This window comes from Pseudomonas sp. S3_B11 (genome assembly GCF_054667715.1).
In genome coordinates this window covers 1543552-1601038 of record NZ_CP162749.1, presented here as the reverse complement: position 1 = coordinate 1601038, position 57487 = coordinate 1543552, and the positions used below count along the sequence as shown (strand labels likewise).

Here is a 57487-nt window from a genome sequence, read left to right as displayed (position 1 = left end):
TCCATCTGTTGAATGACTATAAAAAACTGCCCATGACGAGCAGGTAAAAAAGTGAATGTGCACAACCGGTACTACTTTTACCACTGTGGGGTGCATCCAGAAAACCGCAGGTGTTGCCGAAGATTTTGATCTTTAGCCCATCCTGCGTTCAAAACTCAAGCATTGTACGGGTTTGTCCGCGCCAAGGCATTGCCTGACAGCATAGCCGGATACAGGGTGTACACGCGCCAATTGGACCATGCATTCTCTTTTGTGACAAAGGCTTATGAGGTGTTTTTTATGAGCGAAGTGAAGCATTCACGCCTGATCATTCTCGGTTCCGGCCCTGCGGGGTACAGCGCTGCCGTCTATGCTGCCCGCGCCAACCTCAAACCCGTTGTCATTACCGGCCTGCAGGCCGGTGGCCAGCTCACCACCACGGTGGAAGTCGATAACTGGCCCGGCGATGTCGAAGGCCTGACGGGCCCGGTACTGATGGAACGCATGCAACGGCACGCCGAGCGCTTCGACACGCAGATCGTCTACGACCATGTCCACACCGCCAAGTTGCAACAGCGCCCATTCGAATTGATCGGCGACAGCGGCACCTACACCTGCGATGCGCTGATCATTGCCACCGGTGCCTCAGCCCAGTACCTGGGACTGCCTTCGGAAGAAAGCTTCGCCGGCAAGGGAGTTTCGGCGTGTGCGACCTGCGATGGCTTTTTCTATCGCAACCAGGTGGTGGCCGTGGTCGGCGGCGGCAATACCGCGGTCGAGGAAGCCCTGTACCTGTCGAACATCGCCAGGGAAGTGCACCTGATCCACCGTCGCGACAAGCTGCGTTCAGAGAAGATCCTGCAGGACAAACTCTTCGCAAAGGCCGCCAGCGGCAATATCAAGCTGCACTGGAACCAGAACCTGGACGAAGTCCTGGGCGACGCCAGCGGCGTGACTGGCGCGCGCCTGCGCCACAGCGAGACCGGCGAAACCAGCACCCTGTCCCTGGCCGGCGTGTTCATTGCTATCGGCCATAAACCCAATACCGAGCTGTTCCAGGGCCAGTTGAAGATGCGTGACGGCTACCTGCTCGTACGCGGCGGCAACGAAGGCAACGCCACCGCGACCGATATCGAAGGCGTGTTCGCCGCCGGCGATGTGGCCGACCATGTCTATCGCCAAGCGATTACCTCCGCCGGCGCTGGCTGCATGGCCGCACTCGACGCAGAGAAGTATCTCGATGACATCCCGGCCGTTTGACGGTTAACCTTCCAGGCGGGCGCTCGCTGATGGACGAGGCCCGCCACCTGCCGCCCTCCCCTTCTACTAAGCCGGATACCAATGCTGACCTGGTTACAACGCAACACTTTCGAGTTCCCGCCACTGGCAAAAGCCATGCGCGATCCCAACGGGTTATTGGCCGCCGGTGGCGATCTATCCGCCGACAGGCTGATCCAGGCCTATCGCCATGGTTGCTTCCCATGGTTTTCCGAGGGGCAGCCGATCCTCTGGTGGTCGCCGGACCCGCGCACGGTGCTGTTTCCCGACGAACTGCACATATCCCGCAGCCTGGGCAAACTGCTGCGCAAGCAGCGCTATGAAGTGACGTTCGATCGGGATTTTGCCGCGGTCATCCAGGCCTGCGCCGCGCCGCGGGACTATGCCGAGGGCACCTGGATCACCGACGCCATGCAAACCGCTTATCTGGAACTGCACCGACGCGGTTTCGCCCATTCGGTGGAAGTGTGGGACCAAGGGGCATTGGTGGGCGGCCTGTATGGCTTGGCCATGGGCCAGCTGTTTTTTGGCGAGTCCATGTTCAGCCGGGCCGACAATGCGTCGAAATTCGGCTTCGCGAGGCTGGTCCAACACCTCAAGGCCGCCGGTTTCGTGCTGATCGACTGCCAGATGCCCACCGAGCATCTGCACAGCCTGGGCGCCCGCTCGATTCCACGGACTGAGTTTGCGGGCTATCTCAAGGCCCATCTGGATCAACCCAACCACGCAACCTGGGTTTGCTGAGCGACATTCGCGCGCGTGGCTTACACTTAAATTTAAAAGCTTATCCGAGGGTTGATCATGACCGAGTTGGCGCGCTTGAAGTTCTATGCCACTCAGCCCCACTCTTGCAGTTACCTGCCAGAGGAGCAGGCCACGACGCTGTTCCTCGACCCTAGCCAGCCCATGGATGTGCATGTCTACGCAGACCTGTCGGAAATGGGCTTTCGTCGTAGTGGCGACCATCTCTACCGGCCCCATTGCCAGCATTGCAACGCCTGCGTCCCGGCGCGCATCCCTGTGGCGCAATTTTTGCCCAATCGTCAGCAGAAACGCATTTTCAAGCGCAACGCCGACCTTCAGGTCCGCCCAGCCAAGCCGCAGTTCACTGAAGAATATTTCGACCTGTACCAGCGCTACATCGAACAACGCCATGCCGATGGCGACATGTATCCGCCCAGTCGGGATCAGTTCTCGACCTTCCTGGTACGTGATCTGCCGTTTTCCCGCTTCTACGAATTCCGCCTCGAAGGGCGCCTGGTCGCCATCGCCGTCACGGACCTGCTGCCCAATGGGCTTTCGGCGGTGTACACCTTCTACGAGCCAGACGAAGAACGGCGCAGCCTGGGGCGGTTTGCCATCCTCTGGCAAATCAACGAAGCCCGGCGCCTGGGACTGGAAGCGGTGTACCTGGGCTACTGGATCAAGAACTGCAAGAAAATGAACTACAAGACCCAATATCGCCCCATTGAACTGCTGATTAACCAACGGTGGGTTGTCCTGAGTTAGATCCCTTCGGCTTAAAAGCTAGAACCCCTTGGCTTGAACCCCCTTTTTCGGGCACAATGCACGCCGCTTTTGCCTGGCGCAGTTGCACCGGGCCATTCACTGGATACCGAGGGCTTTACTGCATGTCGAAAGAAGACAGCTTCGAAATGGAAGGCACTGTCGTCGACACCCTGCCCAACACCATGTTTCGTGTGGAGTTGGAAAATGGGCACGTCGTAACCGCGCATATCTCCGGCAAGATGCGCAAGAACTACATTCGTATTCTTACCGGTGACAAAGTGCGCGTCGAGCTGACGCCCTATGACTTGAGCAAAGGGCGCATCACTTACCGCGCTCGCTAACAAGTCAATACAAAACGCCCGGCTGATGCCGGGCGTTTTTGTTTGTGGGAGCCAAGCTTGCTCGCTCCCACAAGGGATTGGTGTGGGGCTGGAATAGCAAAAAGGCGCCTTTCGGCGCCTTTTGCTGTGTTGCGACTAACGATCAGGCCATTTCGGCCGTGGTTTCGAAGTCGAAGGTCAGTTCGCCGTCCTTGATGTCGATGTGGACCACACCGCCATGCTCGGCCAGTTCGCCAAAGAGGATTTCCTCGGCCAGCGGACGCTTGATCTTGTCCTGGATCAAGCGAGCCATCGGCCGCGCGCCCATCGTCACATCGTAACCACCTTCTGCCAGCCAACTGCGGGCCGCATCGGTGACTTCCAGCAATACACGCTTGTCCTCGAGCTGCGCCTGAAGTTCGGTAAGGAACTTGTCCACCACGCTCTTGATGACTTCATGGCTGAGGCGACCAAACTGGATAATGGTGTCCAGGCGGTTGCGGAATTCAGGCGTGAAGCTCTTCTTGATCACTTCCATCGCATCGGACGAGTGGTCCTGATGGGTGAAACCGATCGAAGCTCGAGCCGCGGTTTCGGCCCCGGCGTTCGTGGTCATGATGATGATCACGTTGCGGAAGTCCGCCTTGCGCCCGTTGTTATCGGTGAGCGTACCGTGGTCCATGACCTGCAGGAGCAGGTTGAAGACTTCCGGATGCGCCTTCTCGATTTCATCGAGCAACAATACGCAGTGTGGCTGCTTGGTGATGGCTTCGGTCAGCAGGCCGCCCTGGTCGAAACCGACATAGCCTGGAGGCGCACCGATCAGACGCGATACGGTGTGGCGCTCCATGTACTCGGACATATCGAAGCGAACCAGCTCGATACCCATTGCCTTGGCCAGCTGCCGCGCAGCCTCGGTCTTGCCGACACCGGTAGGACCGGCGAACAGGAACGAACCCACTGGCTTGTCTGGTGACTTGAGACCGGCGCGGGACAGCTTGATGGCGGTCGACAGCGAGTCGATGGCCGCATCCTGGCCGAACACCGTCAGCTTCAGGTCACGCTCCAGGTTACGCAGCAGCTCCTTGTCGGAACTGGTGACGTGCTTAGGCGGAATACGCGCGATTTTCGCCACGATGTCCTCGACCTGAGGCACTTCGATGCGCTTGACGCGTTTCTCCACCGGTTGCAGGCGCTGGTAGGCACCCGCCTCGTCGATGACGTCGATGGCCTTGTCCGGCATGTGCCGGTCGTTGATGTAACGCGAGGCCAGCTCAGCCGCCGCGCGCAGGGCCTCATCGCTGTATTCGATGTTGTGGTGCAGCTCGAAACGCCCTTTCAGGCCGCGCAGGATACCTATGGTGTCTTCCACCGAAGGCTCCGACACATCGACCTTCTGGAAACGCCGGGCCAGGGCACGGTCTTTCTCGAAGATCCCGCGGAATTCCTGGAACGTGGTCGAGCCGATGCAACGGATATCACCCGACGACAGCAACGGCTTGAGCAGGTTAGACGCATCCATGACCCCACCCGACGCCGCCCCGGCACCAATAATGGTGTGGATCTCGTCGATGAACAGGATCGCTTGCGGACGTTTTTTCAACTCGCCAAGCAACGCCTTGAAGCGTTTCTCGAAATCACCGCGGTATTTGGTACCGGCCAGCAAGGCACCCAGATCGAGGGAGTACACCACGCTGTTGGCCAGCAGGTCCGGCACCTGGTTGTCGACGATGCGCTTGGCCAGGCCTTCGGCGATTGCGGTCTTGCCCACGCCCGCCTCGCCCACCAGCAATGGGTTGTTCTTGCGACGCCGAGCCAGGATCTGTGCGACACGCTCGACTTCCGCTTCGCGCCCGACCAGCGGGTCAATGCGTCCCTGGCGTGCCAGTTCGTTCAGGTTGCTGGCATAGGCATCCAATGGGTTGCCTGAAGAAGAAGACTCACCGCCCTCGTCGTCCTGCATATCCTGCTCACCCTCGGAATGATCGCCATGCCCCGGCACCTTGGAGATGCCATGGGCGATGTAGTTGACGACATCGATACGCGCAACGCTCTGCTGCTTGAGCAGGAACACCGCCTGGCTTTCCTGCTCGCTGAAGATGGCAACCAGCACGTTGGCGCCGGTGACTTCACGCTTGCCCGAGCTCTGTACATGGAAGACAGCACGCTGCAGGACACGCTGGAAGCCCAGGGTTGGCTGGGTTTCGCGATCCTCGTCATGGACGGGGATCAATGGCGTGGTGGAGTCGATGAACTCCTGCAGATCATGCTTGAGTTTATCGAGGTTCGCGCCGCAGGCACGCAAAACGGTGGCGGCAGCCTCGTTATCCAATAGGGCCAGCAGCAGGTGTTCGACGGTCATGAATTCATGACGCTTCGAACGAGCCTCCTTGAAGGCAAGATTGAGGGTGACTTCGAGCTCGCGGTTTAACATAGCTTCACCTCATACCCAAGTGGTCGGCGTTAACCGTCCTTCTCGATTTCACAGAGTAGCGGATGCTGGCTTTCCCGGGCGTACTGGTTGACCTGCATGGCCTTCGTCTCGGCGATGTCGCGGGTAAACACTCCACATACTGCCCGTCCCTCTGTATGGACGGCCAGCATGACCTTGGTCGCCAGCTCGCGATTCAGGTTAAAAAACACCTCGAGCACTTCGACGACGAAATCCATCGGTGTGTAGTCATCGTTGAACAAAACCACCTTGTACATCGGTGGCGCCTGTAATGCAGGCTTTGCCTCCTGAACAGCAATGCCTGCGGAATCGTCGTCGTGTAGATCCGGGCGATCCTGATTGAATGTTAGTCGAATCTGGCTGACTGCATGCATGGAAAGAAAGGTTCGTTTAGTTGGCGAATACAGTGATGGGGGCGCTTGTGGGCGATTTCAACCACGACCACCCGGCCACCTTGACTATCGGCAAAACGGTGTTACAACCAATAGAGCCCATCGTGGGTTAAAAAGGTCCGTGGAATCTATCCTTACTTCAAGATTAGCCTGCGGATGGACTGGATGATACTCCAGTGATGGAGTGCGTTGCAGAGGGAAATGGGTTATGTCGGTCGTCAAGATGAATGGCAAGGTGAAATGGTTCAACAATGCCAAGGGCTACGGTTTCATTATCGCGGCCGGCAGGGATGATGAAGACCTTTTCGCCCATTACTCGGCCATCAACATGGAAGGCTATAAAACCCTGAAGGCCGGACAGCCTGTGACGTTCGACGTCATCCAGGGACCCAAGGGCCTGCACGCGGTCAACATCAGGGTTGTCACCGTCGAAGAAACGCCCGCCCCTGTCCAGGTCAGGGTCACCGAAACCCATTGACCGGCCGCCGCACCGGACAAATGAAAATGCCCGACTCGATCACTCGAGCCGGGCATTCGCGCTGAGCGCCGATCCGCTTACATGTGCGAGATCAGGGCATCACCGAAGCCCGAAGACGACACCAGCTTGGCGCCCTCCATCAGACGTTCGAAGTCATAGGTCACGGTCTTGGCCGAAATCGCGCCGTTGGTGCCCTTGATGATCAGGTCGGCCGCTTCGGTCCAACCCATGTGACGCAGCATCATTTCCGCCGACAGGATCAGCGAGCCAGGGTTGACCTGGTCCTTGCCGGCATACTTGGGCGCGGTACCGTGGGTGGCTTCGAACATTGCCACGGTGTCGGACAGGTTGGCGCCTGGCGCAATACCGATACCACCCACTTCCGCCGCCAGGGCGTCGGACAGGTAGTCACCGTTCAGGTTCAGGGTGGCGATCACGTCATATTCGGCCGGACGCAACAGGATCTGCTGCAACATCGCATCGGCGATGGCGTCCTTGACGACGACATTCTTGCCGGTCTTCGGGTTCTTGAACTGCATCCACGGCCCGCCGTCGAGCAGGGTCGCGCCGAACTCCTCGGCCGCCACTTCGTAGGCCCATTCCTTGAAGGCACCTTCGGTGAACTTCATGATGTTGCCTTTATGCACGATGGTCAGCGAATCGCGGTCATTGTCGACAACATATTGCAAGGCCTTGCGAGCCAGGCGCTGGGTGCCTTGCTTGGAAACCGGCTTGATGCCGATGCCGCAGTCCTCGTCGAAACGGATCTTGGTCACACCCATTTCTTCTTTCAGGAACTTGATGACCTTGGTGGCTTCAGCCGAACCGGCCTTCCACTCAATGCCTGCGTAGATGTCCTCGGAGTTCTCGCGAAAGATGGTCATGTCCACGTCGCCAGGCTTCTTGACCGGGCTTGGCACGCCTTCGAACCAGCGCACCGGACGCAGGCACACGTACAGGTCGAGCTGCTGGCGCAGGGCCACGTTCAGCGAACGGATACCACCGCCCACCGGCGTGGTCAGCGGACCCTTGATGGAAACCACGTAATCCTTGACCGCGTCCAGGGTTTCCTGGGGCAGCCAGGTGTCCTGGTCGTAGACCTGAGTCGCTTTCTCACCGGCATAGACTTCCATCCAGGAAATCTTGCGCTTGCCGCCATAGGCCTTCTGAACCGCAGCGTCCACAACCTTGATCATGACCGGACTGATATCGACGCCAATGCCGTCGCCTTCGATGAAGGGGATGATCGGGTTGTCGGGAACATTAAGAGAATGGTCTGCATTGACGGTAATTTTGTCACCGACGGCTGGAACCTGAATCTTTTGATACCCCATGCTGAACTCCGTTGCTTGGATTGAACATCTGGCTGCGTTCGAGCGTACCCCACTTGAATCGGCGCGCAAACCCTACGTTAGGCTCATCCGGGGTAAAGCGTTGCAGTTCGCGGTGTACAACCCTGAAAACCAAGGGAAAAGCGCCAAACATGAGCATAGCCTGCTCCTTGGGTACTGCGACGTTTAGACCAATGGACGTGTACGGAAGTCTATGAACCATCGGCAGATTGCCAGCTACCTATGTATAATGCCGCCGCTGACCACAGGGTCACGCTGGCTGAGCGCTCTATCACAGGTCTTTCCGCCAGTTTAAAAGCCGGACCGTTACCGCGGCCCAACCGCTTGACGCTCGACTGATGCACCCAACATCACCGCGAAGAAACCTCGACATTCGGTTCACGGATGACTTTGAACGAACGCGCTTACCCGGCGCCCCTCGAGTTTCTGCGCATGCTTTAGCAAAGAAGAGAGTTAATCCGAATATGCCCACCCGCTCGAAGATCATCTATACCTTCACCGACGAAGCGCCCGCCCTCGCCACCTACTCGCTGCTGCCGATCGTCGAAGCCTTTACCGCTTCGGCCGATATCGCCGTGGAAACCCGCGATATCTCCCTCGCAGGGCGCATCCTGGCCAGCTTCCCCGAGCAACTGGGTGACAAAGCCGTAGCCGACCACCTCGCCGAACTGGGCGACCTGGCCGTTACGCCCGAAGCCAACATCATCAAGCTGCCGAACATCAGCGCCTCGGTACCGCAACTGCAGGCCGCGATCAAGGAATTGCAGGCCCAGGGCTACCCACTGCCGGACTACCCGGAAACCGTGACCAGCGACGCCGAGAAAGACGCTCGCGCCCGCTACGACAAGATCAAGGGCAGCGCCGTGAACCCGGTCCTGCGCGAAGGCAACTCCGACCGTCGCGCGCCGCTGTCGGTCAAGAACTACGCCCGCAAGCACCCGCACAAGATGGGCGCCTGGGCAGCCGACTCCAAATCCCATGTAGCCCACATGAGCACCGGTGATTTCTACGGCAGCGAAAAAGCCGCCCTGATCGACGCCGCCGGCAGCGTGAAAATCGAGCTGATCGCCCAGGATGGCACTGCCACTGTCCTGAAGGAAAAAACCACCGTACAAGCCGGTGAGATCCTCGACTGCGCCGTGATGAGCAAAAACGCCCTGCGCGACTTCATCGCCGCTGAAATCGAAGACGCCAAGCAAAAAGGCGTTCTGCTGTCGGTTCACCTCAAGGCCACCATGATGAAGGTCTCCGACCCGATCATGTTCGGCCAGATCGTTGCCGAGTTCTATAAAGACGCCCTGGCCAAGCACGCACAAGTGCTGGAGCAGATCGGCTTCAACCTGAACAACGGCATCGGCGACCTGTACGCCCGCATCAAGGCCCTGCCGGTCGAGCAGCAGGCGCAGATCGAAGCCGACATCCAGGCGGTCTACGCAGCGCGCCCATCCCTGGCGATGGTCAACTCCGACAAAGGCATCACCAACCTGCACGTGCCGAGCGACGTCATCGTCGACGCCTCGATGCCGGCCATGATCCGTGACTCCGGCAAGATGTGGGGCACCGACGGCCAACTGCACGACACCAAGGCCGTGATCCCGGATCGCTGCTACGCCACCATCTACCAGGCGGTGATCGAAGACTGCAAGCAACACGGCGCCTTCGACCCAACCACCATGGGCAGCGTGCCGAACGTTGGCCTGATGGCCAAGAAAGCCGAAGAGTACGGCTCCCACGACAAGACCTTCCAGATCAAGGTCGACGGCGTTGTCCGTGTTTCGGACAGCAACGGTCGCACCCTGCTGGAGCAGAGCGTCGAAGCTGGCGACATCTTCCGCATGTGCCAGACCAAAGACGCGCCGATCCAGGACTGGGTCAAACTGGCCGTCAACCGCGCCCGCGCCAGCAGCACCCCGGCGATCTTCTGGCTGGACCCGATGCGCGCCCATGACGGCGTCGTGATCGAGAAAGTCCAGACCTACCTGAAGGACTACGACACTGCCGGCCTGGACATCCGCATCATGTCGCCGGTCGACGCGATGAAGTTCACCCTGGCCCGCACCCGCGAAGGCAAGGACACCATCTCGGTGACCGGCAACGTACTGCGCGACTACCTGACCGACCTGTTCCCGATCATGGAACTGGGCACCAGCGCCAAGATGCTGTCGATCGTACCGCTGATGAACGGCGGTGGCCTGTTCGAAACCGGCGCTGGCGGCTCGGCCCCCAAGCACGTGCAGCAATTGCTGGAAGAAAACTTCCTGCGCTGGGATTCCCTGGGCGAGTTCCTGGCCCTGGCCGCGTCCCTCGAGCACCTGGGCGTGACTTACAACAACCCTAAAGCGCTGGTGCTGGCCAAGACCCTGGACCAGGCTACCGGTGAGTTCCTGGACCGCAACAAGTCGCCTTCGCGCAAGGTCGGCGGCATCGACAACCGCGGCAGCCACTTCTACCTGACCCTGTTCTGGGCCCAGGCACTGGCCGCTCAAGACGACGACGCAGCCCTCAAGGCTCAGTTCGCTTCCCTGGCCAAGACATTGACCGACAACGAAGAAAAAATCGTTGCCGAACTCAATGCCGTGCAAGGCAAGCCCGTGGACATCGGCGGTTACTACTTCGCCAACCCGGAGCTGACCAGCAAGGCCATGCGCCCGAGCAACACCTTCAACGCGGCGATTGCTGCGCTGGTGTAAGGTTGTAGGCAGTACTACAAACCCCGGCCTAGTGCCGGGGTTTGTGTTTCTGGCATTTAGAACCCACCCCTGTGGGAGCGAGCTTGCTCGCGATTGCAATTCATCATTCAATTCAAATATTGACTGACCCACCGCTATCGCGAGCAAGCTCGCTCCCACAATAAGATCGGGGTACGGTCGGAGAGATAGGCCGGCTGTTAGGCCGCCTCGCGAGCAAGCTTTGCTCCCACAGATCTGACAGGTGTATGACCAGGAGAACCAGGCCGGCTGTTAGGCCGCCTCGCTTTTGATCTTGATCTGGGGCGCCCCGTTAACCACGATGGCCGAACGCAGGCATTGTGGAGCGGGCATCCCGGCATGGATGCCGGGATAGCCGCGCTGGGCCATGGATGGCCCTTCGCGGCGGCCCACGGAGCAATTCCGGAGAGAGGGCATGCCGAGCCTAGGCGAGGCACCGAGTGGTGGGGCATGAGCGTTTTGCTTACTTTTGACTGGGCCGGCTTCCGGGCTTCTCAAAAGTGAGCCGCTGTAAGAGCGGAGCCATAGGCAGCCGTGACCGCAGCAACGGATATGTACTCAATCCCCCCCGCAACCCACATACCAATCCGAGAAATAGAAGAACCTTATGAACTGGCAACCCCACATCACCGTCGCCACCATCGTCGAAAACAACGGCCGCTTCCTGATGGTGGAAGAATCCAAGGCCGGACGCGCAGTGCTCAACCAGCCCGCCGGCCACCTTGACCCGAACGAAACCCTGACCGAAGCCGCCGTGCGCGAAACCCTGGAAGAAACCGGCTGGGACGTCGAACCCACGGCCGTGGTGGGTATTTACCTGTACACCGCCCCCAGCAACGGTGTGACCTACCAGCGCGTCTGTTTCGCCGCCAAGGCCTTGAAACACCACCCCGAGTATCAACTGGACGACGGCATCCTCGGCGCCAAATGGCTGACCCGCGACGAACTGCTCGAACAGCGCGAGCACTGGCGCAGCGAGCTGATCATCCGCTGCATCGACGATTATCTGGCCGGCCATTGCCACAGTCTGACGCTGATCCGTCCTTCTCTTTAGCCTTGTGCGCCCGGGCCTGATAGAATCGCGTCCTTTTTCAAGACACTCATTGAACTCCTATGCGTGATCCAGCTCCTTCTGACACATCCAAGAAGCGCGTCATTGTCGGCATGTCCGGCGGCGTGGACTCTTCCGTTTCCGCCCTTCTGCTGATCGAGCAGGGTTATGAGGTGGAAGGCCTGTTCATGAAGAACTGGGAAGAAGACGACGGCACCGAATACTGCACCGCCATGGACGACCTGGCGGACGCCCAGGCCGTGTGCGACAAGATCGGCATCAAGCTGCACACCGCCAACTTCGCCGCCGAGTACTGGGACAACGTGTTCGAGCACTTCCTGGCCGAATACAAGGCCGGACGCACGCCGAACCCGGACATCCTCTGCAACCGCGAGATCAAGTTCAAGGCGTTCCTCGACTACGCCATGATGCTCGGCGCCGACCTGATCGCCACCGGCCACTACGTGCGCCGCCGCGACATCGACGGCCGCACCGAACTGCTCAAGGGCCTGGACCCGAACAAGGACCAGAGCTACTTCCTGCATGCCGTCGGCGGCGAGCAGATCGCCAAGACCCTGTTCCCGGTAGGCGAACTGGAAAAGCCCGAAGTGCGCGCGATCGCCGAAAAACACCAGCTCGCCACCGCCAAGAAGAAAGACTCCACCGGGATCTGCTTTATTGGTGAGCGCCGTTTCAGCGACTTCCTCAAGCAGTACCTGCCGGCCCAGCCGGGCGAGATCAAGACGACCGAAGGCGAAGTCATCGGCCGTCACCATGGCCTGATGTACCACACCATCGGCCAGCGCCAGGGCCTGGGCATCGGCGGCCTGAAAGACGCCGGCGAAGAGCCGTGGTACGTGCTGGTCAAGGACCTGGAGCACAACGAGCTGATCGTCGGCCAGGGCAACGACCACCCATGGTTGTTTTCCCGCGCCCTGCTCGCCTCCGACATCTATTGGGTCAACCCGATCGACCTCAGCGAACCACGTCGCCTGACGGCCAAGGTTCGCTACCGCCAGAGCGACCAGCCCTGCACCCTGGAAAAAACCGCCACGGGCTACCGTGCCACCTTCGATGACCCGCAGCGGGCGGTCACCCCCGGCCAGTCCGTGGTGTTCTATGACGGCGAAATCTGCCTGGGCGGCGGCGTGATCGAAGTCGCAGAGCCCTGGAGCAGCAAGGCATGAGCCCCATCCAGGAACAACTGACGGCATTGGGCGGCGTGTTTCTCGCCGCCGTGCTGGTGGACAGGATCGCCAAGACCGGCCAAGCCACCGAAGCGGGCGTGGCTTGCATGCTCGGCAGCCTGCTGGTTCGCGATCCCAAGGACACCCTGGAGGTCTATGGCGGCGACGACTTGAACCTGCGCGAAGGCTATCGTGCGCTGATCGGCGCCCTGGAGCGCGATCCCAGCGCCCTGCAACGCGAACCGCTGCGCTATGCCCTGTCGATGCTGGGCCTTGAGCGCCAGCTGGCCAAGCGCGACGACCTGCTGGAAACCATAGGCAAACGCTTGCCGCAGATCCAGTCCCAGGTGGAGCACTTCGGCCCGTCCCACGAAAACGTCATCGTGGCCTGCGGCGCGCTGTACCAGGACACCCTGAGCACCTTGCGCCAGCGCATCCAGGTGCATGGCGACATGCGCAACCTGCAGCAACCGAGCAATGCCTCGAAGATCCGCGCCCTGTTGCTGGCCGGGATTCGTTCGGCACGGCTGTGGCGGCAGCTGGGCGGCCATCGCTGGCAACTGGTGATCAGCCGACGCAAATTGCTTAAAGAGCTTTACCCGTTGATGCGCAACGAATAAGTCGCCTCAACCCGTTTTTGTAGTTCGTTACGCGTAACACGCCGGTCAGTTGGCGACGGACCGGCGATTGTTTTCATGTATGATACGCGCCCCATTTCGTTGCCCGACTGTCCGAGAACACCCCATGCAGCTCTCTTCGCTCACTGCGGTTTCCCCTGTTGACGGCCGCTACGCCGGCAAAACCCAGGCCCTGCGCCCGATTTTCAGCGAGTACGGCCTGATCCGTGCCCGCGTCCTGGTTGAAGTGCGCTGGCTCCAGCGCCTGGCCGCCCACCCTGCCATCAGCGAAGTACCGGCGTTTTCCGCCGAAGCCAACGCGGTGTTGAACGCCCTCGCAGAAAATTTTGTGCTGGAGCACGCCGAGCGCGTCAAAGAGATCGAGCGCACCACCAACCACGACGTCAAGGCCATCGAATACCTGCTCAAGGAGCAGGCGGCCAAGCTGCCGGAACTGGCCAATGTCAGCGAGTTCATCCACTTCGCCTGCACCAGCGAGGACATCAACAACCTGTCCCACGCCCTGATGCTGCGCGAAGGCCGTGATGAGGTGATGCTGCCACTGATGCGCCAGACCGCCCAGGCCATCCGCGAGCTGGCGATCCGCTTCGCCGACGTGCCGATGCTGTCGCGCACCCACGGTCAACCGGCTTCGCCGACCACCCTGGGCAAGGAACTGGCGAACGTGGTCTACCGCCTGGAGCGCCAGATCGCCCAGGTGGCCGCCGTGCCGCTGCTGGGCAAGATCAACGGCGCCGTGGGCAACTACAACGCCCACCTGTCTGCCTACCCGGACATCGACTGGGAAGCCAACGCCCGCGCCTTCATCGAAGACGAGCTGGGCCTGAGCTTCAACCCCTACACCACCCAGATCGAACCGCATGACTACATCGCCGAGCTGTTCGATGCGATCGCGCGCTTCAACACCATCCTGATCGACTTCGACCGTGACATCTGGGGCTATATTTCCCTGGGTTACTTCAAGCAGCGCACCATCGCTGGCGAAATCGGTTCCTCGACCATGCCGCACAAGGTCAACCCGATCGACTTCGAAAACTCCGAAGGCAACCTGGGCATCGCCAACGCGCTGTTCCAGCACCTGGCGAGCAAACTGCCGATCTCCCGCTGGCAGCGCGACCTGACCGACTCCACCGTGCTGCGCAACCTGGGCGTGGGTTTTGCCCATAGCGTCATTGCCTACGAAGCCAGCCTCAAGGGCATCAGCAAGCTGGAACTGAACGAGCAGAAGATCGCCGCCGACCTGGACGCCTGCTGGGAAGTCCTGGCCGAACCGATCCAGACCGTGATGCGTCGCTACAACATCGAAAACCCGTATGAAAAGCTGAAAGAACTGACCCGTGGCAAGGGCATCAGCCCTGAAGCGTTGCAGACTTTCATCGATGGCCTGGACATGCCTGCCGACGCCAAGGCTGAGCTGAAAAAGCTCACGCCGGCCAGTTACATCGGCAACGCAGCAGCACAAGCCAAGCGCATCTGATCCACGGCTTTACCTTTGAGACGCCCGGCCGCGCCGGGCGTTTTTATTCGCGTCTGAAAAGTATATTTTTTCAATAGGTTACACATGAATCCTGATATTCCTCTGCAACTCCTGGGCGGCATCACGGCACGGGAGTTCCTGCGCGACTACTGGCAGAAAAAACCCCTGCTGATCCGTCAGGCGATTCCTGACTTCCAAAGCCCGATCGATGCCGACGAACTGGCCGGCCTGGCCCTGGAAGAAGAAGTCGAATCGCGCCTGGTGATCGAGCATGGCGAGCGTCCCTGGGAATTGCGTCGCGGCCCGTTTGCCGAAGACGAATTCAGCAAGCTGCCAGAGCGCGAGTGGACCCTGCTGGTACAGGCGGTCGATCAGTTCGTACCGGAAGTCAGCGAGCTGCTGGAGAACTTCCGCTTCCTGCCGAGCTGGCGCATCGACGACGTGATGATCAGCTTCGCCGCACCCGGTGGCAGCGTGGGTCCGCATTTCGATAACTATGACGTGTTCCTGCTGCAGGGCCACGGCCAGCGCAACTGGAAAATCGGCCAGATGTGCGACTCCGAAAGCCCGCTGCTGCAGCACGCCGACCTGCGCATCCTCGCTGAATTCGAAGCCACCGATGAGTGGACCCTGGAACCGGGCGACATGCTCTACCTGCCGCCGCGCCTGGCGCACTGCGGCGTGGCCGTGGACGACTGCATGACCTACTCGGTGGGTTTCCGTGCGCCGAGCGCCGCTGAAGTCCTGACCCACTTCACCGACTTCCTCAGCCAGTTCCTGCCGGACGAAGAACGCTACACCGACGCCGACGCACGCCCTGTAGCCGATCCGCACCAGATCCAGCAGGACGCCCTCGACCGCCTCAAGGGCTTGCTGGCCGAGCACATGAGCGACGAGCGCCTGCTGCTGACCTGGTTTGGCCAGTTCATGACCGAGCCGCGCTACCCGGAACTGGTGGTGGGCCCGGAACTGGAAGAAGACGACCTGCTGGCCAGCCTGGAACAAGGTGCCGTGATCATTCGCAACCCGAGCGCGCGCCTGGCCTGGTCGGAAGTCGATGACGACCTGCTGCTGTTCGCCAGCGGCCAGAGCCGTTACCTGCCGGGCAAGCTGCGCGAGTTGCTGAAAATGATCTGCGCCGCCGACGCCCTGCACATCGAGAACCTCGGTCCGTGGCTGGCCGACGAAGACGGTCGCGGCCTGGTCTGCGAGCTGGTCAAGCAAGGCAGCCTGGGGTTCGCTGATGAATAAAATTCACGTTCGTGTCGCAGACTGGCAAAAGGATAACGCCGAGATCCGGCGCATTCGTGAGACCGTGTTCATTGCCGAGCAGTCCGTTCCACCTGAGCTGGAATGGGATGCCGACGACCAGAGCGCGGTGCATTTTCTGGCGTTTGAAGGCGACTTTCCCATCGGCACCGCCCGCCTGCTGACCGACGGCCATATCGGCCGCGTCTCGGTCCTCAAGGACTGGCGTGGCCTGAAGGTGGGCGATGCGCTGATGCACGCCGTGATCGCCGAAGCCGAGAAGCGTGGGCTCCAGCAGCAGATGCTCAGCGCCCAGGTGCACGCCACGCCGTTCTATGAGCGGCTGGGGTTTGCAGTGGTCAGCGAGGAGTTCCTGGAAGCCGGGATTCCGCATGTGGACATGGTGCGGCGCTCGGCCTGAAACCTGTGGCGAGGGAGCTTGCTCCCTCGCCACAAATGCATCATGCAACCTCGAAACGCCCCGCCATCCACCGATGCCGGGGCGTTTTGCCGTCTAACATTCAACTTGCTCCACCCGGGGCCGACAAACTGGCAATATCAGGCCTTAGTCTCATGGAGAAATGGACATGCTTCTACGCACCCTGCTGACCCTCTTGCTGCTTGGTAGCAGCCTGTCAGCCGTGGCCGATACGCAAATCGTGCCGCTGAACTACCGCACCAGCGCCGACCTGCTGCCGGTGGCACAGAACTTCATCGGCAAGGACGGCCAGGTCAGCGCCTACGGCAACCAACTGATCGTCAACGCCGAGCCCGGCAAGATCGAAGAACTCCGGCAGTTCCTGGCCCAATTGGACACTGCGCCCAAGCGCCTGCTGATTACGGTCGACACCAACGAAAACAACCTGCAGGGCGACCAGGGTTACTCGATCAACGGCGCCGCGCCCAGCCAGACCCGCATCATCAACCGCAGCACCGCCAGCCGTGACGGCGGCGTGCAGCAGGTGCAAGCCAGCGAAGGCCAGCCAGCGCTGATCCAGGTCGGCCAGAGCGTGCCCTTCACCAGCAGCCAGACCGACAACTACGGCCGCCTGCAAAGCCAGACCGAATACCGCAACGTCACCCAGGGTTTTTATGTCACGGCGAGCGTCACCGGCGAGACCGTTCATCTCAGCATCAGTACCAACCGTGACCGCATGAGCCAGGAACGTCCCGATGTAGTGAACGTTCAGAGTACCGACACAACCGTCAGCGGTCGCCTGGGCGAATGGATCACCCTGGCCGGCGTGAATCGCCAGACTCAAGCCGACAAGCAGGGCCTGACCCGCAGCTACTCTACCCAGGGCCGCGACGACATGATTTTGCGGGTCAAGGTCGATACCCTGAACTGAAGCACCAAAAACTGACTGATGAGTCGTATTAGACCAAAGATGTAGTGCCATAAAAAAAGCACTACAAAACGTTTGACGAGGCAAAAAACCGAAGGCATGATGGCCTCGCTCCCGCTAATCAGGGGCCCTGGCAAGGGCCTTCGGGTCGACGCTTGCAACTACCCTGCGAGCCGATTCGTGTCTGTACCGCCCACAAGGTGTGTTTGACGAGGTTGCGACTGGAACGAAGTTGTCCCGAGGGACGGAAGCGTAACTAGGTAACCCGGCATCACTCTGAGTTCGTATGGAGGCCCACGACGCCCGAATGCGCCCGCAGTTCGCCCCTACCTGCTCACTTTCCCCTCGAGCCCATCGTTCATCCCGTCGCCTCCCCGCCTGAACCGACTTGTACGCCAACCCCTGGTCGGCAGGAGCAGGAATTTTCCACCAAGACCTATGCGACGAGGTTTATCTCCATGGCACTGACACGCGAACAGCAAATTGCAGCCCTTGAAAAAGACTGGGCTGAAAACCCGCGCTGGAAAGGCGTGAAGCGCAATTATTCCGCTGCTGACGTCGTCCGTCTGCGTGGCTCGGTTCAACCTGAGCACACCCTTGCGAAAATGGGCGCCGACAAGCTCTGGAACCTGGTCACCCAGGGCGCCAAGCCAGCCTTCCGTCCCGAGAAAGATTTCGTCAACTGCATGGGCGCCCTGACCGGCGGCCAGGCTGTGCAGCAAGTCAAGGCCGGCATCCAGGCGATCTACCTGTCGGGCTGGCAAGTGGCCGCGGACAACAACTCCGCCGAGTCGATGTACCCCGACCAGTCGCTGTACCCGGTGGATTCGGTTCCAACCGTGGTCAAGCGCATCAACAACTCGTTCCGTCGCGCCGACCAGATCCAGTGGAAAGCCGGCAAGAACCCGGGCGACGAAGGCTACATCGACTACTTCGCGCCGATCGTGGCTGACGCTGAAGCCGGTTTCGGTGGCGTCCTGAACGCCTACGAGCTGATGAAAAGCATGATCGAAGCAGGCGCCGCCGGCGTTCACTTCGAAGACCAACTGGCTTCGGTGAAGAAATGCGGCCACATGGGCGGCAAGGTACTGGTTCCGACCCAGGAAGCTGTGCAGAAGCTGACCGCTGCCCGCCTGGCCGCCGACGTTGCCGGTGTACCGACCATCATCCTGGCCCGTACCGACGCCAACGCCGCTGACCTGCTGACCTCCGACTGCGACCCGTACGACCAACCGTTCGTAACCGGTACCCGCACCCAGGAAGGCTTCTACAAGGTGCGTGCCGGTCTCGACCAAGCCATCGCCCGTGGCCTGGCCTACGCACCGTACGCCGACCTGATCTGGTGCGAAACCGCCAAGCCGGACCTGGACGAGGCGCGTCGCTTCGCCGAAGCGATCAAGAAGGAATACCCAGACCAGATCCTGTCGTACAACTGCTCGCCTTCCTTCAACTGGAAGAAAAACCTGGACGACGCGACCATCGCCAAGTTCCAGCGCGAACTGTCCGCCATGGGCTACAAGCACCAGTTCATCACCCTGGCCGGCATTCACAACATGTGGCACAGCATGTTCAACCTGGCGCACGACTACGCCCGCAACGACATGACCGCCTACGTGAAGCTGCAAGAGCAAGAGTTCGCTGACGCCGCCAAGGGCTACACCTTCGTGGCTCACCAGCAGGAAGTGGGCACCGGCTACTTCGACGACATGACCACCGTGATCCAGGGCGGCACTTCGTCGGTGACCGCACTGACCGGTTCCACCGAAGAAGAACAGTTCCACTGATACACGCCGTAAACGGCCCTTGCGGACCGAGTAAAAGCTAACCGCAAAGCCGATGATCTGAAGCCCCGACCGGTTCGGGGCTTTTTTCTGCCGATTTTTCCCGCTCCGTTTTTCACACCTTGAAGTGACTGACCAACTGCTGCAACTGGTTACCCAGGCGCGCCAGTTCGATGCTGGAGGCTGCGGTTTCTTCGCTGGCCGAGGCGGTCTGCTCGGATACATCGCGCACGCTCAGGATACTGCGGCTGATTTCCTCGGCCACCGAGCTCTGTTGCACCGCGGCGGCGGCAATCTGCTGGTTCATGGCCTGAATGCCGGAAACCGCCTGGGTGATGTTGCCCAGGGAGGTTCCGGCTTTGCCTGCCAACTCCACGCTGCTGTCGGTCAGTTCGCGGCTGTTTCGCATGATGCTCGATACCTGGCGCGTGCCGTTCTGCAAGCCCGCCACCAGGCTTTCGATCTCTTCGGTGGAATGCTGGGTACGTTGGGCCAATCCGCGCACTTCATCGGCGACCACGGCAAAACCGCGCCCGGCGTCACCCGCGCGAGCGGCCTCGATGGCGGCGTTAAGGGCCAGCAAGTTGGTCTGCTCAGCCACCGCCCTGATCACGTCCATGATCTTGCCGATGCGCCCGCTTTCCTGTTCCAGCTCGTTCATGGCTTCGACTGAACGCCCGACCTCGCCGGCCAGGCGCTCAATCTGAACGATGGCTTGCGCGACCACCTGGTCCCCAATACGAGCTTGTGCATCGGCCTCTGATGCAGCTGCGCGAGCTTGTTCGGCATTACGCGCGACTTCATGCACGGTGACCGACATTTCGTGCATGGCGGTAGCCACCTGATCGGTCTCGGTCTTCTGACTGTTGACCCCGGCACTGGTCTGCTCGGTGACAGCCGAGAGCTCTTCGGCGGCACTGGCGATTTGGGTAACGCCATCGCGGATGCCACCGATCAGATCGCGCAAGGTGCTGCCCATGCGCTCAATACCCTGCTGCAAGACACCCAGCTCATCACGACGGGTCACGATCACGTGCTGCGTGAGATCACCTGCTGCAATGCGATCGACCACAGCCAATGTGTCCTGCAACGGCCGTGTAATCTGGCGGGTGATGATCAGGGCGGCAAAAATCCCCAACAACATCGCCAAGGCCGTACAACTCAGCTGCAGGATGCGCGCCTGGGCGCTGTCTTCGTCACGGGAGACCAGTTGGCTGGCATACATTTCGTCAGACAGACGAGTGATGGTTTCACCCAGATCGATAGTGTCCTGCACGGCCTTGCCAATGGCCTGATTGCTGGCAGTGAAATCCTGCACCGAACGGCGGTAAGCAATCAACGCAGTTTCCAACTGCTTGATGGTGTCGGCATAGGTCGGACCGAAAGCGCCGTTGAGGGTTTCGATGCCCTTGAGTGCATTTTCCAGCTGGCGGGCGGCGGCGAGCTCGGTGGCGCTGTTGGGGTTGCCGGTATAGCCACGCACTTCATAACGCACCAGTGCCAAGTCCTCTTTTGCCTTGAGGATGACCCTGTACAGCTCGAAACGGCGCTCATCCGAGGCTGGCATTGCTTCTACGTCATTGATGAGCTTGGCAATCAGCGCGGCACCCTTGACCGCATTGGCGCCCATCTCCTTGCGCATGGCGGCGTCATTGCGATAAGCCTCGCGCATCGTATTCAGTGCCACTTGATACTGCGTGCTGGCCTGCTCGATCAGCGCAAGTTTTTTCAGGTTTTCAGGTTTTCTCAACTCGTTTGCGAGGCTTTTCTGCTTGGCGACAAACTGCTCCAGTGACGCCTGGATCAATGCACCCTTTTGTTCATCTCCCCGGTCCACCTGGTATTGCAAGCGAGCCCTGCGCAGGTGATCAAGACGGTTGCCGAGTTCGGTGATGCTGGTCATTCGATCAGTACGCTCGATCATTTTCCCCAGGCTGAACCAGCCGGTCGCGGCGAGGATAGCGGTCAGAAGCAGTACAACGGCAAAGCCCAAAGCCAGCTTGAGCATAACGCTCATATTCGCGATCCAAGAGTTCATGGCATTCCTTGTGGTCATCAGCCGCGAACGATGAAACCTGGCGCGGCTATCTAAGAAGGGACGTTAGCCTAATCAAGCATTGATATAGATGATTAGATGAATGAAGCACAAAGATAGCCATTTGATATCATTCATTCAAGGAAAGTCGAGGATGCATCGATTGGACGGGGCTGGCGAGCAAAAATTGGCACGAGGCCGGGCCTAAAGCACCACAGCGGTGTCGCTTAAACGCGCAAACCCCATGGCCACAGGTTCTGCATTGGCTCAACTGATCGACATTGATCTGACGAACCTGGTTTTTTCACCCGTTTTTTTTGAAGCAACCTACGCTGTAAGAGCAAGCCTGCATCTGTGGGAGTCGGGCTTGACCGCGATGAACGATTACGCTGTCTGCCTCGGGACCGCGTTGCCGGCATTGCGAGCAAGCTTGGCTCCCACAGGAGCAGTCCCCCACACAGAGCCAACCTTCACCGACCCCTCCTCCACAAAACTTCGGCGCACGGGTAGAAAAATTGATCGAACGCAGTATTGGGCAGTCCGAAAAGGAGTAAAACGTTCGGCGCTGACAATTGCAGTAGCGGCGATGTAAGACAGTCTTTCAGGCACAACACAAAGTGCACCGTAGAAAGGCCGCTACAAATAATAATAATTATCATTTGGAAGTCATTATCATTGTTGCATTCCGCACAAAATATTATTGATGAATAACCGGCCAACGCCCACCAGGCCTGGGCCGCAGGGTCTTGGAGGCACGCTATGTCCTTATTCCAATAAATAATTTCGCTATAGGAATTTTACTTGCCCGGTGTTTAGCCATAAAATCACCGCGATTGATTGCTGCGACATATCGTCACTGCGTTATTTCATTCAAGCTCAGAGACCTTTGCTCTCTGTTAAGGATTTCCAGCATGTCCGAAGCGACAGGACTCATGGCCCACAATTGGGGCTTTGCCATTTTCCTTCTGGGCGTTGTTGGCCTGTGTGCTTTCATGCTCGGTGTGTCGAGCCTGCTTGGGTCAAAAGCCTGGGGCCGCAGCAAAAATGAACCGTTCGAGTCCGGCATGCTACCTACCGGTGGCGCCCGCTTGCGGCTCTCAGCCAAATTCTATCTGGTCGCGATGCTCTTCGTGATCTTCGATATCGAAGCCCTCTTTCTCTTTGCATGGTCTGTGTCCGTCCGCGAAAGCGGCTGGACCGGATTCGTCGAAGCTCTCGTTTTCATAGCAATTCTGTTGGCAGGTCTTGTCTACCTTTACCGAGTGGGGGCGCTTGATTGGGCTCCGGAAGCTCGGCGCAAGCGGCAAGCGAAGCTGAAACAATGAGGCTTTGGCAATGCAATACAATCTCACCAGGATCGACCCCGATGCTCCTAACGAGCAGTATCCGATTGGCGAACGGGAAACCGTCGCCGATCCGTTAGAAGATCAAGTCCACAAAAACATCTTCATGGGCAAGCTCGAAGACGTGCTGAACAGCACGGTCAACTGGGGTCGCAAGAACTCCCTGTGGCCGTACAACTTCGGCCTTTCGTGCTGCTACGTGGAAATGACCACCGCCTTCACGGCGCCCCACGACATCGCGCGCTTTGGCGCCGAGGTGATCCGGGCATCGCCACGCCAGGCGGATTTCATGGTTATCGCCGGTACCTGCTTCATCAAGATGGCGCCGATCATCCAGCGTCTCTACGAGCAAATGCTCGAACCGAAGTGGGTTATCTCCATGGGTTCGTGCGCCAACTCCGGTGGCATGTACGACATCTACTCCGTCGTTCAAGGGGTGGACAAGTTCCTGCCCGTGGACGTCTACGTGCCCGGCTGCCCGCCTCGCCCTGAAGCTTTCCTGCAAGGCCTGATGCTGTTGCAGGAGTCGATTGGCCAGGAGCGTCGCCCACTGTCCTGGGTCGTTGGCGATCAAGGCGTCTATCGCGCCGACATGCCATCGCAAAAGGAACAGCGCCGCGAACAGCGTATCGCAGTCACCAACCTGCGCAGCCCCGACGAAGTCTGATCCAGCTCTGCTCTGCATAAGAAACGAGAACCTGGCTTCATTCTTTACGTTGACCGAAAGCGATAAATGACCATGACTACAGGCAGTGCTCTGTACATCCCGCCTTACAAGGCAGACGACCAGGATGTGGTCGTCGAACTGAACAACCGTTTTGGCCCCGAGGCGTTCACCGCCCAGCCGACCCGCACCGGCATGCCGGTGCTTTGGGTTGCCCGCGCCAAACTCGTCGAAGTCCTGACCTTCCTGCGCAACCTGCCCAAGCCGTACGTCATGCTCTATGACCTGCACGGCGTGGACGAGCGCCTGCGCACCAAGCGTCAAGGGCTGCCCGACGGCGTCGATTTCACCGTGTTCTATCACCTGATGTCGATCGAGCGTAATAGTGACGTAATGATCAAGGTCGCCTTGTCCGAGAGCGACCTTAGCGTGCCGACCGTGACCGGCATCTGGCCGAACGCCAACTGGTACGAGCGTGAAGTGTGGGACATGTTCGGGATCGACTTCCCCGGCCACCCGCACCTGACCCGCATCATGATGCCGCCGACCTGGGAAGGTCACCCGCTGCGCAAGGACTTCCCGGCCCGTGCCACCGAGTTCGACCCGTTCAGCCTGTCCCTGGCCAAGCAACAGCTCGAGGAAGAAGCCGCGCGCTTCAAGCCTGAAGACTGGGGCATGAAGCGTTCGGGCGCCAACGAGGACTACATGTTCCTCAACCTCGGCCCGAACCACCCTTCGGCCCACGGTGCGTTCCGCATCATCCTGCAGTTGGACGGCGAAGAGATCGTCGACTGCGTGCCTGACATCGGCTACCACCACCGTGGCGCCGAGAAAATGGCCGAGCGCCAGTCCTGGCACAGCTTCATCCCGTACACAGACCGCATCGACTACCTCGGCGGCGTGATGAACAACCTGCCGTACGTGCTGTCGGTCGAGAAACTGGCCGGGATCAAGGTACCGGAGAAGGTCGACGTCATCCGCATCATGATGGCCGAGTTCTTCCGTATCACCAGCCACCTGCTGTTCCTGGGGACCTATATCCAGGACGTGGGGGCCATGACCCCGGTGTTCTTCACCTTCACCGACCGCCAGAAGGCCTACACGGTGATCGAAGCCATCACCGGTTTCCGCCTGCACCCGGCCTGGTACCGCATCGGTGGTGTTGCCCACGACCTGCCACGCGGCTGGGAAAAGCTGGTCAAGGACTTCGTCGAGTGGATGCCCAAGCGCCTGGACGAATACACCAAGGCCGCCCTGCAGAACAGCATCCTCAAGGGTCGTACCATCGGGGTCGCCGCCTACAACACCAAAGAGGCCCTGGAATGGGGCGTCACCGGTGCCGGCCTGCGTTCCACCGGTTGCGACTTCGACCTGCGCAAGGCGCGCCCCTACTCCGGCTACGAAAACTTCGAATTCGAAGTACCGCTGGCGGCCAATGGCGATGCCTACGACCGCTGCATGGTTCGCGTCGAGGAAATGCGCCAGAGCATCAAGATCATCGACCAATGCATGCGCAACATGCCGGAAGGCCCGTACAAGGCGGATCACCCGCTGACCACGCCGCCGCCAAAAGAGCGCACGCTGCAACACATCGAGACCCTGATCACGCACTTCCTGCAGGTTTCGTGGGGCCCGGTCATGCCGGCCAACGAGTCCTTCCAGATGATCGAAGCGACCAAGGGCATCAACAGTTATTACCTGACGAGCGACGGCGGCACCATGAGCTACCGCACCCGGATTCGCACCCCAAGCTACCCGCACCTGCAGCAGATCCCTTCAGTGATCAAAGGCAGCATGGTCGCGGACTTGATCGCGTACCTGGGTAGTATCGATTTCGTTATGGCCGACGTGGACCGCTAAGCATGAACAGCACGCTTATCCAGACAGACCGTTTCGCCCTGAGCGAAACCGAGCGCTCGGCCATCGAGCACGAGCTGCATCACTACGAAGACCCGCGCGCGGCGTCGATTGAAGCCCTGAAGATCGTCCAGAAGGAACGTGGCTGGGTGCCTGACGGCGCGCTCTACGCCATCGGCGAGATCCTCGGCATCCCGGCCAGCGACGTCGAAGGCGTGGCCACCTTCTATAGCCAGATTTTCCGCCAGCCAGTAGGCCGTCACATCATTCGTGTCTGCGACAGCATGGTCTGCTACATCGGTGGCCACGAATCGGTGGTCGGCGAGATCCAGAACAAGCTGGGCATCGGCCTGGGCCAGACCACCGCCGACGGTCGTTTCACCCTGCTGCCAGTGTGCTGCCTGGGTAACTGCGACAAGGCGCCAGCGCTGATGATCGACGACGACACCTTCGGTGACGTCCAGCCTGACGGCGTCGCCAAACTGCTGGAGGGCTACGTATGACCCTGACTTCCTTCGGGCCCGCCAACCGCATCCAGCGTTCGGCCGAAACCCATCCCCTGACCTGGCGCCTGCGTGACGACGGCGAAGCGGTATGGCTGGACGAGTACCAGGCCAAGAACGGCTACGCCGCTGCGCGCAAGGCGTTCAGCGACATGGCCCAGGACGACATCGTCCAGACCGTGAAAGACTCCGGCCTCAAGGGCCGTGGCGGCGCGGGCTTCCCCACGGGTGTGAAGTGGGGCCTGATGCCCAAGGACGAATCCATCAACATCCGCTACCTGCTGTGCAACGCGGATGAAATGGAGCCCAACACCTGGAAAGACCGCATGCTGATGGAGCAACTGCCCCATCTGCTGATCGAAGGCATGCTGATCAGCGCCCGCGCGCTGAAAACCTACCGTGGCTATATCTTCCTGCGTGGCGAATACACCACCGCCGCCAAGCACCTGAACCGTGCCGTGGAAGAAGCCAAGGCCGCCGGCCTCCTGGGCAAGAACATCCTGGGCTCGGGCTTTGATTTCGAGCTGTTCGTCCACACCGGTGCCGGGCGCTACATCTGCGGTGAAGAAACCGCACTGATCAACTCCCTGGAAGGCCGTCGCGCCAACCCACGTTCCAAGCCGCCCTTCCCTGCCGCTGTAGGCGTGTGGGGCAAGCCGACCTGCGTGAACAACGTCGAGACCCTGTGCAACGTGCCGGCGATCATCGCCGACGGCGTGGACTGGTACAAATCCCTGGCCCGTGACGGCAGCGAAGACATGGGCACCAAGCTCATGGGCTTCTCCGGCAAGGTCAAGAACCCTGGCCTGTGGGAACTGCCATTCGGCGTCACCGGCCGTGAGCTGTTCGAAGACTACGCTGGCGGCATGCGCGACGGCTACAAGCTCAAGTGCTGGCAGCCTGGCGGCGCCGGTACCGGGTTCCTGTTGCCGGAACACCTGGACGCCCAAATGTACGCCGGCGGCATCGCCAAGGTCGGCACCCGCATGGGTACCGGCCTGGCCATGGCGGTGGACGACAGCGTCAACATGGTGTCGCTGCTGCGCAACATGGAAGAGTTCTTCTCCCGTGAGTCGTGCGGTTTCTGCACCCCTTGCCGCGATGGCCTGCCATGGAGCGTCAAGCTGCTGCGGGCCCTTGAAAACGGCGAAGGCCAGGCCGGCGACATCGAGACCCTGCTGGGTCTGGTGGGCTTCCTCGGCCCAGGCAAGACCTTCTGTGCTCACGCACCGGGTGCCGTGGAGCCGTTGGGCAGCGCGATCAAATACTTCCGTCCAGAGTTCGAAGCCGGCATCGCGCCCACCAGCGCCGTCGTCCCGCCTCTGGCAAAGCCGATCGTAGTCGGCGCGTAAACGCTTAAAAAGGCGAAGGGTCCGTGCCCTTCGTCTTCTCGTGTGATGACGCCGTAAACGGCTGTGTTGATTCACGCGAATAACAAGATTCCATTAGCCACGCCCGCTGACACCGGGCCAACGAAGAACTTTGAACCATGGCCACTATCCACGTAGACGGCAAAGAGCTCGAAGTCGATGGCGCAGACAACCTGTTACAGGCATGTCTGTCGCTGGGCCTCGACATTCCTTATTTCTGCTGGCACCCCGCCCTTGGCAGCGTTGGCGCTTGTCGCCAGTGCGCGGTCAAGCAGTACACCGACGAAAACGACAAGCGTGGTCGGATCGTCATGTCCTGCATGACCCCTGCCACCGACGGCAGCTGGATCTCCATCGACGACGAAGAAGCGAAAGTGTTTCGCGCCAGCGTCGTCGAATGGCTGATGACCAACCACCCTCACGACTGCCCGGTCTGTGAGGAAGGCGGCCACTGCCACCTGCAAGACATGACGGTGATGACCGGCCACAACGAGCGCCGTTATCGCTTCACCAAGCGTACCCACCAGAACCAGGACCTCGGCCCGTTCATCTCCCACGAGATGAACCGCTGCATCGCCTGCTATCGCTGCGTGCGTTTCTACAAGGACTACGCCGGTGGCACCGACCTGGGCGTGTTCGGCGCCCACGACAACGTGTACTTCGGTCGCGTTGAAGACGGCACCCTGGAAAGCGAATTCTCCGGCAACCTCACCGAGGTCTGCCCGACCGGTGTGTTCACCGACAAGACTCACTCCGAGCGCTACAACCGCAAGTGGGACATGCAGTTCTCGCCGAGCATCTGCCATGGCTGCTCCAGCGGTTGCAACATCTCCCCGGGCGAGCGCTACGGTGAACTGCGTCGCATCGAGAACCGCTTCAACGGATCGGTGAACCAGTACTTCCTGTGTGACCGTGGTCGTTTCGGCTATGGCTACGTCAACCGCAAGGATCGTCCACGCCAGCCGCTGCTGGCAAACGGCGCCAAGCTGAGCCTGGACCAAGCGCTGGACAAGGCCGCCGAGCTGCTGCGCGGTCGCAACATCGTCGGCATCGGTTCGCCACGGGCCAGCCTGGAAAGCAACTACGCGCTGCGTGAACTGGTCGGCGCCGAGCACTTCTACAGTGGCATCGAAGCCGGTGAGCTGGAACGCATCCGCCTGGTGCTGCAAGTGCTCAAGGACAGCCCGCTGCCCGTGCCGAACATGCGCGACATCGAAGACCACGACGCGGTGTTCGTCCTCGGTGAAGACCTGACCCAGACCGCCGCCCGCATGGCCCTGGCCCTGCGCCAGTCGGTCAAGGGCAAGGCCGAAGACATGGCCGACGCCATGCGCGTCCAGCCTTGGCTCGACGCTGCCGTGAAGAACATCGGCCAGCACGCGCTGAACCCACTGTTCATCGCCAGCCTCGCTGAAACCAAGCTCGACGACGTGGCCGAAGAATGCGTCCACGCCGCCCCTGACGACCTGGCCCGCATCGGTTTCGCCGTGGCCCACGCCCTGGACGCCAGCGCCCCGGCCGTCGACGGTCTGGACAGCGAAGCGGCCGCTCTGGCCCAACGCATCGCCGACGCCCTGCTGGCGGCCAAGCGCCCACTGATCATCGCCGGCACCTCGTTGGGTTCCAAGGCGCTGATCGAAGCCGCGGCCAACATCGCCAAGGCCTTGAAGCTGCGGGAGAAGAACGGTTCCATCAGCCTGATCGTGCCGGAAGCCAACAGCCTTGGCCTGGCCATGCTCGGTGGCGAATCGGTGGACGCCGCCCTGCAAGCGGTGATCGACGGCAGCGCCGACGCCATCGTGGTGCTGGAAAACGACCTGTACACCCGCACTGACAAGGCCAAGGTCGATGCCGCGCTGAACGCCGCGAAAGTGCTGATCGTCGCTGACCATCAGAAAACCGCCACCACCGACCGCGCCCACCTGGTGCTGCCGGCGGCGAGCTTCGCCGAAGGCGACGGTACGCTGGTCAGCCAGGAAGGTCGCGCCCAGCGCTTCTTCCAGGTCTTCGACCCGCAATACCTGGACGCCAGCATCCTGGTTCACGAAGGCTGGCGCTGGCTGCACGCCCTGCGCGCCACCCTGCTGGACCAGCCGATCGACTGGACGCAACTGGACCACGTTACCGCCGCCGTCGCTTCGAGCAGCCCGCAACTGGCCGCCATCGTCGACGCCGCACCGTCCGCCTCGTTCCGCATCAAAGGCCTGAAGCTGGCGCGCGAGCCGCTGCGCTACTCCGGCCGCACAGCCATGCGCGCCGACATCAGCGTTCACGAACCACGCACCTCCCAGGACAACGACACCGCGTTCTCGTTCTCCATGGAAGGCTACTCGGGCTCGACCGAACCGCGCTCCCAGGTGCCATTCGCCTGGTCGCCGGGCTGGAACTCGCCGCAAGCCTGGAACAAGTTCCAGGACGAAGTCGGTGGTCACCTGCGTGCAGGCGACCCGGGCACCCGCCTGATCGAAAGCCAGGGCGATCACCTGAGCTGGTTCGCCAGCGTGCCGCGCGCCTTCAATCCGGCACCGGGCACCTGGCAGGTCGTGCCGTTCCATCACCTGTTCGGCAGCGAAGAGAACTCTTCCAAGGCCGCACCGGTGCAGGAACGCATTCCGGCCGCCTACGTGTCGCTGGCCAAGTCCGAAGCCGACCGCCTGGGCGTCAACGACGGTGCCCTGCTGAGCCTGAACGTGGCCGGCCAGACCTTGCGTCTTCCGCTGCGCATCAATGAAGAACTGGGCGCCGGCCTGGTGGCCCTGCCGGCTGGCCTGGCAGGCATCCCGCCAGCTATTTTCGGCAAAACCGTCGACGGTCTGCAGGAGGCAGCGCAATGAGCTGGTTCACCCCTGAAGTGATCGCTGTGATCCTGACGGTCCTCAAGGCCATCGTGATCCTGCTGGCCGTGGTGGTCGCAGGCGCACTGTTGAGCTTCGTCGAACGTCGCCTGCTGGGCTGGTGGCAGGACCGCTACGGTCCGAACCGCGTCGGCCCATTCGGCATGTTCCAGATCGCCGCCGACATGATCAAGATGTTCTTCAAGGAAGACTGGACGCCGCCGTTTGCCGACAAGGTGATCTTCACCCTGGCACCGGTGGTCGCCATGAGCGCCTTGCTGATCGCCTTCGCGATCATCCCGATCACCCCGACCTGGGGTGTGGCGGACCTGAACATCGGCCTGCTGTTCTTCTTCGCCATGGCCGGCCTGTCGGTGTATGCGGTGCTGTTCGCCGGCTGGTCGAGCAACAACAAGTTCGCCCTGCTGGGCAGCCTGCGGGCCTCGGCCCAGACCGTGTCCTACGAAGTGTTCATGGGCCTGTCGCTCATGGGCATCGTGATCCAGGCCGGCTCGTTCAACATGCGCGACATCGTCGAGTACCAGGCCCAGAACCTGTGGTTCATCATTCCGCAGTTCTTCGGTTTCTGTACCTTCTTCATCGCTGGCGTGGCCGTGACTCACCGTCACCCCTTCGACCAGCCGGAAGCGGAGCAGGAACTGGCCGACGGTTACCACATTGAATATGCCGGCATGAAATGGGGCATGTTCTTCGTCGGTGAATACATCGGGATCATCCTGATCTCGGCGCTGCTGGTAACGCTGTTCTTCGGTGGCTGGCACGGTCCGTTCGACATCCTGCCGCAACTGTCCTTCGTCTGGTTCGCCCTGAAGACCGCGTTCTTCATCATGCTGTTCGTCCTGCTGCGCGCCTCGATCCCGCGCCCACGCTACGACCAGGTGATGGACTTCAGCTGGAAATTCTGCCTGCCGCTGACCCTGATCAACATGCTGGTGACCGCTGCGATCGTTTTGATGAACGCGCCTGCGGCCGCGGTTCAGTGAGGATTTGACCCATGTTCAAATATATTGGCGACATCGTTAAGGGTACCGGTACCCAACTGCGAAGCCTGGTCATGATCTTCGGCCATGGCTTTCGCAAGCGCGACACCCTGCAATACCCGGAAGAGCCGGTCTACCTGGCACCACGCTATCGTGGCCGCATCGTCCTGACCCGCGACCCCGACGGCGAAGAGCGCTGCGTGGCCTGCAACCTGTGCGCCGTGGCGTGCCCGGTGGGTTGCATCTCGCTGCAGAAAGCTGAAACCGAAGACGGTCGCTGGTACCCGGACTTCTTCCGCATCAACTTCTCGCGCTGCATTTTCTGTGGCCTCTGCGAGGAAGCCTGCCCGACCACCGCGATCCAGCTCACGCCGGATTTCGAAATGGCCGAGTTCAAACGTCAGGACCTGGTGTACGAGAAAGAAGATCTGCTGATTTCCGGTCCCGGTAAAAACCCTGATTACAACTTCTATCGTGTTGCAGGTATGGCCATTGCCGGTAAGCCAAAAGGCGCCGCGCAGAACGAAGCCGAACCGATCAACGTGAAGAGCTTGCTGCCTTAAGGAAGAAAGATGGAATTCGCTTTCTATTTCGCATCGGGTATCGCGGTGGTGTCCACGCTTCGTGTGGTCACCAACACCAACCCCGTGCACGCCCTGCTCTACCTGATCATTTCGCTGATCGCCGTGGCCATGACCTTCTTCGCCCTCGGTGCACCGTTCGCCGGTGCTCTGGAAGTGATCGCCTACGCCGGCGCCATCATGGTGCTGTTCGTGTTCGTGGTGATGATGCTCAACCTCGGCCCGGCCGCGGTCCAGCAGGAACGCTCCTGGCTCAAGCCCGGCATCTGGGCGGGACCGGTGATCCTGTCCGCCCTGCTGCTGGGTGAACTGCTGTATGTGCTGTTCGCTCACCAGAGCGGCCAGGCCATCGGCCACACCACCGTAGACGCCAAGGCCGTGGGCATCAGCCTGTTCGGTCCGTACCTGCTGGTGGTCGAACTCGCCTCGATGCTGCTGCTTGCCGCAGCCGTCACGGCGTTCCATTTGGGCCGTAACGAGGCGAAGGAGTAATCACATGCCTGCTATCCCTCTCGAGCATGGTCTGGCGGTTGCCGGCATCCTGTTCTGCCTCGGTCTGGTTGGCCTGATGGTCCGCCGCAACATTCTGTTCGTGCTGATGAGCCTGGAGGTCATGATGAATGCCTCCGCCCTGGCTTTCATCGTCGCGGGCGCTCGCTGGGCGCAGCCGGATGGACAGATCATGTTCATCCTGGTGATCAGCCTGGCAGCCGCCGAGGCCAGTATCGGCCTGGCGATCCTGTTGCAGCTGTATCGCCGCTTCCACACTCTCGATATCGACGCTGCCAGCGAGATGCGCGGATGAACCTAATCTTTCTGACTTTCGTATTCCCCCTCATTGGTTTCCTGCTGCTGTCGTTCTCCCGTGGACGCTGGTCGGAAAACCTTTCGGCGCTGGTTGGCGTGGGTTCCATCGGCCTGTCTGCCATCGTCACGGCCTACGTGATCTGGCAGTTCAACGTCGCCCCGCCCGAAGGCGGTGTGTATGTGCAGGTGCTGTGGCGCTGGATGGCGGTGGAAGGCTTCACGCCGAACTTCGCCCTCTACCTGGACGGCCTGTCCATCACCATGCTCGGCGTGGTGGTCGGCGTGGGTTTCCTGATCCACCTGTTCGCCTCCTGGTACATGCGCGGTGAAGCCGGTTACTCGCGCTTCTTCGCCTACACCAACCTGTTCATCGCCAGCATGCTGTTCCTGGTGCTCGGCGATAACCTGTTGTTCCTGTACTTCGGTTGGGAAGGCGTGGGCCTGTGCTCGTACCTGTTGATCGGTTTCTACTACAGCAACCGCAACAACGGGAATGCCGCACTCAAGGCGTTCATCGTCACCCGGATCGGCGACGTGTTCATGGCCATCGGCCTGTTCATCCTGTTCCAGCAACTGGGCACGCTGAATATCCAGGAACTGCTGGTCAAGGCGCCCGAGCACTTCAAGGTCGGTGACTTCTGGATCGTCCTGGCGACCCTGATGCTGCTGGGCGGCGCCGTCGGTAAATCCGCGCAACTGCCGCTGCAAACCTGGTTGGCGGACGCGATGGCCGGCCCTACCCCGGTCTCGGCACTGATCCACGCCGCGACCATGGTGACCGCTGGCGTCTACCTGATCGCCCGTACCCACGGCCTGTTCGCCCTGGCGCCGGACATCCTGCACCTGGTGGGCATCGTCGGCGGCGTGACCCTGGTGCTGGCCGGTTTTGCCGCGCTGGTACAAACCGACATCAAGCGCATCCTCGCCTACTCGACCATGAGCCAGATCGGCTACATGTTCCTGGCCCTGGGCGTTGGTGCCTGGGAAGGCGCGATCTTCCACCTGATGACCCACGCCTTCTTCAAGGCGCTGCTGTTCCTTGCTTCCGGTGCGGTGATCGTTGCCTGCCACCACGAGCAGAACATCTTCAAGATGGGCGGCCTATGGAAGAAACTGCCGTTGGCCTACGCCAGCTTCATCGTTGGCGGCGCGGCCCTGGCGGCCCTGCCACTGGTCACCGCCGGCTTCTACTCCAAGGACGAGATCCTCTGGGAAGCGTTCGCCAGCGGTAACCAGGCACTGCTCTATGCCGGCCTGGTGGGTGCGTTCATGACCTCCCTGTACACCTTCCGCCTGATCTTCATCGCGTTCCATGGTGAAGCCAAGACCCAAGCCCATGCCGGCCATGGCATTGCTCACTGGCTGCCACTGTCGGTGCTGATCGTGCTGTCGACCTTCGTTGGCGCCATGATCACCCCACCGCTGGCCGATGTGCTGCCGCAAAGCGTCGGCCATGCCGGCGGCGAAGCCAAGCACAGCCTGGAAATCGCCTCGGGCGCCATCGCCCTGGCAGGTATCCTGCTGGCCGCCCTGCTGTTCCTGGGCAAGCGTCGTTTCGTCACGGCGATCGCCAACAGCGGCATCGGGCGATTCCTTTCGGCCTGGTGGTTCGCCGCCTGGGGCTTCGACTGGATCTACGACAAACTGTTCGTCAAGCCATACCTTGCGATCAGCCACATTCTGCGCAAAGACCCGCTCGACCAGACCATTGGCCTGATCCCGCGCATGGCCAAGGGCGGCCACACTGCCCTGAGCCGTACCGAGACCGGTCAACTGCGTTGGTATGCGGCTTCCATGGCGGCTGGCGCCGTGCTGGTTATCGGCGCCATCGTGCTGGTAGCGGTCTGATATGAACCTTGCGAACTTGCGAAAGGAAACGAGCCCGTCATGATTCTGCCCTGGCTAATCCTGATCCCCTTCATCGGCGGCCTGCTGTGCTGGATCGCGGAGCGCTCCAGCTCCACGCTCCCGCGCTGGATTGCGCTGCTGACCATGTCCCTGGAACTCGCGCTCGGCCTCTGGCTGTGGGCGACCGGCGACTATTCATTTGCTCCGGCTCCTGGCGCCGATCCAACCTGGGCGCTTGAATTCAAGCATGCCTGGATCGCGCGCTTCGGCATCAGCGTGCACCTGGCCCTCGACGGCCTGTCGCTGCTGATGATCCTGCTGACCGGCCTGCTGGGTATCCTCTCGGTACTCTGCTCCTGGAAAGAGATCCAGCGTCACGTGGGTTTCTTCCACCTGAACCTGATGTGGATCCTGGGCGGCGTCATCGGCGTGTTCCTGGCGCTGGACCTGTTCATGTTCTTCTTCTTCTGGGAAATGATGCTGGTGCCGATGTACTTCCTCATCGCGCTCTGGGGTCACAGTTCTTCGGACGGCAAGAAAACCCGGATCTACGCGGCGACCAAGTTCTTCATCTTCACCCAGGCTTCCGGCCTGATCATGTTGGTGGCGATCCTTGGCCTGGTGCTGGTCAACTTCAACAACACCGGTGTGATTACCTTCAACTACGCCGACCTGTTGAAAGTGCAGATGTCCAAGACCACCGAGTACGTGCTGATGCTCGGCTTCTTCATCGCCTTCGCGGTGAAGCTGCCAGTGGTGCCGTTCCACTCCTGGCTGCCGGACGCCCACGCCCAGGCGCCGACCGCAGGTTCCGTGGACCTGGCGGGTATCTTGCTCAAGACGGCGGCCTACGGCCTGCTGCGCTTTGCCCTGCCGCTGTTCCCCAATGCGTCGGCCGAGTTCGCGCCGATCGCCATGACCCTGGGCCTGATCGGGATTTTCTACGGTGCGTTCCTGGCGTTCGCCCAGACCGACATCAAGCGCCTGATCGCGTTCTCCAGCGTTTCGCACATGGGCTTCGTGCTGATCGGGATCTACTCCGGCAGCCAGCTCGCCCTGCAAGGCGCGGTGATCCAGATGTTGGCTCACGGCCTGTCGGCGGCGGCGCTGTTTATCCTCAGCGGCCAGTTGTACGAGCGCCTGCACACCCGGGACATGCGTGAGATGGGCGGCATCTGGTCGCGCATCGCCTACCTGCCGGCCATCAGCCTGTTCTTCGCAGCCGCTTCCCTGGGCCTGCCAGGCACTGGCAACTTCGTCGGCGAGTTCCTGATCCTGATCGGCACGTTCGCCAGCGCTCCGTGGATCACCGCCATCGCCACCTCCGGCCTGGTGTTCGGTTCGGTCTACTCGCTGATCATGATCCACCGTGCCTACTTCGGCCCGACCAAGTCGGACGAAGTGCTGCGCGGCATGGACGGTCGCGAACTGATCATGGTGCTCGGCCTTGCGGTGCTGCTGGTTTACCTCGGCGTTTCCCCGCAACCGTTCCTCGACACATCTGCCGCCACGATGCATGGCGTGCAGCAGTGGCTCGGCACCGCCTTCTCTCAACTCGCTTCGGCCCGGTAAGAGCGCTATGGAATTCACGATTCAACACTTTATCGCGCTTGCGCCGCTGTTGATCACCAGCGCCACGATCATCGTGGTGATGCTGGCGATCGCCTGGCGCCGCAATCACTCACAGACCTTCCTGCTGTCGGTGGCGGGGCTGAACCTGGCCCTGCTGTCGATCTTGCCGGCCCTGAAAGTCGCGCCACTGGCGGTCACCCCGCTGATTCAGATCGACAGCTTCGCCTGCCTCTACATGGCGTTGATCCTGGTCGCCACCCTGGCCTGTGTCACCCTCGCCCACGCCTACCTCGGCGATGGCGGTTCGGGTTACCCGGGCAACCGCGAAGAGCTGTACCTGCTGATCCTGATGGCCGCCGCCGGTGGCCTGGTCCTGGTCAGCGCGCAGCACCTGGCCAGCCTGTTCATCGGCCTGGAACTGCTGTCAGTACCGGTCTATGGCCTGGTGGCCTACGCCTTCTTCAACAAGCGCTCCCTGGAAGCCGGCATCAAGTACATGGTGCTGTCGGCGGCCGGTTCCGCGTTCCTGTTGTTCGGCATGGCCCTGCTCTACGCCGAAGCCGGCACCCTGAGCTTCGTCGGCATCGGCCAGGCCCTGGCCGCCACCGGCCTGCCTAGCCCGATCGCGCAACTGGGCCTGGGCATGATGCTGATCGGCCTGGCGTTCAAGCTGTCGCTGGTACCGTTCCACCTCTGGACCCCGGACGTCTACGAAGGCGCCCCGGCGCCAGTGGCGGCGTTCCTGGCCACCGCTTCGAAAGTGGCGGTGTTCGCGGTCATGGTGCGTCTGTTCCAGATCTCGCCAGTGGCCAGCAGCGGTGTGCTGAGCAACGTGCTGACCATCATCGCCATCGCGTCGATCCTGTTCGGTAACCTGCTGGCACTGACCCAGAGCAACCTCAAGCGTCTGCTGGGTTACTCGTCCATCGCCCACTTCGGCTACCTGCTGATCGCCCTGATCGCCAGCAAGGGCCTGGCCGTGGAAGCCATCGGCGTGTACCTGGTCACCTACGTGATCACCAGCCTCGGCGCCTTCGGTGTGATCACCCTGATGTCCTCGCCGTACAACGGCCGCGACGCCGACGCCCTGTACGAATACCGCGGCCTGTTCTGGCGCCGTCCGTACCTGACCGCCGTGCTGACCGTGATGATGCTGTCCCTGGCCGGCATCCCGCTGACCGCCGGCTTCATCGGCAAGTTCTACATCATCGCCACCGGCGTCGAGGCTCACCAATGGTGGCTGGTCGGCTCCCTGGTGCTGGGCAGTGCCATCGGCGTGTTCTACTACCTGCGCGTCATGGTCACCTTGTACCTGATGGAACCGAACCTGCGTCGCCACGACGCCGAGTTGCACTGGGAACAGAAGGCAGGCGGCGTGATGCTGCTGGCCATCGCCGTACTGGCGTTCTTCCTCGGTGTGTACCCGCAGCCGTTGCTGACCCTGGTTCAGCAGGCTGGCTTGACGGGCTGATCGTGTAGCGGTAGATCGTAGAAAACAGAAACGGCACCTTTGGGTGCCGTTTTTTTTTAGGCCAGTGCCATGGACGTTAGCCTTGGACACTATTTATTCAGTTACCCGATATAGCTCATGACTCAGGCCCGCCACGGTGCAAGCGCCCCTTCGAAAAGTGAAAAGGCTCCATGCAGGAAACGGTTGAAGCGAGCGGCATCACGCCGCAGCCCTGCCTGCTGACCACCAATCAGGCACAGATGGGCCACCTGACCAATCACTTCTGCTTGCCCTGGCATATGGACCAGGCGGCGGCACGTCCGTATCGCGAAATCCAGTCGTCTTGTGTCAACACGCTGCTGAAACTCGCCTACCAACGGATCGTGCAACGACCAGGCTCGGATGGAAACTTCCCGCCCAGGTTGTTTCTCAGCGGCAATACTCAAATAGCGTTTCAGGATTTCGCCCGCGCTACTGCCCTGCCCCGCATAAGCGAGCATGCGCTCCGTGTAGTCTTCTTCCCAAGCGGCCAGCAAGGTGCGGACAAAATCCTCGCGATTGCGGAAATGGTGATAGAACGATCCGCGGGTCACATTCAATCGGCGCGATAGACTCTCGGCCGAAACACCGGTATGCCCTATTTGGTCGAGGGCCTCAAAACCAGCCGCGATCCAATGGTTACGAGTCAGTTTTCTCACCGGTCATTTCGCTCCCTATTTAGCGCCATACAGACTGTGTATGGCGCGTAACCGATCGGTACGCTGCGAACACCAGCAGAGATGGCCGTTGCGTTTTGCACGCCAGCACTTTTCATGGAGCTCGCCTTGAAGAAAATCGTTCTGGTTGCTTTCGACCAATTCACTGATATCGACCTATTCCTGATGTGGGACATCTTAGGCCGCAACACTGAGGACTGGCACGTCCGAATATTGGGTTCCAGCGCTATCGTGCGGTCGGCGCACGGCCTGCCTGTTTCGGTGCACGGTCCGCTTTGCGAGGCCAACAGTGCCGACGCGGTATTGTTCGTCAGCGGCAAGGAAGGAATACCCGCTGCACTTGCCGCCCCGGATTTCCTGCCGTCGTTCGAACTTGACTCCAGACGCCAGCGAATCGGCTCCATATGCGCCGGAGCTTTCATTCTCGAACGGCTTGGGCTGCTCAACGGCCCAGCCACTACCCACCCGGATGCGCGATCGAGCTTGCAAGCTCTGGGACTTGAACCCATGGACCAGCCTCTTGTATGCCAGGGGAACGTTGCAACCGCTGGTGGATGCCTTTCGGCGCTCTATCTGGTGGGATGGTTGGTTGAATCCTGGTTCGATGCCGACAAGCGCCGTGCGACGTTGCTCCCTGTTCTGCCGGCTGGGCAGCAAGCGCTCTATGATGCCTTGATCGGGCTCAGTATCCGACAAGGAGAAGTTGGCGCCTTCCAACAAAAAACGCGACATGGCATGTCGTCGAATTGGTAGTTAGAACTCAGGAGATATCCCCGATGCCCCGAGAATTTGAGCTCATTATGTCCGTGCCAGTCCCATCGGGGTCCGGCATCACCCACCTTTACAAGTCGATGAACCTGGCGGACGCTTTTGCGATTCGGCTTCCTGCGGGCACATCCGGCAATCCAGATTTGCTGGCTCGATTCATCTTTTCCCACCAGCCATCCTGGATCGGATGGCTCCTGAAAGTCCGGGACACTGTCGTTGCCTGTTTTGGCCTCAAGACAGCCAGACATTTGGCAACCCTTGCTGATCGGGTAGGCGTCTTCAAGGTCTACAGCACGAATCAGACTGAAATCGTGTTGGGAGAAGACGACAAGCACCTCGACTTCCGGATATCGATCCTGTGTTCTGGAGAGGCAGAGCCAGAAGACAGTCGCCAGTTGGTTCTTTCAACCGTGGTCCAGTGCCACAACCGTCTAGGCCGGGCCTACATCTTCGTTATCGCCCCATTCCACCGCTTGGTTGTCAAAGCCAGCCTCCTGCGTGCAGCACGCGTCGGTTGGCCTCTGGCTACCTGCCCCTGAGGCTGGGAGCGCTGTATGGCCCACGCTACATCCACTTCCCAAGCAGGGCTATCCTCAACCCGCCAACCTGCGATCCCTGAAGGAGGAACAACGTTGAGTGTCGATATCGAGTGCGTCGTCGTAGGCGCTGGGGTCGTCGGGCTTGCCGTGGCGCGAGAGACGGCCCGAGCCGGGCATGAAGTGCTGCTGATCGAAGCCGCCGAAGCCATCGGCATGGGCATCAGCTCGCGCAACTCCGAAGTCATCCATGCGGGCATCTATTACCCACCGGGCAGTCTCAAGGCGCAGTTGTGCGTCGAAGGCCGACACCAGCTGTACACCTTTTGTGAAAGCCACGGCGTCGCCACCCGCCGGCTCGGCAAGTTGATCGTTGCCACGGATCAGGCGCAGGTGGCCGGACTCGAAACATTGCTTGAGCGTGGCTTGATGAACGGCGTGGACGACCTGCGCCTGCTCGACCAAGAACAGGCGCAGGCATTGGAACCGGCCCTGGCCTGTGTCGCCGCGCTGTATTCGCCTTCCACCGGTATCGTCGATTCCCACGCTCTGATGCTGGCCTTGCTGGGTGACGCCGAAGCGGCCGGGGCGAACATTGCTTTCCACACGCCTTTACTGGGTGCTCGCGTCATCACTGGGGGGTTCATGCTGGAATTGGGCGGCACGGCGCAAATGACCTTGTCCTGTCGCCTGCTGATCAACGCCGCCGGCCTCCAGGCACCTGCCCTCGCCCGCCGCATCGAAGGCCTGGAGATGCAATCGGTGCCCGAGGACTTTTTGTGCAAGGGCAACTACTTCAGCCTCGCCGGGCGAGCACCGTTCAGGCACTTGGTCTATCCCGCCCCGGAAGCCGCCGGCCTGGGCATCCACATGACGCTGGACCTGGCCGGCCAGGCGCGTTTCGGCCCGGACACAGAATGGGTCGAGTGCGAGGACTACCGAGTGGATCCGGCCCGGGCCGAAGCGTTTTACCCGGCGATCCGCAATTATTGGCCGGGCCTGCCGGACCAGAGCCTGCAACCGGCCTACAGCGGCATTCGCCCGAAGATCTCCGCGCCCGGCGAACCGGCCCGCGACTTTGTCATCAGCAGCGAGGCCGAACACCGGGTGCCAGGGTTGATCAACCTGCTCGGGATCGAATCGCCCGGGCTGACGTCCTGCCTGGCAATCGCCAGCCGGGTCCGACAACGGATCGAAAATGTCTAGCCACCAGCGCAAAGTGCAACGCGTTTTGCCCCCCGCTCATGCAGCTTGCACGACGCCGGAAATTCTTTTCGTTTCAACTTATTGTTTTTAAAGGGTTTTAAATCGATCTTCGGCTGGCACAGCTGATGCAATTCAGCTCTTACGCGGCGTCGGCGTCTCCAAGCCTGCCCGCTTCCGTGTATTTGCCGAGGAGCTACCCATGAATGCCATCGATCTGTTGAAAGCCGACCACGAACGCGTCAAAGCCATCCTGACTCAACTGAGCGAGTCGACTGAACGCGCCGTGAAAAAACGTACCGACCTGTTGGCGAAACTGGAAATGGAAATTTCCATCCATACCCGCCTGGAAGAAGAAATTCTTTATCCGGCTTTCAAGCAGGCCGGTGGCAAGGACGAGGCCGAAATGTATTACGAGGCCAAGGAAGAACACCGTACCGTTGACTCCCTGGTGCTGCCAGACCTGAAAGCCACCGATCCAACCCAGCCGGAATTCGCCGGGCGGGTGAAAGTGGTCAAGGAACTGCTTGAGCACCACATCGAGGAAGAAGAAAAGGAAATGTTCCCCCACGCGAAAAAACTGCTGGGCAAGGCAAAACTCGATGCCTTGGGTGCAGACATGGAAACCATGAAAGCGCAGTACAAAAAAGAACTGAGCAGCGCCAACCTCGCCGCCTGATCAAAGCGCCGTAGACGCTTCAGCCGTCATGTGACGGCTGAATGCGCTGCGGCGCTTTATTGCATTTGTTCACGCAGGAATTCCACCAACGCCTGCACCGGGCGTGCACTTTGCCGATGCTGGGGATACACCGCCGACAACGCCAGCGGTTCGGTCTCGAAACCTTCCAGGACCTTGATCAGCCGCCCATCCTTCAAGGCATCGCCGAGGATGAAAGCGGGCAGATAGGTGATGCCCATGCCGGCGATGGCCGCGTCCCTGAGCAAATCCCCGTTATTGGCGCGCATGCGTCCCGTGACCTCCAGGGTCAGCGGTTTGCCGGCCCCCACGAAACGCCACTGCACCTGACGACTGTGACCATAGGGCAGGCAGTCGTGATTGCGCAGGTCTTCAGGCCGCGCGGGTGTGCCTTTTTGCGCCAGGTAGGTCGGGCTGGCGCAATACACCCGCTCGATGGTCGCGATGCGCCGGGCAATCAGCGTCGAATCCTCCAGCACGCCGATGCGCAGCGCCAGGTCATAGCCCTCTCCCAGCAGATCCACCGAGCGGTCGCTCAGGTCCACCTCGACGCTGACACCCGGATAGCGCTGCAGAAACAGCGGCAGCAGGCTGCCCAGGTGCGCCACGGCGAAGGACAGCGGTGCGCTGAGGCGAATGGTGCCGCGGGGTTCGCTGGTCTGGCCGCTGATGCCCTGCTCCACCTGTTCGACTTCATTGAGCAGGCGCAGCGCCGCTTCGTAATAGCGCTGGCCCAGGGGCGTGACGTCCAGCCGCCGGGTCGAGCGATTGAGCAGGCGTACGCCCAGGCGTTGTTCCAGTTCCATCAGCTTGCGGCTGACGAACTGCTTGGACAGCCCCAGTTTTTCCGCCGCAGCGGTGAAACTGCCCGACTCCATGACCTGGGCAAAGATGCGCATTTCTTCGAAGGGGTTCATTGTCATTCCTGGGGTGGACAGTCAGGGGGATTGGCTGGGCATTGTGGTCTTGGTGAGTCAGATTGCCTAGCTGTTGAATGTGCCACCGCTATCGCGAGCAAGCTTTGCTCCCACAGGTTTTCCCACAAATCCAATTGTGGGAGCAAAGCTTGCTCGCGATAGCGGTGGCACAACTTGCGAGGCGCTGATGCCAGACACAAAAACGCCCGCACAAGGCGGGCGTCGTTCAGCATGGACTGCTTACTTGGCCGTCAGCGCCGAGTAGCTGTTCATCAGGTTGCGGTAGTTCGGAATGCGCTGGGACAGCAGGTTGCCCAGGCCTTCGATGTCGTTGCGCCAGTCGCGGTGCAGCTCACAGGCCACCGAGAACCAGTTCATCATCTGCGCGCCGGCAGCGGTCATGCGTACCCAGGCGGCCTGTTGTACGGTTTCGTTGAACGTACCCGAGGCGTCGGTCACCACGAACACGTCGAAACCTTCAGCCAGCGCCGACAGGGTCGGGAACGCCACGCAGACATCGGTGACCACGCCAGCGATGATCAGTTGCTTGCGGCCGGTGGCCTTGATCGCCTTGACGAAATCTTCGTTGTCCCAGGCATTGATCTGGCCTGGACGCGGGATGTACGGCGCGTCCGGGAACATTTCCTTGAGCTCCGGCACGATCGGACCGTTAGGGCCTTTTTCGAAGCTGGTGGTCAGGATGGTCGGCAGTTCGAAGAACTTCGCCAGGTCGGCCAAGGCCAGCACGTTGTTCTTGAACTCGTTGGGCGAGAAGTCCTGGACCAGGGAAATCAGGCCGGTCTGGTGATCGACCAGCAGGACGACCGCGTCGTCTTTGTTCAGACGGTTATAGGCGGGAACGTTGCTCATGGGATGACTCCTTTGGGATGGATGTATTGAAAAACAATGTGGGAGCGAGCCTGCTCGCGATGACGGTGTGTCAGCTTGCGGCGATGTCGGATGTGCCGACGCCTTCGCGAGCAGGCTCGCTCCCACAGGGGAGAATCGGTGTGTTAGTCAAAAGGCAAAGCAGGAACAGCCAAACGCGCCCCAGAAGCCTTGGAAATCGCTGACCGGGACGTTCGACAACCGTGCCCGTTCATGGCTGTGGGAATGCACCGTGCACGGACCGCTGCACTGGTGGACCTGGGCCTGCAACGGCGACGTCGGGCGCCAGTGCCCTGGGACCTTGACCACCGGCGACCAGTCCGGCAGCACCGGGACGCTGGCCGGCCCGAGTTTTTCGAAGTCGCCGGCGGCATACACCACCTTGCCGTCGACCACGGTCAGCACCGACTCGATCCACTTGATGGCTTCTTCCTCGACGCTGAAGAAGTCCGCGCTCAGGGCCGCCAGGTCTGCCAATTGGCCGACCTTGATCTGGCCTTTCTTGCCCTGCTCCGATGAGAACCAGGCGCTGCCGTGGGTGAACAGCTCCAACGCGGTCAGGCGCGGCAGGCCCTCTTCGTGCAACGAAAGGCCGCCGACCGTGCGCCCGCTGACCATCCAGTACAACGAGGTCCACGGGTTGTAGCTGGAGACGCGGGTGGCGTCGGTGCCAGCGCCCACCGGCACGCCTTCGGCGAGCATGCGCTTGATCGGCGGCGTGGCTTCGGCGGCCTTGGCGCCGTAGCGGTCGACGAAATATTCACCCTGGAAGGCCATGCGATCCTGGATCGCAATCCCGCCGCCCAACGCCCGTACGCGCTCGATGTTCTTCGGCGTGATGGTCTCGGCATGGTCGAAGAACCAGGGCAGGCCGTTGAACGGAATGTCGCGGTTCACCTTCTCGAACACATCGAGCATGCGGCTGATGGATTCGTCGTAGGTGGCATGCAGGCGGAATGGCCAGCGCTGCTCCACCAAGTGCCGGACCACCGGCTCCAGGTCCTGCTCCATGCCCGGCGGCAGGTCCGGGCGCGGCTCGAGGAAGTCCTCGAAATCCGCCGCCGAGAACACCAGCATTTCCCCGGCGCCGTTGTGCCGCAGGAAGTCATCGCCCTGGTGCAACTTGACGCTGCCGGTCCAGTTCTTGAAGTCGCTGAGTTCTTCCTTGGGCTTCTGGGTGAACAGGTTGTAGGCGATGCGCACCGTCAACTGCTGCTCGCGGGCCAACTGCTCGATCACCGCATAGTCGTCCGGGTAGTTCTGGAAGCCGCCGCCAGCATCGATGGCACTGGTCAGGCCCAGGCGATTGAGTTCACGCATGAACTGGCGAGTGGAGTTGACCTGGTACTCCAACGGCAGCTTCGGCCCTTTCGCCAGCGTCGAATAAAGGATCATTGCGTTAGGCCGCGCCACCAGCATGCCGGTGGGCTCGCCCTTGCTGTCACGCACGATCTCGCCACCCGGCGGGTTCGGCGTGTCACGGGTGTAGCCGGCCACCCGCAGCGCGGCACGGTTGAGCAAGGCACGGTCATACAGGTGCAGCACGAACACCGGCGTATCGGGAGCGGCCTGGTTGAGTTCTTCCAGGGTCGGCATGCGTTTTTCGGCGAACTGGAATTCGTTCCAGCCGCCCACCACGCGTACCCATTGTGGCGTCGGCGTGCGATCAGCCTGGTCCTTGAGCATGCGCAAGGCATCAGCCAGGGATGGCACGCCCTCCCAGCGCAGCTCCAGGTTGTAGTTCAGACCGCCGCGGATCAGGTGCAAGTGCGAGTCGTTGAGCCCGGGAATGACGGTGCGGCCCTTGAGGTCGATGACCTGGGTGCCGCTGCCACGCAAGGCCATGGCCTCGGCGTCGGTGCCGACCGCGACGAAGCGCCCCTGGCTGATGGCAACCGCACTGGCGCGGGGCTTTTCACGGTCGACGGTATGGAACTGGCCATTGAACAGAATCAGATCGGCGTTCATCGGATTTCCTTCTGGATGAGTAGAGGCAAGGGACAGCCGCGGCCAGAAAGCCGCCGCAGCGCTGAGCAAGGACCCGGCGGCGAGCAATTGGCGGCGCAGCGGATCGGTTGGGCCGTCCTTATTGGCCATGGCCGGGCTCCAGGTGCACGTGGGCTTTCGAGGCCTCAAGCCACGGTGCGAACAGACGGGTCGCCAGCGGCATGCACACGTACACCACAGAGAGCACGATGGTCAGGGTGATCAGGAACGTGGCGACCACGTAGTTGGAAAGAAAACTGTTGAGTTGCAGCAACGGCCCCCAGATCAGCGGTACCAGCAAGGTATGCGGCAGGATCACCAGCAGCGTCACCACGGCCTGCTTCCAGCGCGGCGGCGGTGTAGCCGCATCGGCCAGCGGGGTGAACCAGAATTCCTTGTGCGACCCGACTTCGGTCTGGTCACCGTCGGCCAGCAACGGCATGGCCTCCTCCACCAGTTCGCGGCGCTCGGGCGAGTCCAGCCAGCGCTGCATGGCCTCGGTGGAACAGAAACGCAGCACGCAGGTGAACAGCGCCAGCCCGCCCTGCTTGCCCCGCACCACATCCACCCCCAAATGACCCGGCCACTGGCCGGCCACGCGCACCGTGCGACGCAACCAGGCCTCGTAGGCAGCCTCCTGGCCAACCTTGATCCGGTGCTTGACCACCAAGGTCACGATTTCATCGAAGCCGGGCCTGGCCGGGCTCGCGGTGGATTCAACGGTTTGAGACTCAGACATGGCGAAGCACTCCAACAAAACGCGTATTGATTACCAGGCGTCCGGGCCCGGCGATAAACACACTGGTAAATACGATCAGCAGCAGCCAGCCGAACTGGCCTTCTTCCAGGCTCCATTGCGGGTGCACCACCAGCAACGCCACCGCCAGCAGAAACAGGATCGGCAGGCACGCCAGGCGCACCAGCACACCGGCCATGATCAGCAGCGGACACAGCACCTCGGCGAAAATCGCCAGGATCAGGGTCGGCGCCGCGCCAAGGTGAAACGGGTCTTCGATACGGGTCAGCTCGACGCTGTAGTGCAACAGTTTCGGCAGCCCATGGACCCACAGCAGAAACAATCCGCCGCTCAAGCGCAGGAACAACAAGCCCAGATCCTGCAGCGGGCGCTCATCAGTCATGTTCATCGGTGGGCTCCGTCCGCAGTGATCGAGGCCGCCGCTGGCAGCGGTTGGGACATGTGGCTGGCAATGCGCGAACGCAGCCAGCGCTCGGCCGGGTCGTTGTCATGCACGCCGCTCCAGACCATCGACAGTTCAGCGGCATTGATCTCGAACGGCGGGTCCTCGGCGCGCAGTGCGCAGCCTTCCACCAGCGCGCAGGCGGCATAGTCGGGCACGGTGGCGATCAGTTCGGTGCCGGCCAGCAAGGCCCGCAGCCCGCTGAACTGCGGCACCGCCAGCACCACTTTGCGGGTCCGGCCGATGCGGGCCAGGTCCAGGTCGATGTTGCCGCTCAGGTCGCCCGAGAAGGAGACCATGGCGTGGGGCCGCGAACAGTATTCATCCAGGGTCAAGGGCCCCGGGCGCTTGTCGCCACGCAAGACCTTGCAAGGAATGTCCCGCAGTTTCTTGCGCTTGGCATTGGCCGGCAGATCGGTGGTGTAGCTCACGCCGACGCTGATTTCACCGCTGGCCAGCAGCGACGACATCAGCAGGAAGTTGGCCCGGCGCACCACCACGATGATCCCCGGCGCTTCTTCGCGCAGTTGGCTCAGCAGCGGTGGAAACAGGCCGAATTCGGCATCGTCGGACAGACCGATGCGAAACACGTCGCAACTGGTGGACGGATCGAACGCCTTGGCCCGGCTGACCGCGCCAGAGATGGTGTCCATGGCCGGTTGCAGCTCTTGCAGGATCGCCAGGGCCCGCGGCGTCGGCTCCATGCCGCGACCGTGGCGGATCAGCAACGGATCATCGAACAGATCCCGAAGCCGCCCCAGCGCCGCGCTCACCGCCGGCTGGCCCATGAACAGCTTTTCGGCGACGCGGGTCAGGTTTTTCTCGAACATCAGCGCCTCGAAGATCACCAGCAGGTTCATGTCGAGACGGCGTAAGTCATTGCGGTTCATGGGTGTTGTTCCTGTTGAATGCCAATCCTGTGGGAGCAAGCCCGCTCCCACAGGTGTGTGGCTTGATCAACCCTGGATGAACGCCAGCAGGTCCGCGTTCAGGCGGTCCTTGTGAGTGTCGGTCAGGCCGTGGGGCGCGCCGGGGTAGATCAGCAGCTGCGAGTTCTTGAGCAACTTGGCGGCGGCGATGCCAGCCGTTTCGATGGGGACCACCTGATCGTCATCGCCATGGACCACCAGGGTCGGCACGTCGATGTTGCGCAGGTCTTCGGAAAGATCGGTCTCCGAGAACGCCTTGATGCAGTCATAGGTGTTCTTGTGGCCGGCGAGCATGCCCTGCATCCAGAACCAGTCGATCATGCCTTGGGAGACTTTGGCGCCCGGACGGTTTGCACCGAAAAACGCGCTGGCCACATCCTTGTATAGCTGAGAACGGTCGGCCAGGGAGGCCTGGCGGAAACCGTCGAACACTTCCACAGGCAGGCCGCCGGGGTTGGCCGGGGTCTTGAGCATCAGCGGCGTCACCGCCGAAATCAGGCCGAGCTTGGCGACACGGGCAGCACCATGGCGGCCGATGTAGCGCGCCACTTCGCCACCGCCAGTGGAGAAGCCGAGCAACACCGCGTCCTTCAAATCCAGCCGCTCGATCAGCTCGGCCAGGTCATCGGCGTAGGTGTCCATGTCGTTGCCGTCCCAGGGTTGGCTGGAGCGCCCGTGCCCACGGCGGTCATGGGCGATTACCCGGTAGCCGTTGGACGCCAGGAACATCATCTGCGCCTCCCAACTGTCCGAGTTCAACGGCCAGCCGTGGCTGAAGACCACCGGTTGACCGCTGCCCCAGTCCTTGTAGTAAATCTCGGTGCCGTCGCGGGTGATGAAGGTGCTCATGACGTGACTCCTTGAGGTGGGTGGATCGCTTTATGGTCCGGCCATGGGGGGCACCTGCGTGAGTTAAACGTTGTTAATTTTTTCGGAACCGGCGTGTTAAAAGCCCGCTCCCTCGCCACAGGGTCCGGCGCCTGGAAGGCAGGGAGTAGAGCCTGCGCCGTTGCGCTTGAAGCAAAACCTGAGGAATATGCTCGGGTAAAGCCCAGGCACCGGGACCAGAACATTGAGAGCAACATGAGCCAATACCTCAGCCTGCCCGTCGAACAGACGGTGCATTTCGGCCCTTACCGAGTCCATCCTCGCCAACGCCTCGTGCTCGAGGGTGGGCAACCGTTGCGCCTGGGACGGCGGGCCGTGGAGATTCTGCTGGTGTTGCTCGAGCACGCCGGCGAGGTGGTGAGCAAGCAGCAACTGATCGCCCGGGTCTGGCCCAGGAGCGTGGTGGAAGACACCAACCTGCGCGTGCACGTCGCGGCACTGCGCAAGGCCCTCGGGGATGGCCAGGCCGGGCAGCGCTACATCGTCACCGTGGCGCAGCGCGGCTACAGTTTTGTCGCGCCGCTGTCATTCGAGCCGTTCGACCAATGGGCGCACATCCCTCATCCGTCCTTGACGCGCAACCTGCCTCTGCAACGCACGCGCATGATCGGGCGCCAGGCCCTGGTGGAAAACCTGGTGGCCCAGCTACCGAGAAAACGCTTCATTACCCTGGTCGGTACCGGCGGCATCGGCAAGACCACCGTTGCCCTGCGGGTCGCTGAACGGCTGATCGGCCAGTACCGTGACGGCACGCATCTGCTGGACCTGGCATCGCTCAACGACGCGGCCATGATCGCCCCCAACCTGTGCGCCTTGCTCGACCTGCCACTGCAGGACGGTGATCCGCTGGACGCCATCGCCCGGCAGCTCAAGGAGCGGCATCTGCTGCTGGTGATCGACAACTGCGAGCACCTGATCGACGCCATCGCCCTGCTCAGCGAAACCCTGCTGCGCGGCGCACCCCACCTGCACATCCTGGCCACCAGCCGCGAAGGCCTGCGCGCCGAAGGCGAACACGTGCAGCGCCTGGACGCCCTGGCGTTCCCGCCCCGGGAAATGCCCATCGAGGGCTACCCCGCCCTGGAATACCCGGCGCTGCAACTGTTTGCCGAACGGGCGATGGCCAGCCGTGAGGACTTCGAACTGAGCGACCGCGAGGTGCCGTTGGTGATCGACATCTGCCAACGGCTGGACGGCATTCCCCTGGCCATCGAGCTGGCTGCCGCGCAAATCGGCCGTTTCACCCTGGAGGAGCTTCACCGGCAACTGCAAGACAGCGTCGCCCTGCTTCACAACGACTCCGACGCCGCACCGCGCCAGCAAACACTGCGCGCCACGCTGGACTGGAGCTTCGCGTTGCTCACGGCCTGCGAACAGACCTGCCTGCGGCGGCTGGCGGTGTTCATGGGCAGTTTCAACCTGGCCTCGGCCGCCGCGGTGATCGTCGGCAAGCATGTCGCGCCCGAACAGGTGCTGGTGTCGGTCAGCCAGTTGGTCGCCAAATCGTTGCTCAATGTAGAGATCGGCGATGAAGAGGTGCGCTATCGCCTGCTGGACACCACCCGCCGCTATGCCTTGGAACAACTGGCCGAAGCCGGGGAGCTGGCGGTCAGCCAGGAGCGCCACGCCGAACGCTGCCTGGCGCTCATGGGACAAGCGGAAAACGATTGGGAAAACACCCCCACCCGACTGTGGATCGCCCGCTATGCCGACTATCGCGACGACATCCGCGCGGCGCTCGACCGAGGCTTGGGCCCGCAGGGTTCACACGCCGTAGCGATCCGCCTGACCGCCCGTACCCTGCCCCTCTGGCAGGAACTGTCGCTGCTCAAGGAACACGGCCTCTACGTCAACAAAGCACTGCAATTGTTGCGGGCCAGCCCCGCGCCATGCCCGCGCTTGACCCTGGCCCTGGAGCTGGCCCATGCCAGTTTCAACTACCACACCGAGGGCGGCACGCCGGCCACTGTTCGAGCCTTCGCCACGGCCCGGCAACTGGCCCGGCAATGCCAGGACCTGGCCAGCGAGCTGCGGGCCGTGTCCGGGCAAATGACCGTCGACCTCAGTTGCGGTGACTACCAACAGGCCTTGGCACACAGCCGGGATTTCGACCGGTTGGGCTTGCAGGGCGACCCGACCCTGTCCTTGAGCACCCAACGCCTGCGGGTGCTGGCGTTGCATTTCACCGGCGACCAGCGCGCGGCGCGGCGCGAAGCCGAACAGGTGATCCAGCGCCTGGCCCAGAGCGGTCACCTCAGCCGCTTCAGCCACGGCTTCGGCGTGCAATACGATCAGAGCGTGGCCGCGTTGACGGTTCTGGCCCGCATCCTCTGGCTGCAAGGTTTTGCCGAGAAAGCCCGGCGCACAGCCAACCTGGCGCTGCAGATCGCCGTGCAGATCAACCACGGCATTTCGATCTGCTACACCTTGGCGCTGGCCGGTTGCGTGATCGCCCACTACACCGGCGATCATTCGACTGCCCGGGAAAGGCTCGACCTGTTGAAGCAGCAGGCCAAGAAACATTCGGTGATGCTGTTCCATGACTGGGCTTGCCATTACGACCGCGCATTCGACGATCAGCCCCTGGCAACACGCCCGACAAACGGCTTGATCCAGGACATCGCCGTCACCCTGCGCAGCGACTTCGTCAGCCCGGCGCAAATCGAACGGGCCCGCAGCGGTGCCGCGGGCTGGTGTTCGGCAGAGATCCTGCGGGCCGGTGCCGAGACCTTGCTGGCACGCAATGAACCGTCCCAGGAAGAAGCCGCCGAGGCGCAACTGCTGGCCGCTCTGGCCGTGGCACGTCGTCACCAGGCCCTGGCCTGGGAACTGCGCAGCGCCACGTCCCTGGCCCGTTTGTGGCAGCGCCAAGGGCAGGCGCATGCCGCGCAGGCACTGCTCGGCCCCGTCTATCGACGCTTCACCGAAGGTTTCGAGACCCCCGACCTATTGGACGCCAGCGTGCTGCTCCAGGCGCTGACTTGACGGTTGGGGCCTTGAACGCCGGACTCCCCAGGCACCTTGCAGCACGTAACGCCGATGAAACACAGGCCACTGACCACTGCGCCGCAGTTTGTCCATGGCATAGGCGCGAGTGGTGTGGAGCAGATGGAAGCGTCCCCCTTCGGCAAGCGGTTCGACCATCAGCAGTGACACGCTCACCAGCCGCGACAGCAGCGAGGGTAATGTCCCGACACTCAGTTCAGCGCAACTGATCACGGCCAGCGCCGCCTTGAGCGTAAACGGCCCCTCGAACACCGCCAGGCGCTGGAATGCGGTTTGTTCGTCAGCGCTCAAACGCTCGAAACTCGAGTCCAACACCGCCTCCAGGCTGCGGTGCCGGGCCACCGCCGTACGCCGCCCATGGCTCAAGAGTGATAAACCGTGATCCAGTTGTTCCAGGACGCCAGCCACTCCCAAGGCATCAACCTGGGCCGCCGCCAGTTCCAACGCCAACGGCAATCCGTCCAGGCGCTGGCAGATCTGTGCAAGCGTCGGCCAGTCGCGGCCACCCGGTTTGAAACCCTCCTGCCGGGCGCCAACCCGCTCGATCAGCAACTGCACCGCCGGACATGCCTCGATCTGGTGCTCCAGTTCCAGGGGCGACGCCACGGCCAGGCCCGGCAGCGACACAATCCTTTCATCCGGCAAGTCCAAGGGTTCGCGACTGCTGAGCAGCAGCGACACCCCAGGCGCCGCAGCCACTGCCTGGACCAGCTCCCGACAAGCGTCGAGCAGGTGCTCGCAACCGTCGAGCACCAGCAACATCCGACAGGGTTCGAGGCAACGGGCCAAAGCACCCTGCTCCACGCCCAGCACACCGGCCACTTGCGCCACCACTTGCGAAGGATCGCCGACGGCCGCCAGGTCAACGAACCAGGCACCGTCCTCAAAGTGTTCGAGCAGCAGCTCCGCCACCCGCAACACCACGGTGGTCTTGCCGACCCCGCCGGGGCCGGTCACGGTGGTCACGGCTTGACGGGGCACTTGCGCCAGCATTCGTCCCAGGACTTTGTCGCGACCCACCACCGGGCTCAAGCGTGCGGGCAGATTGTGCCGCTCGGTTTGGGGGCTGAAAGGCGACTCAACGCGCTCTTGCGCCACCAGGGGCAGCGCAAGGCAATAGCCTTGTCGAGGATGATTGAGGATATAGCGAGCGCCGCCCCGCCCGTCACCGAAGGCCCGCCGCAGCGCCGCGATGTGCACCCGCAGGTTGATGGCCTCCACGACGCTGTCTGGCCAGACGTGAGCGATGAGTGTTTGCTTGCTGACGTAGTGGCCGGCGTGCTCCACCAGCACCTGCAGGACGTCCAAGGCACGGCCGCCCAGCGCAACGGGCTGGCCGTCACGGGTCACCAGCCGCTGCTGCCGGTAGAAGGCGAACGGACCGAAGCCCACCGCCGGCTCGCTATCGGGTTTGACGTAACTGTTCATGGGCGATCCAGCGCCGGATAACCGGTGCGGGCGTCAGCGTGCGGATCACCGAACACGTCTGCCCTGGCTCCTGCGCATCCTTTCCAAAGGGTTCGCCGTTATCTTGGCAGGCGCAGGCCTCAGGACAATGCTGGCACAGGGAGCGCCACGGACATCACGGTGCCCTGGACGGACACCAATGGCTCAACTGAATTGCTGGCGATACTGCACCGGGGTCAGTCCGAGCTTTTCACCGAACAAAAAGCGCATGTGCCGCACGCTGCCGAAGCCACTGCGAAACGCCACGGTCTTGAGCGGCAGATCGGTGGTTTCCAGCAATTGACGCGCCCGGTCGATGCGCGCGCCCTGCAGGAACTCCATGGGTGTCATCTTCACCTCACGGGCGAAGACCCGGGCGAAATGCCGCGCGCTCATGGCGGCCAACGCGGCCATGCGCTCGATGGTGAAGGGTTCATCCAGATGTTCCATCACATGATTCTGCACGCGGGTAATGGCCGATTCCTGCGTCGACACCGCCGCCACCGAGGGGCTGAACTGCGCCTGTCCACCCTGGCGTTTCATCACCACCAGCAACACCTTGGCCACGTCCAACGCAACCTTGCGACCGTGATCCTGAGCGACGATGGACAGGGCCAGGTCGATCCCGGCGGTGACGCCGCCGGAGGTGATCAGGCGCCGGTCCTGCAGGAAGATCTTGTCGGTTTCCACCAGCGCCTTTGGGAAACGTTGTATCAGGCGGTCGGTGTAATGCCAGTGGGTGGTGACGCGATAACCGTCGAGCAAACCCGCCTCACCGAGCACAAAGGCCCCGGTGCAGATGGAGCCGTAGCGCGTAGCCCGTTGTGCCGCGGCCCGCAACCAGATGTGCAGCCCCGGATGCCGGTCGTTATAGGCCCCCGGCCCGCCCGGCACCAGCAACACGTCATAAGCCGCCCATGCCTGGTCGATATGGATATCGGCCTGCACCATCACGCCGTTGGACGCCCGCAATGCCCCGCGCTCGGTTCCCAGGGTCAGCAATTGATAACGCAGGTCCCCTGCGAGGTAGCGATTGGCGATGGAAAACACCTCCATAGGCCCGGCCATGTCGAGCAGCAAAAAATCCGGGAACAGCACCATTGCAACGGTTTTCATCGGGATACGCCAAAAAATCCAGAACTTGTAGATGTCCCATGTGGGAGCGAGCCTGCTCGCGATAGCGGACAATCAGTCAACACAAGTGCAAGCTGGACCGACGCTATCGCGAGCAGGCTCGCTCCCACAGGTTTTATAGCCTCAAAGCCTCAGCATTATGTCGAAGCCAAGCATCTGCCGGTAGGGTTATCTATTGTCCACCCAAAGCGGACAGTCTTTCGTTTTCTACCTGCTTATTGAATATATGGATAACCATTAACCTTCTTCCTGAACCCGGCGAACGGCCCAGCCGTCGCCCACAGACATCAGGAGAATTGATCATGCTGACCCTTCGCAAAGCTTCGGATCGCGGCATTGCCCGCCACGGCTGGCTGACCTCGTTCCACACCTTCTCGTTCGCCAGCTACCGTGACCTCAACGAACAGGGCTTCTCCGACCTGCTGGTCATCAACGATGACCGGGTCGCCGCCGCCAAGGGTTTCGGCCAGCATCCTCACCGGGACATGGAGATCTTTTCCTATGTGCTCGAAGGGGCGCTGGAACACAAGGATACCCTGGGCACAGGTTCGGTCATTCGCCCAGGTGACGTGCAGTTGATGAGCGCCGGCAGCGGCGTGGCCCACAGCGAGTTCAACCATAGCGCGGACGAGCTGGTGCACTTCCTGCAGATCTGGATCGTGCCCAATGTCAGCGGTGCCACGCCTCGCTACCAACAGGAGCATTTCAGCAGCGAGCAGAAACGCGGTCGCCTGCAATTGATCATCTCCCCCGACGGGGCCGACGGCTCGCTCCAGGTGCGCCAGGATGCACGGGTCTACGCCGGGTTGTTCGATGGCCAGCAAAACACCACCCTGACCCTGGCGCCGGATCGCTATGCCTACGTGCATGTGGCACGAGGTGCTGTCGAGCTCAACGGCATCCCGTTACAGGAAGGTGATGGCGTGCGGGTGCGCGAGGAGCAGGTCCTGACCTTCAGTAACGGCCAGGATGCCGAAGTGCTGGTGTTCGATCTGCGCCCGCAGGAACTGCCACAGATGCCATGAAACACCCTTTAAACCCTAGCGATGAAGCAACCTGTAGCCCCTGTGGGAGCGAGCTTGCTCGCGATGGCGGAGTGTCAGCTACCTGAGTATGGGCTGATTTGACGCCATCGCGAGCAAGCTCGCTCCCACAATGGGGTCTTTCACAATGAAGCCTCCAGATTGAATGGGTGGCCGCCCCGGCGCTTCATTCATTCTCCAGCGCAAACACCTCGACAATCTCATCGATCACCGCCCGCACCCGTGCGGTATGGCGCAGGTCCGCGTGGGTGACCAGCCAGACCTCGTAAGGCAACGGGCGCGTGCGCTCCGGCCATATCCTCAGCAACCCGTCACGCGCCCCCATGTACAGCGGGATTTCCCCCACGCCGATGCCCGCGGCAATCGATCGACGCACCAACAGGCTCGAACTCAGGCTGGCCACGACCCGTCCGCGATTGATCGGCTCGGAAACCAAGGTGAAATCCTTGCTGCCCTGCCAGTACGGCTGATAAACCACCAAGTCATGCCCGTCGAACTCGCTGCCGGGCGACGGTACCCCACGGGCATCGACATAGGCCTGGGACGCAAACAATCCTACCGGCCAACGGGCGATTCGCCGAGCGATCAGGTCGGGATTGTCGGGCCGGGTGTTGCGCACGGCGATGTCCGCTTCGCGCTTGACCAGACTGAGGATCTGTGTGGAGGCATCCAGTTGCACGCGCACATCAGGATGGCGCCCATGCAGGCTGGCAATGGCCGGAATCAAGAAGTCGACGGCCAATGAGTCGGTGGTGGCGACCCGGACATTGCCGATCAGGCGATCATCCAGGCCCTGTATCCGGCGCTCCAGCTCCAGCGCCGAATGCTCCATCTTCTCCACCGCCTTGAGCGCTGCCTCGCCGACGGCCGTCAGTGCGTAGCCGTCGGAGGTTCGCAGAAACAGCGCAGCATCCAGGGATTTCTCCAACGCCGTGACGCGCCGTCCCACCGTCGCTTGATCCACCCCCAATACCCGCGCGGCACCGCGCAAGGTCGACGCTCGGCAGACGGCCAGAAACACCCGCGCATCATCCCAATTCATTCGCCCTCCTCAGCTGCAAATATGCATCACAATGAAGCTAAATCGCTGCACAAACGCAGCAACGATAGTCGATATGCTGGACGCAATAAACCCTTCCACAGGATCGCTGTCATGACCCCCTCATCCGCTGCGCTCGAATCACCTCCCACGAGCATCTGGCTGCCCATCTTCGCCGGCCTCTGCGCCAGCCTCGTCAGCATCGGCCTGGCGCGTTTCGCCTATACGCCACTGATCCCGGCACTGATCGAGGCCCGTTGGTTTTCTGCCAACGACGTGGTCTACCTCGGGGCGGCGAACCTGGTCGGTTACCTGATAGGCGCCCTGCTCGGCCGTCCCATGGCCCACCGACTGAGCAACAGGAACGCATTGCGGCTGATGATGCTCGTCGTGACCGGCGCATTTTTCGCCTGTGCCTTCCCGGTGTCGGTGACTTGGTATTTCGCCTGGCGGCTACTGTCGGGGATCGCCGGCGGCGCGATCATGGTGCTGGTGGCGGCGACCGTCTTGCCCCATGTACCGGCGGCACGCAAAGGCTTGGCCAGTGGCGCGATTTTCCTTGGCATCGGCCTTGGCATCGCCGGTTCGGGAACGATTGTACCGCCGCTGTTGAGCCTGGGCCTGCCGGCCACCTGGCTGGGGCTTGGTGCCCTGTCACTGGCATTGACCGGGTTGAGCTGGTTTGGCTGGCCCCGGGACACCGCGCAGGTGACAACCAGCGCTGCGCCCGACGAACCCATGCCTCCTGCGGTTTTCCAGCTGTTCGCCCAGTATGCGTTCATGGCCGCCGGGCTCGTGCCCGCGATGGTCTTTTTGGTCGACTACGTGGCGCGCGGCCTCGGTGCCGGAGCGCATGTCGGGGCAATGGTCTGGGTGATGTATGGCCTCGGGGCGATTATCGGGCCGGTGGGCCATGGTTTTCTCGCCGATCACCTCGGCGCGCGCAAGAGCATTCGACTGGTCCTGGCCGTGCAAGCGATTGCCCTCGGCTTACTGGCGATTTCACACACTTTCATAGCACTGGCGCTGCTGGCCGTGATCATCGGTTCGTTTCCACCGGGCATCGTGCCCTTGGCCCTGGCCCGGGTGCATGAACTGGTCCCCAATCACCATCGCCAACAACTGGCTTGGAGCCGGGCCACTGTTTCGTTCGCCACCTTCCAGGCGGTGGCCGGGTTTGCCTACTCGGCCCTGTTCAATGCCAGTGGCGGACACCACGCGTTGCTTTTCCTGATCTCCGCCGGGGCGATTCTGTTTGCGTTGATGCTCGATTTCCCTTTCGTGACAGAAAAACATCCCTGAACGGGCAACCGCTTTATCGCAACGCCTGTTTGCGCTCCGATTTCGAGCGATAGCTACCAGGCGGGGCACCAAAGAAATCCCGGAAACGACGCTGGAAGTGCGGGGAGCTGACGAAGCCTGTCGCCACGGCGATTTCGGTCACGGATCGATTGGTCTGCTGGATGAGCTGACGGGCACGCGTCAAGCGCAGTTCCAGGTAATAGCGTGTGGGGGTCGCACCAAGAAAACTGCAGAACCGCCGCTCCAACTGCCGCTTGGAAATCTTGACGCACGCCGCCAACTCGTCGATGGTCAACGGCTCTTCTACGTTTTGCCACATCAGTTCCAGAGCCAGCTTGAGGCTTTCCGGCAGGGTCGGGTCGGTTTCGACGAAAACCGGCGGCAAGTCCGTCGCATCATCGCCGGACTCATCACAGCGAAGAATTTCCTCGATGGCGCCCACAAGCGCCGTCCCGCCCGTCTGGCGAATCAATTGGAGCATCATGCGCAGCGAACTGTTGGCGCCCGCGCAACTGACTCGCTCCCGATCAACCACATAGGCCCGGCTGGACACCTTCACGTGGGGAAACACCTCCGCCATCATGGCGCGGCTTTCCGGATGGACAGCGCATTCGAAACCATCCAGCAGATTGGCATCGGCCACGAAGAAGGCACCGTTCCACAACCCGCCGAGGATCGCCCCGGACGCCGCATGGGCGCGCAGCTTGCGGCGCAGCAAGGGATGGCCTT

The 57487-nt window shown here is 61.5% G+C and carries 51 protein-coding genes and 1 pseudogene (1 of these 52 cut by a window edge); 35 read left to right on the top strand and 17 right to left on the bottom strand.

The features are described 5' to 3' along the window. The first annotated feature begins 279 nt into the window (after positions 1 to 279). The 4 genes from trxB to infA all read left to right on the top strand — a co-directional run bounded on the left by trxB (position 280) and on the right by infA (position 3107). A complete protein-coding gene (trxB, locus tag AB4O22_RS07505; RefSeq protein ID WP_460096059.1) occupies positions 280 to 1239 on the top strand; it encodes a thioredoxin-disulfide reductase in 960 nt (319 codons plus the stop codon). Between the two features lie 81 nt (positions 1240 to 1320). Then, positions 1321 to 2001, top strand: coding sequence for a leucyl/phenylalanyl-tRNA--protein transferase (gene aat, locus AB4O22_RS07500; protein ID WP_003203336.1), 681 nt, complete (start codon positions 1321 to 1323; stop codon positions 1999 to 2001). Between the two features lie 57 nt (positions 2002 to 2058). Further along, entirely contained in the window at positions 2059 to 2766 is a 708-nt protein-coding gene (locus tag AB4O22_RS07495) for an arginyltransferase (protein WP_003203338.1), read from the top strand. Positions 2767 to 2888: 122 nt separating this feature from the next. After that, complete coding sequence (gene infA / locus AB4O22_RS07490; protein WP_002553999.1) at positions 2889 to 3107, top strand: translation initiation factor IF-1; 219 nt, start codon at positions 2889 to 2891, stop codon at positions 3105 to 3107. Between the two features lie 142 nt (positions 3108 to 3249). Here the strand turns inward: infA and clpA are convergent, their stop codons facing one another. Next, a complete protein-coding gene (gene clpA / locus AB4O22_RS07485; RefSeq protein WP_003203340.1) occupies positions 3250 to 5520 on the bottom strand; it encodes an ATP-dependent Clp protease ATP-binding subunit ClpA in 2271 nt (756 codons plus the stop codon). A 29-nt stretch (positions 5521 to 5549) separates the two neighbouring features. Next, positions 5550 to 5912 carry an ATP-dependent Clp protease adapter ClpS gene (gene clpS, locus AB4O22_RS07480; protein WP_003180089.1) on the bottom strand — a complete coding sequence of 121 codons (363 nt, stop codon included), beginning with the start codon at positions 5910 to 5912 and terminating at the stop codon, positions 5550 to 5552. A gap of 226 nt (positions 5913 to 6138) precedes the next feature. On the opposite strand from clpS, the gene AB4O22_RS07475 reads away from it, so the two are divergent. Beyond that, entirely contained in the window at positions 6139 to 6408 is a 270-nt protein-coding gene (locus tag AB4O22_RS07475; RefSeq protein ID WP_003203343.1) for a cold shock domain-containing protein, read from the top strand. 77 nt (positions 6409 to 6485) lie between these two features. Here AB4O22_RS07475 and icd read toward each other — a convergent pair whose 3' ends face one another. Continuing rightward, positions 6486 to 7742, bottom strand: coding sequence for an NADP-dependent isocitrate dehydrogenase (icd, locus tag AB4O22_RS07470; RefSeq protein ID WP_003203344.1), 1257 nt, complete (start codon positions 7740 to 7742; stop codon positions 6486 to 6488). Between the two features lie 482 nt (positions 7743 to 8224). On the opposite strand from icd, the gene AB4O22_RS07465 reads away from it, so the two are divergent. From AB4O22_RS07465 to aceA, 9 genes are all read left to right on the top strand, one after another. Further along, positions 8225 to 10450 carry an NADP-dependent isocitrate dehydrogenase gene (locus AB4O22_RS07465; protein ID WP_223473093.1) on the top strand — a complete coding sequence of 742 codons (2226 nt, stop codon included), beginning with the start codon at positions 8225 to 8227 and terminating at the stop codon, positions 10448 to 10450. Between the two features lie 625 nt (positions 10451 to 11075). Next, positions 11076 to 11522 (top strand): NUDIX hydrolase, encoded by a 447-nt coding sequence (locus AB4O22_RS07460; RefSeq protein ID WP_223471590.1) that lies wholly within the window; start codon positions 11076 to 11078, stop codon positions 11520 to 11522. 59 nt (positions 11523 to 11581) lie between these two features. Beyond that, complete coding sequence (gene mnmA / locus AB4O22_RS07455) at positions 11582 to 12706, top strand: tRNA 2-thiouridine(34) synthase MnmA (RefSeq protein WP_057450008.1); 1125 nt, start codon at positions 11582 to 11584, stop codon at positions 12704 to 12706. Next, the gene (gene hflD, locus AB4O22_RS07450) at positions 12703 to 13326 is read left to right on the top strand and encodes a high frequency lysogenization protein HflD (RefSeq protein WP_460105678.1); all 624 of its coding nucleotides are present in this window, start codon (positions 12703 to 12705) and stop codon (positions 13324 to 13326) included. The genes mnmA and hflD overlap by 4 nt, the downstream gene beginning before the upstream one ends. Positions 13327 to 13450: 124 nt before the next feature. Next, positions 13451 to 14821 (top strand): adenylosuccinate lyase, encoded by a 1371-nt coding sequence (gene purB, locus AB4O22_RS07445; RefSeq protein WP_060613977.1) that lies wholly within the window; start codon positions 13451 to 13453, stop codon positions 14819 to 14821. An 84-nt stretch (positions 14822 to 14905) separates the two neighbouring features. Then, positions 14906 to 16072, top strand: coding sequence for a ribosomal protein uL16 3-hydroxylase (locus AB4O22_RS07440; RefSeq protein WP_003203358.1), 1167 nt, complete (start codon positions 14906 to 14908; stop codon positions 16070 to 16072). Then, a complete protein-coding gene (locus AB4O22_RS07435) occupies positions 16065 to 16490 on the top strand; it encodes a GNAT family N-acetyltransferase (protein ID WP_003203360.1) in 426 nt (141 codons plus the stop codon). Before AB4O22_RS07440 ends, AB4O22_RS07435 begins: the two co-directional genes overlap by 8 nt. A 166-nt stretch (positions 16491 to 16656) precedes the next feature. Further along, on the top strand, positions 16657 to 17418 hold the full coding sequence (locus AB4O22_RS07430; RefSeq protein WP_003203361.1) for a secretin N-terminal domain-containing protein: 762 nt from the start codon (positions 16657 to 16659) through the stop codon (positions 17416 to 17418). Between the two features lie 455 nt (positions 17419 to 17873). Next, the gene (gene aceA, locus AB4O22_RS07425) at positions 17874 to 19199 is read left to right on the top strand and encodes an isocitrate lyase (RefSeq protein WP_003203364.1); all 1326 of its coding nucleotides are present in this window, start codon (positions 17874 to 17876) and stop codon (positions 19197 to 19199) included. Positions 19200 to 19311: 112 nt separating this feature from the next. Here aceA and AB4O22_RS07420 read toward each other — a convergent pair whose 3' ends face one another. Both AB4O22_RS07420 and AB4O22_RS07415 read right to left on the bottom strand, forming a co-directional pair. Next, positions 19312 to 20016: a methyl-accepting chemotaxis protein gene (locus AB4O22_RS07420; protein WP_373557694.1), complete on the bottom strand. Its 705-nt coding sequence runs from the start codon at positions 20014 to 20016 to the stop codon at positions 19312 to 19314. Positions 20017 to 20214: 198 nt separating this feature from the next. Then, positions 20215 to 21099: pseudogene (locus tag AB4O22_RS07415) on the bottom strand (methyl-accepting chemotaxis protein); the annotation flags it as partial. A gap of 376 nt (positions 21100 to 21475) precedes the next feature. Between AB4O22_RS07415 and AB4O22_RS07410 the strand changes: the two are divergent. From AB4O22_RS07410 to nuoN, 14 genes are all read left to right on the top strand, one after another. Continuing rightward, positions 21476 to 21823, top strand: a complete 348-nt coding sequence (locus tag AB4O22_RS07410; protein ID WP_223471588.1) for a hypothetical protein — start codon at positions 21476 to 21478, stop codon at positions 21821 to 21823. Between the two features lie 319 nt (positions 21824 to 22142). Then, positions 22143 to 22556 carry an NADH-quinone oxidoreductase subunit A gene (locus AB4O22_RS07405; protein WP_003203367.1) on the top strand — a complete coding sequence of 138 codons (414 nt, stop codon included), beginning with the start codon at positions 22143 to 22145 and terminating at the stop codon, positions 22554 to 22556. Positions 22557 to 22566: 10 nt separating this feature from the next. Next, positions 22567 to 23241 (top strand): NuoB/complex I 20 kDa subunit family protein, encoded by a 675-nt coding sequence (locus tag AB4O22_RS07400; protein WP_013693708.1) that lies wholly within the window; start codon positions 22567 to 22569, stop codon positions 23239 to 23241. A gap of 72 nt (positions 23242 to 23313) precedes the next feature. Then, entirely contained in the window at positions 23314 to 25098 is a 1785-nt protein-coding gene (nuoC, locus tag AB4O22_RS07395; protein WP_003203370.1) for an NADH-quinone oxidoreductase subunit C/D, read from the top strand. A gap of 2 nt (positions 25099 to 25100) precedes the next feature. Further along, on the top strand, positions 25101 to 25598 hold the full coding sequence (nuoE, locus tag AB4O22_RS07390; RefSeq protein ID WP_003203372.1) for an NADH-quinone oxidoreductase subunit NuoE: 498 nt from the start codon (positions 25101 to 25103) through the stop codon (positions 25596 to 25598). Continuing rightward, a complete protein-coding gene (nuoF, locus tag AB4O22_RS07385) occupies positions 25595 to 26950 on the top strand; it encodes an NADH-quinone oxidoreductase subunit NuoF (protein ID WP_003203373.1) in 1356 nt (451 codons plus the stop codon). The genes nuoE and nuoF overlap by 4 nt, the downstream gene beginning before the upstream one ends. Before the next feature lie 137 nt (positions 26951 to 27087). After that, positions 27088 to 29802: an NADH-quinone oxidoreductase subunit NuoG gene (nuoG, locus tag AB4O22_RS07380; protein WP_003203377.1), complete on the top strand. Its 2715-nt coding sequence runs from the start codon at positions 27088 to 27090 to the stop codon at positions 29800 to 29802. Beyond that, entirely contained in the window at positions 29799 to 30806 is a 1008-nt protein-coding gene (nuoH, locus tag AB4O22_RS07375; RefSeq protein WP_003203379.1) for an NADH-quinone oxidoreductase subunit NuoH, read from the top strand. The genes nuoG and nuoH overlap by 4 nt, the downstream gene beginning before the upstream one ends. 11 nt (positions 30807 to 30817) lie before the next feature. Beyond that, a complete protein-coding gene (gene nuoI / locus AB4O22_RS07370; RefSeq protein ID WP_003180051.1) occupies positions 30818 to 31366 on the top strand; it encodes an NADH-quinone oxidoreductase subunit NuoI in 549 nt (182 codons plus the stop codon). 9 nt (positions 31367 to 31375) lie between these two features. Beyond that, the gene (gene nuoJ, locus AB4O22_RS07365) at positions 31376 to 31876 is read left to right on the top strand and encodes an NADH-quinone oxidoreductase subunit J (protein WP_003203382.1); all 501 of its coding nucleotides are present in this window, start codon (positions 31376 to 31378) and stop codon (positions 31874 to 31876) included. 4 nt (positions 31877 to 31880) lie between these two features. Beyond that, positions 31881 to 32189: an NADH-quinone oxidoreductase subunit NuoK gene (nuoK, locus tag AB4O22_RS07360; protein WP_003180046.1), complete on the top strand. Its 309-nt coding sequence runs from the start codon at positions 31881 to 31883 to the stop codon at positions 32187 to 32189. Next, complete coding sequence (nuoL, locus tag AB4O22_RS07355; RefSeq protein ID WP_003203384.1) at positions 32186 to 34039, top strand: NADH-quinone oxidoreductase subunit L; 1854 nt, start codon at positions 32186 to 32188, stop codon at positions 34037 to 34039. The genes nuoK and nuoL overlap by 4 nt, the downstream gene beginning before the upstream one ends. Before the next feature lie 39 nt (positions 34040 to 34078). Next, positions 34079 to 35611, top strand: coding sequence for an NADH-quinone oxidoreductase subunit M (gene nuoM, locus AB4O22_RS07350; RefSeq protein ID WP_013693710.1), 1533 nt, complete (start codon positions 34079 to 34081; stop codon positions 35609 to 35611). A 7-nt stretch (positions 35612 to 35618) separates the two neighbouring features. Then, the gene (gene nuoN / locus AB4O22_RS07345; protein ID WP_003203388.1) at positions 35619 to 37082 is read left to right on the top strand and encodes an NADH-quinone oxidoreductase subunit NuoN; all 1464 of its coding nucleotides are present in this window, start codon (positions 35619 to 35621) and stop codon (positions 37080 to 37082) included. A gap of 122 nt (positions 37083 to 37204) precedes the next feature. Here nuoN and AB4O22_RS07340 read toward each other — a convergent pair whose 3' ends face one another. Further along, a complete protein-coding gene (locus AB4O22_RS07340; protein ID WP_003203390.1) occupies positions 37205 to 37759 on the bottom strand; it encodes a TetR/AcrR family transcriptional regulator in 555 nt (184 codons plus the stop codon). Between the two features lie 126 nt (positions 37760 to 37885). Between AB4O22_RS07340 and AB4O22_RS07335 the strand changes: the two genes are divergently transcribed. From AB4O22_RS07335 to AB4O22_RS07320, 4 genes are all read left to right on the top strand, one after another. Then, positions 37886 to 38530: a DJ-1/PfpI family protein gene (locus AB4O22_RS07335; RefSeq protein ID WP_003203392.1), complete on the top strand. Its 645-nt coding sequence runs from the start codon at positions 37886 to 37888 to the stop codon at positions 38528 to 38530. 23 nt (positions 38531 to 38553) lie between these two features. Further along, a complete protein-coding gene (locus AB4O22_RS07330) occupies positions 38554 to 39084 on the top strand; it encodes a DUF2867 domain-containing protein (RefSeq protein ID WP_013693712.1) in 531 nt (176 codons plus the stop codon). A gap of 93 nt (positions 39085 to 39177) precedes the next feature. Then, positions 39178 to 40287, top strand: coding sequence for an NAD(P)/FAD-dependent oxidoreductase (locus tag AB4O22_RS07325; protein ID WP_460096058.1), 1110 nt, complete (start codon positions 39178 to 39180; stop codon positions 40285 to 40287). 199 nt (positions 40288 to 40486) lie between these two features. Further along, positions 40487 to 40963: a hemerythrin domain-containing protein gene (locus AB4O22_RS07320; RefSeq protein ID WP_003203396.1), complete on the top strand. Its 477-nt coding sequence runs from the start codon at positions 40487 to 40489 to the stop codon at positions 40961 to 40963. Between the two features lie 56 nt (positions 40964 to 41019). Here the strand turns inward: AB4O22_RS07320 and AB4O22_RS07315 are convergent, their stop codons facing one another. The 7 genes from AB4O22_RS07315 to AB4O22_RS07285 all read right to left on the bottom strand — a co-directional run bounded on the left by AB4O22_RS07315 (position 41020) and on the right by AB4O22_RS07285 (position 47749). After that, on the bottom strand, positions 41020 to 41898 hold the full coding sequence (locus tag AB4O22_RS07315; RefSeq protein WP_013693714.1) for a LysR family transcriptional regulator: 879 nt from the start codon (positions 41896 to 41898) through the stop codon (positions 41020 to 41022). A gap of 240 nt (positions 41899 to 42138) precedes the next feature. Next, a complete protein-coding gene (gene ycaC / locus AB4O22_RS07310; RefSeq protein ID WP_003203400.1) occupies positions 42139 to 42768 on the bottom strand; it encodes an isochorismate family cysteine hydrolase YcaC in 630 nt (209 codons plus the stop codon). Positions 42769 to 42915: 147 nt separating this feature from the next. Beyond that, positions 42916 to 44754, bottom strand: coding sequence for an amidohydrolase (locus AB4O22_RS07305; RefSeq protein ID WP_003203401.1), 1839 nt, complete (start codon positions 44752 to 44754; stop codon positions 42916 to 42918). Positions 44755 to 44872: 118 nt separating this feature from the next. Continuing rightward, complete coding sequence (locus AB4O22_RS07300) at positions 44873 to 45511, bottom strand: antibiotic biosynthesis monooxygenase (RefSeq protein WP_013693717.1); 639 nt, start codon at positions 45509 to 45511, stop codon at positions 44873 to 44875. After that, positions 45504 to 45917, bottom strand: a complete 414-nt coding sequence (locus tag AB4O22_RS07295; protein WP_460096057.1) for a DoxX family protein — start codon at positions 45915 to 45917, stop codon at positions 45504 to 45506. Before AB4O22_RS07295 ends, AB4O22_RS07300 begins: the two co-directional genes overlap by 8 nt. Continuing rightward, positions 45914 to 46861, bottom strand: a complete 948-nt coding sequence (locus tag AB4O22_RS07290; protein WP_013693718.1) for a LysR family transcriptional regulator — start codon at positions 46859 to 46861, stop codon at positions 45914 to 45916. The genes AB4O22_RS07295 and AB4O22_RS07290 overlap by 4 nt, the downstream gene beginning before the upstream one ends. 66 nt (positions 46862 to 46927) lie before the next feature. Next, a complete protein-coding gene (locus tag AB4O22_RS07285; protein WP_003203408.1) occupies positions 46928 to 47749 on the bottom strand; it encodes an alpha/beta fold hydrolase in 822 nt (273 codons plus the stop codon). Positions 47750 to 47983: 234 nt separating this feature from the next. On the opposite strand from AB4O22_RS07285, the gene AB4O22_RS07280 reads away from it, so the two are divergent. Beyond that, on the top strand, positions 47984 to 50773 hold the full coding sequence (locus AB4O22_RS07280) for an ATP-binding protein (protein ID WP_460096056.1): 2790 nt from the start codon (positions 47984 to 47986) through the stop codon (positions 50771 to 50773). On the opposite strand, the gene AB4O22_RS07275 is transcribed toward AB4O22_RS07280, so the two are convergent. Both AB4O22_RS07275 and AB4O22_RS07270 read right to left on the bottom strand, forming a co-directional pair. Next, entirely contained in the window at positions 50735 to 52222 is a 1488-nt protein-coding gene (locus AB4O22_RS07275) for an ATP-binding protein (protein ID WP_460096055.1), read from the bottom strand. The two genes, AB4O22_RS07280 and AB4O22_RS07275, sit on opposite strands and share 39 nt — an antisense overlap. A gap of 183 nt (positions 52223 to 52405) precedes the next feature. After that, positions 52406 to 53356, bottom strand: a complete 951-nt coding sequence (locus tag AB4O22_RS07270) for a GlxA family transcriptional regulator (RefSeq protein ID WP_223471584.1) — start codon at positions 53354 to 53356, stop codon at positions 52406 to 52408. A 320-nt stretch (positions 53357 to 53676) separates the two neighbouring features. Here AB4O22_RS07270 and AB4O22_RS07265 point away from each other — a divergent pair, with 320 nt between their 5' ends. Beyond that, a complete protein-coding gene (locus AB4O22_RS07265) occupies positions 53677 to 54399 on the top strand; it encodes a pirin family protein (RefSeq protein WP_460096054.1) in 723 nt (240 codons plus the stop codon). A gap of 184 nt (positions 54400 to 54583) precedes the next feature. On the opposite strand, the gene AB4O22_RS07260 is transcribed toward AB4O22_RS07265, so the two are convergent. Then, entirely contained in the window at positions 54584 to 55459 is an 876-nt protein-coding gene (locus tag AB4O22_RS07260) for a LysR family transcriptional regulator (RefSeq protein WP_223471582.1), read from the bottom strand. 111 nt (positions 55460 to 55570) lie between these two features. On the opposite strand from AB4O22_RS07260, the gene AB4O22_RS07255 reads away from it, so the two are divergent. Continuing rightward, a complete protein-coding gene (locus tag AB4O22_RS07255; protein ID WP_223471581.1) occupies positions 55571 to 56758 on the top strand; it encodes a YbfB/YjiJ family MFS transporter in 1188 nt (395 codons plus the stop codon). 13 nt (positions 56759 to 56771) lie between these two features. On the opposite strand, the gene AB4O22_RS07250 is transcribed toward AB4O22_RS07255, so the two are convergent. Further along, positions 56772 to 57487 carry the 3' portion of a GlxA family transcriptional regulator gene (locus AB4O22_RS07250; RefSeq protein ID WP_223471580.1) on the bottom strand. It continues 328 nt past the right edge of the window, so only the last 716 of its 1044 coding nucleotides appear in the window; the start codon falls outside the window, past its right edge — the gene reads right to left on this strand; the stop codon is at positions 56772 to 56774.

Bases quoted from the DNA above. Each gene is read 5' to 3' on its own strand.
- AB4O22_RS07330 (WP_013693712.1), top strand. From the start codon at position 38,554: ATGCCCCGAGAATTTGAGCTCATTATGTCCGTGCCAGTCCCATCGGGG.
- nuoG (WP_003203377.1), top strand. From the start codon at position 27,088: ATGGCCACTATCCACGTAGACGGCAAAGAGCTCGAAGTCGATGGCGCA.
- mnmA (WP_057450008.1), top strand. From the start codon at position 11,582: ATGCGTGATCCAGCTCCTTCTGACACATCCAAGAAGCGCGTCATTGTC.
- icd (WP_003203344.1), bottom strand. From the start codon at position 7,742: ATGGGGTATCAAAAGATTCAGGTTCCAGCCGTCGGTGACAAAATTACC.
- AB4O22_RS07440 (WP_003203358.1), top strand. From the start codon at position 14,906: ATGAATCCTGATATTCCTCTGCAACTCCTGGGCGGCATCACGGCACGG.
- AB4O22_RS07295 (WP_460096057.1), bottom strand. From the start codon at position 45,917: ATGAACATGACTGATGAGCGCCCGCTGCAGGATCTGGGCTTGTTGTTC.
- infA (WP_002553999.1), top strand. From the start codon at position 2,889: ATGTCGAAAGAAGACAGCTTCGAAATGGAAGGCACTGTCGTCGACACC.
- AB4O22_RS07320 (WP_003203396.1), top strand. From the start codon at position 40,487: ATGAATGCCATCGATCTGTTGAAAGCCGACCACGAACGCGTCAAAGCC.
- AB4O22_RS07265 (WP_460096054.1), top strand. From the start codon at position 53,677: ATGCTGACCCTTCGCAAAGCTTCGGATCGCGGCATTGCCCGCCACGGC.
- AB4O22_RS07275 (WP_460096055.1), bottom strand. From the start codon at position 52,222: ATGAACAGTTACGTCAAACCCGATAGCGAGCCGGCGGTGGGCTTCGGT.
- AB4O22_RS07400 (WP_013693708.1), top strand. From the start codon at position 22,567: ATGCAATACAATCTCACCAGGATCGACCCCGATGCTCCTAACGAGCAG.
- nuoJ (WP_003203382.1), top strand. From the start codon at position 31,376: ATGGAATTCGCTTTCTATTTCGCATCGGGTATCGCGGTGGTGTCCACG.
- AB4O22_RS07420 (WP_373557694.1), bottom strand. From the start codon at position 20,016: ATGTCGGTCACCGTGCATGAAGTCGCGCGTAATGCCGAACAAGCTCGC.
- nuoH (WP_003203379.1), top strand. From the start codon at position 29,799: ATGAGCTGGTTCACCCCTGAAGTGATCGCTGTGATCCTGACGGTCCTC.
- AB4O22_RS07475 (WP_003203343.1), top strand. From the start codon at position 6,139: ATGTCGGTCGTCAAGATGAATGGCAAGGTGAAATGGTTCAACAATGCC.
- aat (WP_003203336.1), top strand. From the start codon at position 1,321: ATGCTGACCTGGTTACAACGCAACACTTTCGAGTTCCCGCCACTGGCA.
- ycaC (WP_003203400.1), bottom strand. From the start codon at position 42,768: ATGAGCAACGTTCCCGCCTATAACCGTCTGAACAAAGACGACGCGGTC.
- AB4O22_RS07255 (WP_223471581.1), top strand. From the start codon at position 55,571: ATGACCCCCTCATCCGCTGCGCTCGAATCACCTCCCACGAGCATCTGG.
- AB4O22_RS07435 (WP_003203360.1), top strand. From the start codon at position 16,065: ATGAATAAAATTCACGTTCGTGTCGCAGACTGGCAAAAGGATAACGCC.
- clpA (WP_003203340.1), bottom strand. From the start codon at position 5,520: ATGTTAAACCGCGAGCTCGAAGTCACCCTCAATCTTGCCTTCAAGGAG.
- nuoI (WP_003180051.1), top strand. From the start codon at position 30,818: ATGTTCAAATATATTGGCGACATCGTTAAGGGTACCGGTACCCAACTG.
- AB4O22_RS07315 (WP_013693714.1), bottom strand. From the start codon at position 41,898: ATGAACCCCTTCGAAGAAATGCGCATCTTTGCCCAGGTCATGGAGTCG.
- nuoE (WP_003203372.1), top strand. From the start codon at position 25,101: ATGAACAGCACGCTTATCCAGACAGACCGTTTCGCCCTGAGCGAAACC.
- AB4O22_RS07280 (WP_460096056.1), top strand. From the start codon at position 47,984: ATGAGCCAATACCTCAGCCTGCCCGTCGAACAGACGGTGCATTTCGGC.
- AB4O22_RS07290 (WP_013693718.1), bottom strand. From the start codon at position 46,861: ATGAACCGCAATGACTTACGCCGTCTCGACATGAACCTGCTGGTGATC.
- AB4O22_RS07285 (WP_003203408.1), bottom strand. From the start codon at position 47,749: ATGAGCACCTTCATCACCCGCGACGGCACCGAGATTTACTACAAGGAC.
- nuoM (WP_013693710.1), top strand. From the start codon at position 34,079: ATGATTCTGCCCTGGCTAATCCTGATCCCCTTCATCGGCGGCCTGCTG.
- purB (WP_060613977.1), top strand. From the start codon at position 13,451: ATGCAGCTCTCTTCGCTCACTGCGGTTTCCCCTGTTGACGGCCGCTAC.
- nuoN (WP_003203388.1), top strand. From the start codon at position 35,619: ATGGAATTCACGATTCAACACTTTATCGCGCTTGCGCCGCTGTTGATC.
- AB4O22_RS07465 (WP_223473093.1), top strand. From the start codon at position 8,225: ATGCCCACCCGCTCGAAGATCATCTATACCTTCACCGACGAAGCGCCC.
- hflD (WP_460105678.1), top strand. From the start codon at position 12,703: ATGAGCCCCATCCAGGAACAACTGACGGCATTGGGCGGCGTGTTTCTC.
- trxB (WP_460096059.1), top strand. From the start codon at position 280: ATGAGCGAAGTGAAGCATTCACGCCTGATCATTCTCGGTTCCGGCCCT.
- AB4O22_RS07410 (WP_223471588.1), top strand. From the start codon at position 21,476: ATGGCCACAGGTTCTGCATTGGCTCAACTGATCGACATTGATCTGACG.
- clpS (WP_003180089.1), bottom strand. From the start codon at position 5,912: ATGCATGCAGTCAGCCAGATTCGACTAACATTCAATCAGGATCGCCCG.
- AB4O22_RS07405 (WP_003203367.1), top strand. From the start codon at position 22,143: ATGTCCGAAGCGACAGGACTCATGGCCCACAATTGGGGCTTTGCCATT.
- AB4O22_RS07460 (WP_223471590.1), top strand. From the start codon at position 11,076: ATGAACTGGCAACCCCACATCACCGTCGCCACCATCGTCGAAAACAAC.
- nuoF (WP_003203373.1), top strand. From the start codon at position 25,595: ATGACCCTGACTTCCTTCGGGCCCGCCAACCGCATCCAGCGTTCGGCC.
- nuoC (WP_003203370.1), top strand. From the start codon at position 23,314: ATGACTACAGGCAGTGCTCTGTACATCCCGCCTTACAAGGCAGACGAC.
- AB4O22_RS07495 (WP_003203338.1), top strand. From the start codon at position 2,059: ATGACCGAGTTGGCGCGCTTGAAGTTCTATGCCACTCAGCCCCACTCT.
- AB4O22_RS07260 (WP_223471582.1), bottom strand. From the start codon at position 55,459: ATGAATTGGGATGATGCGCGGGTGTTTCTGGCCGTCTGCCGAGCGTCG.
- AB4O22_RS07300 (WP_013693717.1), bottom strand. From the start codon at position 45,511: ATGTCTGAGTCTCAAACCGTTGAATCCACCGCGAGCCCGGCCAGGCCC.
- nuoL (WP_003203384.1), top strand. From the start codon at position 32,186: ATGAACCTAATCTTTCTGACTTTCGTATTCCCCCTCATTGGTTTCCTG.
- AB4O22_RS07270 (WP_223471584.1), bottom strand. From the start codon at position 53,356: ATGAAAACCGTTGCAATGGTGCTGTTCCCGGATTTTTTGCTGCTCGAC.
- AB4O22_RS07305 (WP_003203401.1), bottom strand. From the start codon at position 44,754: ATGAACGCCGATCTGATTCTGTTCAATGGCCAGTTCCATACCGTCGAC.
- AB4O22_RS07430 (WP_003203361.1), top strand. From the start codon at position 16,657: ATGCTTCTACGCACCCTGCTGACCCTCTTGCTGCTTGGTAGCAGCCTG.
- aceA (WP_003203364.1), top strand. From the start codon at position 17,874: ATGGCACTGACACGCGAACAGCAAATTGCAGCCCTTGAAAAAGACTGG.
- nuoK (WP_003180046.1), top strand. From the start codon at position 31,881: ATGCCTGCTATCCCTCTCGAGCATGGTCTGGCGGTTGCCGGCATCCTG.